Origin of the sequence: Arthrobacter sp. 9V, assembly GCF_902506065.1 — a bacterium.
Classification (GTDB): domain Bacteria; phylum Actinomycetota; class Actinomycetes; order Actinomycetales; family Micrococcaceae; genus Arthrobacter.
This window is the reverse complement of record NZ_LR732912.1, coordinates 3,420,290-3,477,960: the sequence shown is the minus strand read 5'-3', so window position 1 is coordinate 3,477,960 and position 57,671 is coordinate 3,420,290. Positions and strand designations below refer to the sequence as shown.

The 57,671-nt window shown below is 60.4% G+C and carries 49 protein-coding genes (2 of these 49 running past the window's edge); 22 read left to right on the top strand and 27 right to left on the bottom strand.

The features are described from left to right. Both BACI9J_RS15890 and BACI9J_RS15885 read right to left on the bottom strand, forming a co-directional pair. Positions 1-332 carry the 5' portion of a hypothetical protein gene (locus BACI9J_RS15890; RefSeq protein WP_159735227.1) on the bottom strand. 265 nt of this gene lie to the left of the window's left edge, so the window shows 332 of its 597 coding nt (coding positions 1-332); it begins with the start codon at positions 330-332; its stop codon lies beyond the left edge, outside the window. Between the two features lie 23 nt (positions 333-355). Continuing rightward, positions 356-862 (bottom strand): MarR family winged helix-turn-helix transcriptional regulator, encoded by a 507-nt coding sequence (locus BACI9J_RS15885; RefSeq protein WP_236558719.1) that lies wholly within the window; start codon positions 860-862, stop codon positions 356-358. A gap of 84 nt (positions 863-946) precedes the next feature. Here BACI9J_RS15885 and BACI9J_RS15880 point away from each other — a divergent pair, with 84 nt between their 5' ends. Next, complete coding sequence (locus tag BACI9J_RS15880; RefSeq protein WP_159735226.1) at positions 947-1,894, top strand: EamA family transporter; 948 nt, start codon at positions 947-949, stop codon at positions 1,892-1,894. Positions 1,895-1,944: 50 nt separating this feature from the next. Here BACI9J_RS15880 and BACI9J_RS15875 read toward each other — a convergent pair whose 3' ends face one another. The 4 genes from BACI9J_RS15875 to BACI9J_RS15860 form a co-directional block, all read right to left on the bottom strand. Continuing rightward, a complete protein-coding gene (locus BACI9J_RS15875; protein WP_159735225.1) occupies positions 1,945-2,625 on the bottom strand; it encodes a DUF6308 family protein in 681 nt (226 codons plus the stop codon). A gap of 68 nt (positions 2,626-2,693) precedes the next feature. After that, positions 2,694-3,584 carry an LEM-3-like GIY-YIG domain-containing protein gene (locus BACI9J_RS15870; protein ID WP_159735224.1) on the bottom strand — a complete coding sequence of 297 codons (891 nt, stop codon included), beginning with the start codon at positions 3,582-3,584 and terminating at the stop codon, positions 2,694-2,696. After that, entirely contained in the window at positions 3,574-5,190 is a 1,617-nt protein-coding gene (locus BACI9J_RS15865) for an SIR2 family NAD-dependent protein deacylase (RefSeq protein WP_159735223.1), read from the bottom strand. The genes BACI9J_RS15870 and BACI9J_RS15865 overlap by 11 nt, the downstream gene beginning before the upstream one ends. Positions 5,191-5,239: 49 nt before the next feature. Then, positions 5,240-5,815 (bottom strand): DUF7255 family protein, encoded by a 576-nt coding sequence (locus BACI9J_RS15860; RefSeq protein ID WP_159735222.1) that lies wholly within the window; start codon positions 5,813-5,815, stop codon positions 5,240-5,242. Between the two features lie 194 nt (positions 5,816-6,009). Here BACI9J_RS15860 and BACI9J_RS15855 point away from each other — a divergent pair, with 194 nt between their 5' ends. The 6 genes from BACI9J_RS15855 to BACI9J_RS24385 all read left to right on the top strand — a co-directional run bounded on the left by BACI9J_RS15855 (position 6,010) and on the right by BACI9J_RS24385 (position 18,099). Continuing rightward, a complete protein-coding gene (locus BACI9J_RS15855; RefSeq protein WP_159735221.1) occupies positions 6,010-8,463 on the top strand; it encodes a hypothetical protein in 2,454 nt (817 codons plus the stop codon). After that, entirely contained in the window at positions 8,460-9,875 is a 1,416-nt protein-coding gene (locus tag BACI9J_RS15850; protein ID WP_159735220.1) for a hypothetical protein, read from the top strand. The genes BACI9J_RS15855 and BACI9J_RS15850 overlap by 4 nt, the downstream gene beginning before the upstream one ends. Positions 9,876-9,882: 7 nt before the next feature. Continuing rightward, complete coding sequence (locus BACI9J_RS15845) at positions 9,883-15,411, top strand: ATP-binding protein (protein WP_159735219.1); 5,529 nt, start codon at positions 9,883-9,885, stop codon at positions 15,409-15,411. A gap of 64 nt (positions 15,412-15,475) precedes the next feature. Next, the gene (locus BACI9J_RS15840; RefSeq protein WP_159736503.1) at positions 15,476-16,960 is read left to right on the top strand and encodes a DNA cytosine methyltransferase; all 1,485 of its coding nucleotides are present in this window, start codon (positions 15,476-15,478) and stop codon (positions 16,958-16,960) included. A gap of 63 nt (positions 16,961-17,023) precedes the next feature. Beyond that, positions 17,024-17,428, top strand: a complete 405-nt coding sequence (locus BACI9J_RS15835; protein WP_236558718.1) for a very short patch repair endonuclease — start codon at positions 17,024-17,026, stop codon at positions 17,426-17,428. 365 nt (positions 17,429-17,793) lie between these two features. After that, positions 17,794-18,099, top strand: coding sequence for a hypothetical protein (locus BACI9J_RS24385; protein WP_236558717.1), 306 nt, complete (start codon positions 17,794-17,796; stop codon positions 18,097-18,099). A 17-nt stretch (positions 18,100-18,116) separates the two neighbouring features. On the opposite strand, the gene BACI9J_RS15825 is transcribed toward BACI9J_RS24385, so the two are convergent. Genes BACI9J_RS15825 through BACI9J_RS15815 form a run of 3 tightly spaced genes read right to left on the bottom strand, consistent with a single transcriptional unit; the run spans position 18,117 to position 20,690 of the window. Next, a complete protein-coding gene (locus BACI9J_RS15825; RefSeq protein ID WP_159735217.1) occupies positions 18,117-18,989 on the bottom strand; it encodes an SDR family NAD(P)-dependent oxidoreductase in 873 nt (290 codons plus the stop codon). 57 nt (positions 18,990-19,046) lie between these two features. After that, a complete protein-coding gene (locus tag BACI9J_RS15820) occupies positions 19,047-19,406 on the bottom strand; it encodes a TfoX/Sxy family protein (RefSeq protein WP_159735216.1) in 360 nt (119 codons plus the stop codon). A gap of 39 nt (positions 19,407-19,445) precedes the next feature. Continuing rightward, positions 19,446-20,690 (bottom strand): flavin-containing monooxygenase, encoded by a 1,245-nt coding sequence (locus BACI9J_RS15815; RefSeq protein WP_159735215.1) that lies wholly within the window; start codon positions 20,688-20,690, stop codon positions 19,446-19,448. A 311-nt stretch (positions 20,691-21,001) separates the two neighbouring features. Here BACI9J_RS15815 and cspE point away from each other — a divergent pair, with 311 nt between their 5' ends. The 3 genes from cspE (at position 21,002) to BACI9J_RS15800 (ending at position 25,498) form a co-directional block, all read left to right on the top strand. Further along, positions 21,002-21,205, top strand: coding sequence for a transcription antiterminator/RNA stability regulator CspE (gene cspE, locus BACI9J_RS15810; RefSeq protein ID WP_011773907.1), 204 nt, complete (start codon positions 21,002-21,004; stop codon positions 21,203-21,205). Positions 21,206-21,593: 388 nt separating this feature from the next. After that, entirely contained in the window at positions 21,594-24,152 is a 2,559-nt protein-coding gene (locus BACI9J_RS24640) for a helix-turn-helix transcriptional regulator (protein WP_268891973.1), read from the top strand. Between the two features lie 83 nt (positions 24,153-24,235). After that, positions 24,236-25,498 carry an APC family permease gene (locus BACI9J_RS15800; RefSeq protein WP_159735214.1) on the top strand — a complete coding sequence of 421 codons (1,263 nt, stop codon included), beginning with the start codon at positions 24,236-24,238 and terminating at the stop codon, positions 25,496-25,498. A gap of 233 nt (positions 25,499-25,731) precedes the next feature. Here BACI9J_RS15800 and BACI9J_RS15795 read toward each other — a convergent pair whose 3' ends face one another. Beyond that, a complete protein-coding gene (locus BACI9J_RS15795; protein ID WP_159735213.1) occupies positions 25,732-26,145 on the bottom strand; it encodes a hypothetical protein in 414 nt (137 codons plus the stop codon). A 312-nt stretch (positions 26,146-26,457) separates the two neighbouring features. Here BACI9J_RS15795 and BACI9J_RS15790 point away from each other — a divergent pair, with 312 nt between their 5' ends. Then, complete coding sequence (locus BACI9J_RS15790; protein WP_159735212.1) at positions 26,458-27,039, top strand: DUF4230 domain-containing protein; 582 nt, start codon at positions 26,458-26,460, stop codon at positions 27,037-27,039. A 21-nt stretch (positions 27,040-27,060) separates the two neighbouring features. Here the strand turns inward: BACI9J_RS15790 and BACI9J_RS15785 are convergent, their stop codons facing one another. Together BACI9J_RS15785 and BACI9J_RS15780 are read right to left on the bottom strand one after the other, a co-directional pair. Beyond that, positions 27,061-28,446 carry a UDP-glucose dehydrogenase family protein gene (locus BACI9J_RS15785; protein ID WP_159735211.1) on the bottom strand — a complete coding sequence of 462 codons (1,386 nt, stop codon included), beginning with the start codon at positions 28,444-28,446 and terminating at the stop codon, positions 27,061-27,063. Continuing rightward, positions 28,443-29,612 carry a glycosyltransferase family 4 protein gene (locus BACI9J_RS15780; protein ID WP_159735210.1) on the bottom strand — a complete coding sequence of 390 codons (1,170 nt, stop codon included), beginning with the start codon at positions 29,610-29,612 and terminating at the stop codon, positions 28,443-28,445. Before BACI9J_RS15780 ends, BACI9J_RS15785 begins: the two co-directional genes overlap by 4 nt. A gap of 230 nt (positions 29,613-29,842) precedes the next feature. Between BACI9J_RS15780 and BACI9J_RS15775 the strand changes: the two genes are divergently transcribed. After that, positions 29,843-30,511 carry an excalibur calcium-binding domain-containing protein gene (locus BACI9J_RS15775; RefSeq protein ID WP_236558716.1) on the top strand — a complete coding sequence of 223 codons (669 nt, stop codon included), beginning with the start codon at positions 29,843-29,845 and terminating at the stop codon, positions 30,509-30,511. Between the two features lie 82 nt (positions 30,512-30,593). Here BACI9J_RS15775 and BACI9J_RS15770 read toward each other — a convergent pair whose 3' ends face one another. Next, entirely contained in the window at positions 30,594-31,037 is a 444-nt protein-coding gene (locus BACI9J_RS15770; protein WP_159735209.1) for a MerR family transcriptional regulator, read from the bottom strand. Positions 31,038-31,189: 152 nt separating this feature from the next. Here BACI9J_RS15770 and BACI9J_RS15765 point away from each other — a divergent pair, with 152 nt between their 5' ends. The 3 genes from BACI9J_RS15765 to BACI9J_RS15755 all read left to right on the top strand — a co-directional run bounded on the left by BACI9J_RS15765 (position 31,190) and on the right by BACI9J_RS15755 (position 32,663). Next, positions 31,190-31,612: an Hsp20/alpha crystallin family protein gene (locus tag BACI9J_RS15765; protein WP_026005349.1), complete on the top strand. Its 423-nt coding sequence runs from the start codon at positions 31,190-31,192 to the stop codon at positions 31,610-31,612. 227 nt (positions 31,613-31,839) lie between these two features. Continuing rightward, complete coding sequence (locus BACI9J_RS15760) at positions 31,840-32,289, top strand: J domain-containing protein (protein WP_159735208.1); 450 nt, start codon at positions 31,840-31,842, stop codon at positions 32,287-32,289. Next, entirely contained in the window at positions 32,286-32,663 is a 378-nt protein-coding gene (locus BACI9J_RS15755) for a hypothetical protein (RefSeq protein WP_159735207.1), read from the top strand. The genes BACI9J_RS15760 and BACI9J_RS15755 overlap by 4 nt, the downstream gene beginning before the upstream one ends. Positions 32,664-32,676: 13 nt before the next feature. Here the strand turns inward: BACI9J_RS15755 and BACI9J_RS15750 are convergent, their stop codons facing one another. Then, the gene (locus tag BACI9J_RS15750) at positions 32,677-32,913 is read right to left on the bottom strand and encodes a hypothetical protein (protein WP_159735206.1); all 237 of its coding nucleotides are present in this window, start codon (positions 32,911-32,913) and stop codon (positions 32,677-32,679) included. Continuing rightward, positions 32,906-34,393, bottom strand: a complete 1,488-nt coding sequence (locus BACI9J_RS15745) for a flotillin family protein (RefSeq protein WP_159735205.1) — start codon at positions 34,391-34,393, stop codon at positions 32,906-32,908. Before BACI9J_RS15745 ends, BACI9J_RS15750 begins: the two co-directional genes overlap by 8 nt. 512 nt (positions 34,394-34,905) lie before the next feature. Between BACI9J_RS15745 and BACI9J_RS15740 the strand changes: the two genes are divergently transcribed. Continuing rightward, complete coding sequence (locus BACI9J_RS15740; RefSeq protein ID WP_159735204.1) at positions 34,906-36,237, top strand: cell division protein PerM; 1,332 nt, start codon at positions 34,906-34,908, stop codon at positions 36,235-36,237. Positions 36,238-36,261: 24 nt separating this feature from the next. On the opposite strand, the gene BACI9J_RS15735 is transcribed toward BACI9J_RS15740, so the two are convergent. After that, positions 36,262-36,711 carry a hypothetical protein gene (locus BACI9J_RS15735; RefSeq protein WP_159735203.1) on the bottom strand — a complete coding sequence of 150 codons (450 nt, stop codon included), beginning with the start codon at positions 36,709-36,711 and terminating at the stop codon, positions 36,262-36,264. A gap of 11 nt (positions 36,712-36,722) precedes the next feature. On the opposite strand from BACI9J_RS15735, the gene purN reads away from it, so the two are divergent. Together purN and BACI9J_RS15725 are read left to right on the top strand one after the other, a co-directional pair. After that, positions 36,723-37,292 (top strand): phosphoribosylglycinamide formyltransferase, encoded by a 570-nt coding sequence (gene purN, locus BACI9J_RS15730; protein WP_159735202.1) that lies wholly within the window; start codon positions 36,723-36,725, stop codon positions 37,290-37,292. A 448-nt stretch (positions 37,293-37,740) separates the two neighbouring features. Then, positions 37,741-38,376 (top strand): endonuclease domain-containing protein, encoded by a 636-nt coding sequence (locus BACI9J_RS15725; protein ID WP_236558715.1) that lies wholly within the window; start codon positions 37,741-37,743, stop codon positions 38,374-38,376. Positions 38,377-38,453: 77 nt separating this feature from the next. Here BACI9J_RS15725 and BACI9J_RS15720 read toward each other — a convergent pair whose 3' ends face one another. The 3 genes from BACI9J_RS15720 to BACI9J_RS15710 are packed head-to-tail and all read right to left on the bottom strand — an operon-like array spanning position 38,454 to position 41,727. Then, entirely contained in the window at positions 38,454-39,806 is a 1,353-nt protein-coding gene (locus BACI9J_RS15720) for an MFS transporter (protein ID WP_159735200.1), read from the bottom strand. Between the two features lie 51 nt (positions 39,807-39,857). Next, on the bottom strand, positions 39,858-40,808 hold the full coding sequence (gene murQ / locus BACI9J_RS15715; RefSeq protein ID WP_159735199.1) for an N-acetylmuramic acid 6-phosphate etherase: 951 nt from the start codon (positions 40,806-40,808) through the stop codon (positions 39,858-39,860). Further along, positions 40,783-41,727, bottom strand: coding sequence for an N-acetylglucosamine kinase (locus BACI9J_RS15710; protein ID WP_159735198.1), 945 nt, complete (start codon positions 41,725-41,727; stop codon positions 40,783-40,785). The genes murQ and BACI9J_RS15710 overlap by 26 nt, the downstream gene beginning before the upstream one ends. A 162-nt stretch (positions 41,728-41,889) precedes the next feature. On the opposite strand from BACI9J_RS15710, the gene BACI9J_RS15705 reads away from it, so the two are divergent. Beyond that, positions 41,890-42,819 carry a hypothetical protein gene (locus tag BACI9J_RS15705; protein WP_201296593.1) on the top strand — a complete coding sequence of 310 codons (930 nt, stop codon included), beginning with the start codon at positions 41,890-41,892 and terminating at the stop codon, positions 42,817-42,819. A 344-nt stretch (positions 42,820-43,163) separates the two neighbouring features. Further along, positions 43,164-44,834 (top strand): bifunctional phosphoribosylaminoimidazolecarboxamide formyltransferase/IMP cyclohydrolase, encoded by a 1,671-nt coding sequence (gene purH / locus BACI9J_RS15700; RefSeq protein WP_159735196.1) that lies wholly within the window; start codon positions 43,164-43,166, stop codon positions 44,832-44,834. Positions 44,835-44,931: 97 nt separating this feature from the next. On the opposite strand, the gene BACI9J_RS15695 is transcribed toward purH, so the two are convergent. Next, the gene (locus BACI9J_RS15695; protein ID WP_159735195.1) at positions 44,932-46,032 is read right to left on the bottom strand and encodes a hypothetical protein; all 1,101 of its coding nucleotides are present in this window, start codon (positions 46,030-46,032) and stop codon (positions 44,932-44,934) included. Between the two features lie 249 nt (positions 46,033-46,281). On the opposite strand from BACI9J_RS15695, the gene BACI9J_RS15690 reads away from it, so the two are divergent. Next, positions 46,282-48,504, top strand: coding sequence for an NADP-dependent isocitrate dehydrogenase (locus BACI9J_RS15690; protein ID WP_159735194.1), 2,223 nt, complete (start codon positions 46,282-46,284; stop codon positions 48,502-48,504). A 63-nt stretch (positions 48,505-48,567) separates the two neighbouring features. Here BACI9J_RS15690 and BACI9J_RS15685 read toward each other — a convergent pair whose 3' ends face one another. Beyond that, on the bottom strand, positions 48,568-49,677 hold the full coding sequence (locus BACI9J_RS15685) for an FAD-dependent oxidoreductase (protein ID WP_159735193.1): 1,110 nt from the start codon (positions 49,675-49,677) through the stop codon (positions 48,568-48,570). 300 nt (positions 49,678-49,977) lie between these two features. Between BACI9J_RS15685 and BACI9J_RS15680 the strand changes: the two genes are divergently transcribed. Continuing rightward, positions 49,978-50,412 carry a DoxX family protein gene (locus BACI9J_RS15680; protein WP_159735192.1) on the top strand — a complete coding sequence of 145 codons (435 nt, stop codon included), beginning with the start codon at positions 49,978-49,980 and terminating at the stop codon, positions 50,410-50,412. A gap of 52 nt (positions 50,413-50,464) precedes the next feature. Here the strand turns inward: BACI9J_RS15680 and BACI9J_RS15675 are convergent, their stop codons facing one another. From BACI9J_RS15675 to mmsA, 6 genes are all read right to left on the bottom strand, one after another. Next, complete coding sequence (locus tag BACI9J_RS15675) at positions 50,465-51,535, bottom strand: Gfo/Idh/MocA family protein (protein ID WP_159735191.1); 1,071 nt, start codon at positions 51,533-51,535, stop codon at positions 50,465-50,467. A gap of 274 nt (positions 51,536-51,809) precedes the next feature. After that, positions 51,810-52,502 carry an ABC transporter ATP-binding protein gene (locus tag BACI9J_RS15670; protein ID WP_159735190.1) on the bottom strand — a complete coding sequence of 231 codons (693 nt, stop codon included), beginning with the start codon at positions 52,500-52,502 and terminating at the stop codon, positions 51,810-51,812. Between the two features lie 2 nt (positions 52,503-52,504). Continuing rightward, positions 52,505-53,974, bottom strand: a complete 1,470-nt coding sequence (locus BACI9J_RS15665) for an ABC transporter permease (RefSeq protein ID WP_159735189.1) — start codon at positions 53,972-53,974, stop codon at positions 52,505-52,507. Positions 53,975-54,266: 292 nt separating this feature from the next. Next, positions 54,267-55,364 (bottom strand): substrate-binding domain-containing protein, encoded by a 1,098-nt coding sequence (locus BACI9J_RS15660; protein ID WP_159735188.1) that lies wholly within the window; start codon positions 55,362-55,364, stop codon positions 54,267-54,269. A 52-nt stretch (positions 55,365-55,416) separates the two neighbouring features. Beyond that, the gene (gene mmsB, locus BACI9J_RS15655; protein WP_159735187.1) at positions 55,417-56,688 is read right to left on the bottom strand and encodes a multiple monosaccharide ABC transporter permease; all 1,272 of its coding nucleotides are present in this window, start codon (positions 56,686-56,688) and stop codon (positions 55,417-55,419) included. A 44-nt stretch (positions 56,689-56,732) separates the two neighbouring features. Continuing rightward, positions 56,733-57,671 carry the 3' portion of a multiple monosaccharide ABC transporter ATP-binding protein gene (gene mmsA, locus BACI9J_RS15650; protein WP_159735186.1) on the bottom strand. The gene runs 618 nt beyond the window's last position, so 939 of the gene's 1,557 nt are visible here — the last part of the coding sequence; its start codon lies beyond the right edge, outside the window; the stop codon is at positions 56,733-56,735.

Here is a 57,671-nt window from a genome sequence, read left to right as displayed (position 1 = left end):
TCGTCCAGGTGTCGACCCCAGATGGGTAGGGAAAGAGGGAAGGAAAGCTGGACGGCTTCAGGAAAAGCAAATGGGATGCGCTCAATGGAGAGGCCGTAGGGATCATCTACGCCGTCGGTCTGGATGATCAGTCTTCGGGGGTCGAAAGTCCGGGTGCGTCCGTCCGGCAATTCTTTCGCAGTCCACATGAATGCCCTCGGATGCACCGAGATGGCATAGCTCATCTGATGATTGCGGCCTTGGCAGAAGGCTGTGCCGTTATAGGCGCTGGCCTGTCCACCGCCCAGCGCCTTTCCGATTGCGATCGCCAGCTGCTCAGAGGAAGTGTCCACGCCTCATCCTTGCACGTGCCCGCTTAGGAGGGTTCGCCGTCGTCGTTTGTCAGCAGGAACTTGCGCAAGAGGTTGGCGAGTTGTGTCCGCTCGGTCTTGGAGAGTCCTTCGAGCATCTTGTGCTGGTTCTCCACATGGTGCTCCACCACCTCATCCACCAGGGCGAGTCCCTCGGCCGTGAGGCTGATCAGCAGTTGCCGGCGGTTGTCTGGGTTGGTCTCACGATGAACCAGCCCGCGGTTGACGAGTCGGTCCACGCGGTTGGTCATGGCTGCGGAACCGATCATGGTCAGGCTGGCTAGCCGGCCCGGCGTCAGCGGGGCCTCAGCTGCCGAGCGGCGGAGCGTTGCCAGGACGTCGAACTCCCAGGGCTCCAGCCCGAACTGGTTCATGAATTTCTGCACGTCCAATGACGCTAGGCGGCTAGCCCTATTCAGCCGGCCCAGAACGCCCATGGAACTGACGTCCAGGTCGGGGCGCTGGTGATTCCACTGCTCAAGAATCATGTCTACTGCGTCGCGGTCCATCATCCTCCAATGCTTGACCTCAAACAGTACAGCACCTACATTGTCTTACATCAAATAGTTTGACATCGAAATGTATGGAAGTGAACAATGTCCGCTTTGAAGACGGCTGCTAAGCCGATCGGTTCCGGCCTAACGAAGGCGTCTCCTCGAGACCTCTTCATCACTGCACTCGCGCCCATGGTGTGGGGATCCACCTATCTGGTGACCACCGAGTTTCTCCCCGCCGACCGGCCGCTCCTGGCCGCAACCGTGCGGGCCCTGCCGGCGGGCATCGTACTGATGCTTGTCACGCGAACGTGGCCGCGGGGAAGTTGGTGGTTCAAAGCCGCGGCGCTGGGCGCGCTCAACATCGGGCTGTTCTTCTTCCTCTTGTTCTTCACCGCATACCAACTGCCGGGTGGACTGGCAGCGTTGGTTGGGTCGATTCAGCCACTGTTCGTGCTCTTCCTTGGGGTGTTGCTGCTGGGGGAGAGGATCCGCCTTATGCACGTGGTTGCCTGCGCGGTGGGGGCGGCGGGTGTTGGCTTGCTCGTCCTGCGATCCGACGCGTCGCTGACTTTTGTTGGTGTGCTCGCCGGGATGGCCGGTGCGCTGAGCATGGCGGCGGGGATTGTGCTCACCAAACGCTGGGGAAGGCCCGACGGCGTGGGGCTGCTTGGGTTTACCGGCCTGCAGTTAGCGATGGGTGGCGTAATGCTGCTGCCTGTGACGTTGGTTGTTGAGGGGCTGCCGGGGACGGTTACTTTGCCTAACCTGGCGGGCTTCGCTTACTTGAGCGTTATTGGCGCACTGGGCGCTTACGCGGTGTGGTTCCGAGGGATTCAACGGCTGCCGACGATGGTGGTGTCGTTCCTGGGATTCCTGAGCCCGCTCGTTGCAACGCTGCTGGGGTTCGTGTTCCTGGGGGAGTCGTTGTCGGGGTGGCAGATTGCGGGTGCGGTGCTGGTGCTGGGGGCGGTGGGTTTGGTGCAGGGGGCAGCCAGCCATGGGCCCGGGAGGCTGGTCGGCAGGCCGCCCAAGGTCACCAGCGGGTGACCGTAGACTTGCAGGGCGTCATACCCATGCGTGCGCAGGGATCCGAGGTCTCATCCAGAGGCTTTCCCGAGACTTGTGATCCGATTTTTGCCGTACATCCAAAGTACGACGTCCATGGTGCGGAGATCCGATATCTCGTGATCGATTGCCGCTTTCTCGCGAATCAACCTAAGCCGCTCGGGTAGTCCGGAACCATTGGTAAGAACGGAGTGCCAGGTGTCCCATTGGCCGTCGCAAGTTCTATGGCCCATGAGCGGTCCAACGACCGAGTCGAATATAGGGATGAGCCGTGGGCGTTTTCTCGCCATGATCTTGCTGGCTGTCGTGGGTCCGATGCCCCAACGGTAAGTGTCGCTGCCGCGCAGGAGACGCCAAAGTTGATTCGCCGGACTTTGTGGTCCCAGCACCTTGGCGTACTCGTGGGCGGGAACAGCGGCGAGATCCAAGTCCGTCGGGATCTGTTTCAGGAGTTGCGAAACCTCATTGGCACGAGCTTCCAATAGCCCGATTGCGGCCCTTGCCGTTACTTGTACGGACAAGAAGGAAACCGCGAGGAGGTCATCCGCTGTGATTTCGTGCGCCACATCCTTCTTGTCACCTCCACCTGCCCAATCGTCGAATCGGCTCCCGGTCTGCGGGAGGTCGTTACGGTAAAGCTTCGTGTAATACTCGCTGACGAGAGCAGCAGCTTCGTCTACGCGCTGAGACAAGAGAATTTCCGGCAAAACCATGGTCGAATCCTTAGTTTGCGTTGTTTGTAAGCTTTGCGGACAGCAGAAAGGCTCGATGGTCGCGCTGTTCAGCTTTCCTGCTGCTTGGGCCAGTAGGTAAAGGCGCTGATGTCGCCACGCTTTTTTGGGGGCGTCCGGTAGCCGTACCTTCCCACGATCTGGTCGTGCAACGGTCCGCTCAAAACAGGGTCAACGCTGAACCCACGGCGACCCGTTTCGGCGTCCAACTCCCAACTGCCCGGTCGGATTTGAAATAGGCCTCGAGTTACTCCTCGGTGGACGGCCACCACGTGTTTGACCCCCAGCCTCTCTACGGCTTTCGGATCTATACGCCACCATGCTCTCACCGCGTCACCAAGTTCGGTTGCGATTAGCGACTTATCGGAGGCGCTCAGCCATTCAGTTCGGAAACCGTAACCAGCGCGAGTTCCACCGTCAGGTAAAGGTTCCTCCAGATCTACCCACGGCTTTAGCGTAATAAGAAGAAGCGGAGGAGTCTGAGAAGCGAGCAGAGGAGCGCCGAATTCCGCCACTATATTAGCCAGTTTTTCTATTCCATGGCCCTTCGAAGATTCGCGCCGCTCGTTGGTCAACTGGTTGATATTTGCCAGCGGATGCAAGCCTGGTGCCGGCTGGACCAAGAATGTCGATAAGAGGTCTATGGCCGCTGCCTCCACCTGTGTGTACTCCGCGCCCATGCCATGTCGCAGTATCCAGATGTCTGGCTCGAATCCTGCCGCACGAATTTCCTGGATGGTTCGGATCTTGCGAGAATGCTCAACTGCCGATTCGTCCTCGGACGAGGACAATGCTTCGGCTTCGAGCCCATGATCGGCCACACGAGTCCGAGAACCTTTGCCCACGTAGAAGGGTACTGACGTTCTTGGGTCCAGGAGCATGTACACGTAGTTGCCCAAGTGCTCGGCTACCTGTTCCAAGATCTTCGGGTCAATTTTCATGATCTGCGCTGTCTGTGTAAACCGCATCGGGGACGTATCCCAAATTTTTGAGCGTCTTGCTGATGACACCCCACACTTCCGCGGTGGCCGGTGTTGATTGCTGTCTTGCAAGTGCCAACAGATGCTGACGCAGTTCAAACTCGTCCGCGCTGAGTCCTCGTGTATAGGCGGGAGCAAGCAGGTACGAGTGGTCGTCGGCCGCGTATGCAGCTGTCATGTCCAGGAAGATTTCCATGTCGCGGCCGGCCTCTTGGATGGCTGCGTCCCGTTCGTCCTTGCTTATCGTCCCCTTGGGGAACGGTCCGGCCATGGGGAGGATGTCGAGCTTGCCGGACCAAACCAGTCGTTGGTGAGGCTCGTCAAACAGGCTGAGAACTGTGCCCATCTGCTGCCTTTCCGGGTCGTGGCTCGGCAGGGCCCTTCGCACGTCGTGAACGATCTCGTGAAAATGGTCATCAGCAAGGCCAAAACTGACGAACAGCAAGTGATGCGTCAGTAAGTGTGCTTTTACCAGAGCGGACAAGGCTGCGCGATTGCTGTTGAAGCCGAGGTAGTCGTCTCGGGTTAGTACGATTGTGTCCGGCTTGCTGACTGAGCCATGAAGTTTCAACAACCACTCGCCGCCGACGCTTGGACCATTCTCCGGTAATACAGTTCGCGGTTGTTGAGCGTCCGCGCAGGCCATCTCGAAGAGACGATCGTAGTTGAGTGTGATAGTGCCAGTTGACGGCAAGGTTGCCAAGAGAGCCGGTGCTAGTCCATAACGAGGTAAATCGACGACGGCGGCCACCGCCTTTTCGAATTCCGCCCGGGAACCACGCTGATCGACGTACATCTGCTCGAGGACGCTGGCGTGGTCCAGGGGACCGAGCCTGTCAAAGTCTACGTTCGAGGCGTCCGCCAGGTCGATGCCATCGCGTAGGCGCTCCAGCAGTTGACCCCAAGTAGGTGCACCCGCGCTAACACTAATGCCGGCCCCCAAGAAGGGCACGATGTGGCCAGCCTTCGCTTTGCCGCCGAGGGTGACGGCCTTGGCCTGAAGCTGCGCATCCAATGGTCTCCATCCGCTCCCGGCGGCATGCGCTTCACGGCGAAGTTTTTGGGCGAGAGAGAAAGCGGCCCGATCTTGGAGAACCAGAACGATGTCCACTGAATAGCGCTCGCTCAGGTCTGAGGCGCAATCGAGGATGTCTCGCAGTGTAGCGCCAAGATGTCGTCCGGCACCACCACCAGCAGTACCAAAAAACGGCATTGCCAGCAGAGGGTACGGCCTGTGCGAAGTTGGCCCTCGAAGAATGTCTTTCGCGGCTTTGACAAATGCTTCTATTCGTTCGGCTACGACCTGTGGTCCCCAAACCATGTTGTTGGGAACCGCAGTGAGTACCGGGAGAGGCGATGTTTGATCCCAGTCCTTCATAGCTTGGGCGAAGAGGCGCCCCGCGCGGAAGTCGACTCCACATGACGCCGCCGCAAGTTGTTGCAGGTCTTCGTGGGCACCGAGCCAATGACGGCTAATGGTTAGAAAGGAGTCCGTGGGAAGGAGCCAGGCGTCGCATTCCAGGTTCAGAATGTCCGCCATCGTGACGAAAACATGAGGCATGGTCATGGGGCGGCGTCATCCGAAGCTTTGGGTCTGAACTGGGCAAGTTTGAGTTTTATGCAAGGGCATTGAGGAGCCGCTCGAGGTTACGCTCGAAGGCGGCTTTGCCATTGCCATCCGGTGCGGGGATGCGAATCAGGGGTGGGTGCCCCATGGCGGTCGTAGCCAGATCGCGCAATGCATCGTAATAGGCGCGTTGTCTTTGCCTTCCACCAACGCCAAAGGCTGCGGCGGACTTTGCACGTCTGTACTTATCTGCTGATTGCGAGTGGCGTCTACACAGTGACGAATATTCCTTCACGTCAAATCCCAGCGGCACGTCAGGGTAAAAGCTGAAGGTATGCAGCCGAAAGCTGGTGAAATGCTGCGCCTCGTCGACTTCGATGAGCGTTCCAGTGCTTTCATGCATGAAGTCGCCAGGGAGTGGAGTCGTTCGTTTGACGGACTGTTCTGCAGGATTGCCACCAAGTGATGCAAAGATTCTCTCCAACGGAACTGCAACATTAGAAGCGGTATCGGGAAGGCCAAAGTGGCCTTGTTGATTCAGCCACGGCTTCTTGTAACGGACGAGTCGAATACCGTGTGCAAGTGCAGCCTCAACAAACGCATTTTCGCAATCCCCAACTGGCATGGGCTCATCATAGCCCCCCGGGTCTCGACCAGAGTCACCACTAGGGGCCGACAAAAGGCTGCAAGGTTCGTGTCTATCACCACGCTGTACATCATGTTCGCTGGGATCAGGAAGGCGTCCCCCCGATGCTTCACGTATTGCTGGCCGTTCGAGTCTTACCCAATCAAAGCCCTTAGGCCAGGTATCTTGGCAGTGTGGGGGAACAGAGACCGTGGAATGAAGACGAGACAAACGCGCTGTTGGAGGCATACTTTGAAATGCTGGATAGTGAGAGGCGCGGTCTAGCCTACTCAAAGATCGCTCATAATCGGCACCTGCAATCGTTGACGGGTCGCAGTAAAGGCTCAATTGAGTTTAAATTCTGCAACATCAGCCATGTTTTGGCCGAGATCGACCACCCGTTCGTCGTTGGATATAAGCCACGGAGCCATGTGCAAGAAGCGCTGCGAGTAGCAGTTATGAGACAGCTCAACACAAGAGACTCGTTGATCGGTTCGTGGGATACTCAGCCGAAGTCCCTGATGCAATCTCCAACCGATGCTCCCAAACCGGCCGCCGCCTCCAACGAAAGAGGACCGTTGTTTGAACCGACCGCACCTGTCATGCAGGACGACGCTATATGGCACCGTCTCGCAGGTCTGTGGGACCGCGCGACGGGGGGAACCGATGTCGCGGCGCGACCCGATCATCCCGTTGATTCAATTTGGCCGTCTGCTCTCCGTCCTGCCGGAGTCGAGGAGGCATGCAACTGGCTGAAAGCCGGCATCGCAGCCGGGGAACCGGCCCGATTCCTGTTCCTAGTAGGCGGGCCTGGAGCGGGAAAATCCCATGCCACAGCCCACGTCGTCGAGGGCCTACATGCGGAGAACGAGCATGACGAGGGTCTGGCCCATCGAGTTTATGAATATAAAGGGACTAGGAGTGATGTCGTTGTCATCAACGATGCCACCATCAGTCTGGAGACGTCCAACGCTGCCCCGCTGATATCCGATATCAATGGAGCCGTAGACGATGTAGGACCACTGCCAACATCACGCCCACTTAATTTGATGGCTTGCGTCAACAGAGGTGTGCTCGTGGAGGAGATGGCTGATTCCAGATCTCGGGAGTCTCAGGACTGGACCGCCGGCGACGTGTTGGTTCGCTGGCTCTATGGCTCTGTTGCCAAGGGGCCGGACGAGTCCGTCTGGCGCCTCTCGCGTCAGGCGGGCCGCGATTTCGTCAAATCGGCCCAACTCAGTCATTTAGGGAACCCTGTCGCCAACATCCTCGCGGTGTTCGTTGATGAGTGCTCTTTGTTTGAAGAGCGTCCAGCAATAACTATAGGTGCGGATTCGCGAGTATCTGCCGAAGACTATCGAATTGTTCCTCTGGCTCGTCGCCGAGAGATAAGGGACGTGCTGTCGCCAGCGGCAGACTTGCTTACCAACGTCCTGACGGTACTCCAAATCCCGGACGTCGATGCTCGTGATGAGTACTCAACCATGCTTGTAAATCCAGTCATAGCAAACCTACATTCACTGCGCTCCCCCCAGATCAGGACAGGTTTGTTGACTCTGGCGCGGAGTGCCGAGTTAATGTCGGCAACCCGCATGACCTATCGCGAACTCTGGGGGTTTCTTACGAGGGCTTTGGTAGGCGATGCCCCGATACGCATGGCGAGAGGCAATCTTCGCGAATTCATCGTTGCAAACCAGCCTGTGGGACAAAGCGCCGAAGATGATTTCCAACGAATGCAACGACTGTCGGGGCTCCGTTTTAACCAAAGCATATTTGGAGCAGGCGAGTGGGCATCCGCGTCTGAAGGTTCAACGCGTGATCCAGTCTTGAAGCTATTAGTGCCTGCTGACCCAGTAACTGACGCGGTCCCCGGTTCTGATCCTGACAGTCCCGATGAAGGCTGGGCAACGCCAGTCTCTGATGCATTCAGTGTGCATGCATCAGATGGAACTCCCCTGCAAAGCCTCTTGGAGTCATTGCCCAATAATTCACCGATGCGCGACATTGTTACCGACTTTGACAAGCGCTTGGACGAGGCCTTCTCTAAACTAATGCAACAAGCCCATTTGAAGGACGATAAACGACTGGACGCAACTGGCTGGTATGGTGCCTACTTGACACGTCTCTATGCCGTATCTCACGGAATCAGTGCTTTTAGGCGCGAGATCGAGATGCTAATTACTACTTGGGTTCAATCTCCGCATTTGCCTGACGGCCTGAAATCCCCGTTGAGGACTTTGCTTCGGCCTAAACGAAATCCTAATGCGTCTGGATCATCTATTCTTCCGCTGTTTGACAGCCGAACCGAGCCAATCACCGGTAGAGTTAGCATTCCTAAACTGGCCGTCCGCGTGAAGGAGCCTGAACTGACAACTGACCGTGCAGGACAAGGCGAACAAGTTCTACTTACGATTCGAACAGATGGAACCAGGATGAGCAGCGTTTCGCTGGATTTTCCATTGATCAGGGAGGCTTTAGCATGCGTCGATGATTTCATTGGTGTGACGGATTTGATCGATGTGACCGCTCCGAGGCTTGAACGTGTCCGCGCATCGCGGCTACTGTCGGCCCATCTCCTGGGGGCCGAATTCTGTCTGGCAGATGGCGATCAAGAGGTCCAGTTGACCCAGCAGGAGCAACCTCGATGACCAGAGTCGCCGCCGCACATCAGCTCCTTCTCCCATTTAACAGGCCTGAGTACTTTTCAGTGCCAGAGGCACTGATATCGGCTCTAGCCTGGCGGGCCTATGAATCGGTACGCAACGAGGAGTCGGAAAAGCCGATTGGCTTAATGTATAAAGCGCAACCGAAAGAAACTTTGTATCTCTCGCTTCGCCCGACCAAGCCGGAAGACGATGCTGCTGAAACTCTCGGCAGGCAGCTGAGGCATCGGGGCATAAGTACGACCGCGTCCGATAGATTGCTTGGAGATGCGGTCTCATCTAGCGTGGCTGGAATTCGAATTGAGAAAACAGGAAATCAGCCTTCCAGCCCCATGACGCCGGCCCTAGCGCTAATGCAGAACCCGCGTGGTGTGCTCGTGAAGCAAGGACCACCGGACTTTGGTGCCATAATTGAAAGCCTATTTACGGTTGGTCATCCGCCCGGAGGCCCGTCCGCGTCAGCGACTGAACTCTGGTTACGGGCTTCGGACGCGCGACTTGCGCTGGACCCTTTGCTTAGCGCCATAGATTCCTCCATGATGTCGACGGTCTTTCAAGACGGATTCCGAAGACGCAGTTCATTTCCGATTGCGGAGGACAGCGTTGACTGGTGCGGGCTGTATCCAGAAACGCCCTATGAATGGTTTGCTAAGTCTTGGCGGGCCCTTACCTCTGATGAATGGGTCGGGGCGCTGCCTGCTCGTGTGTGGGTCGACTGGGCAACCACGGTATTGCGACTGGCAATGGGGCTCGGATTTCTTTGGGAATACGCCTGGTATGAGGCTCTGGGCGCTGCGATCGTTCAGAACGCTATTCCCGATACGCTTGAGGAACTTCGAGGGACGGTTAGGTCCCCTTTGCCATGGCAGTCGAGCCGCTCCTCGGTCTCCGTCAGAGACGTTGGCGCCACCATAAAAGGACGTATTTCAAGAGGGGAAAGTATCCGAAAGGTCCTCAAGGAACGCATCAAAGACTTGGATGGAAATCCAGATGCGATCGCATTTCTACGGTCAGCTGCCCAAAGTGACTTCAGATCATCCCTTGCTGCAGAGATTGCTGGAAAAAAGGATGCCGGCAAACTTGTTTGGGAAACCGTAAAATACGGTCTTCAGGTGAGGGAGTCAAGCGGCCCGTTCACGGATTACTACGGCATTCTTAAAACGCGCGGTCGGCGATATCTTGTCATAGATCCCGGTACCGAGTGGATAGCGGTGGTTGCCAGTCTCGCATGTGGTTCTCCGGGAACACAATGCAATGTCGGAGACGTCTTGCGTGACCTTACCATTCTTGGAATGCGCCCCGAGCTTGGGGACTTAGTGTCCTTGCTCGAACGTGCAGGAATGGCGCGTGGCAGCGCCGACGCCGATCACGCGGTAATAGTTGAGAGTGCTTTCTAGGAGAATCATGGCATCTAGTTCTTTGGGCAAAGTTTTGGGTCGCGTACTTGCGAGAACCAGTGGGCTCGGCCACGTCCATTTGCCAGAGGGAATTGCCAGCCATACGGCAGAAGAGATCGTTCGATCAGCTAACCAAGCCAAGAGACTAAATCCGCCTTTTGCCCTCTTGGTCACTAATGGTCCGGAATCACTTCAGGATGTTGACTGCCCACGCGTGAGTCCTGCCCGAACTATTCAATACCGTCAGGGTGATCATTTGGCCGTAGTCCACGGACGACAGCCAGACCTATCATCTTTCGTCCAGGTGTTCCGAGAAATATTTGGACAGAGCTTTCCTGAGCAGGCAGAAGGCGCCGTTTCCCTGCACGAAATTTCAAATGAGATAGTGCAGGAAGTTTGTGAGCAATTCAGTGTGGTCGGCTTGAGCTCGCAACAAAAAGCGAGATGTTCTGATACCGTTCTCGGTATTCTAGCAACGCTTTCAACCATTCACTCGCGCGCCGGTGATACCGGACGAAGCTGGAATTCTGCTTGGTTTGCGCACGTTGATTATGGGCTCTCCAACATTCCTAAGATACTAGGCGGATTGCGCGCGGCTGCGACCCACTTAGAATTAACGGAAGCTTTGGACAAGTATGCCTATGCATGCTTTGCGCTGCCGACCCCGAAGCCTGGAGTTGCGAGGTCCTTCATATTGTCGGATGCGGGTGCGCTAGGCCTAATGGATGCCCTCATGGAATCCTGGAGTGACGAAGACGCATTCCGCATGAGCGTCGCACAACTTCCCACACGGCAGGAAGTGAAGGAGACTGGAGGCGAACATGCGCTTTCCGAATTCGACCTCGATGGCTTTGACGACGCAGTGAGCCGCGAGGGAAACGCTTGGTTGGGCCTAGTCGATACAGTTGGGGCATCGCCTGAAAACATAGAACGATTCTCGGCTTTAACAGAAGAGCAGTTCAGAAGCCCTGCCCGCGATGATGAAACCTTGACGTTTGACATTAGCCTGGAAGGGGGACGGTCTCTGGCGCTGGATCCCGATCTTCCGGAGAGCCCTTTCCTCATCCCGCTCGTGTCAGATGGTTCAGCTGGAGGGCGTCAACTTCAGTCTGAGTTACTCACGGTTCGGATTCCTACCCTTGACCGTCTGCACCCAGACGAGGCTAGGGAATCTGGACTTACGATCCTTTGTCAGCCTGCCAACGTAGCTGACTGGGTCGGAACCGTAGAAGTTGCCGGAGACGGTGAACTTATTGCGATTGGACGGTTTATTAGACCCCGAGGGAATGGTCGTAGCGCGGCGCCTTTCCGTTTGGTCACGCTAAAGGTCGTTTTGCCAAGTGGTGACCCTCTAGCGACTCGAGTCAGGAATGATCTAACGGCCAAGGCTTACGTGTTTTCGGGGATGCAAACGTTCTTAGCCGCAGCTCCTTTCAAAAAGAGAGGGGGGCTCGGAAAGATAACGTACCTCGGGCAAATGGAATGGACACCGGTGCCCGCTATTGATGTCAGCGAGCTGGAGTTTGCGGAGGAATTGCCAGAAGTGTCTGGCGGCTATCAGGCTCTACTGTGGTGTCCCAACGCTATGGCGTTGCCACTTCTGGATGGAGTGGCTCTAAGAGCTCACCCGATTCTGCAAGATCTGTTTGCCCTGCGCTTCGCCCCAACTGGGGAGAATGAGTTCGTAGCGAACAGTTTTACTTTCCGTGTTCGGCCAGTAGCTGCAGGTGGTGGCCATCAGTCCGCCCTATTGGCTGCGGCCGTCAAGCAGCAAGTGGTGCCAGACCGCCCTAAACCGGCGACGGAAGGGTCGGTTCGGGGACAAGCCGAGGCCTTCTACGCAAGCCGTCTCGTTGTGGGAGACACCTCGATTGTCCAGGCTTTGGGCCACATAATGATGCCCAGCAATGAATCAATGAGAATAGAGGACTCCCGACCCCAGGATCATGGTGCTTTCATGATGCCCGATGCTGCCCGAAGGGCACTCGACAGCGTCAGCTATTTCAAAGTCGACGAACACTTCGTTCGCGGGACAGAAGCGGAGAGATTCCGCGCGGCATTTCGATCTTTGCGGGTTGAGGAACTTCTTATCCGTCAAGATGTCCGTGGTGAAGGGGTGGAATTCGAATGGCCCTCACGGACTTCGTGGCGCAGTCTCTGGGGCGATCCAGCCTTGAGCGAGTACTTGGACGCATACGGCGACCTGCTTGTTGCCGCTCGTGCCACTGGTAGGGACGAGAATGTCTTTTGGGCTGCTTACCCGATGTCGGTCAGTGCATGGGACGTCAAGGGCGACAACGGATGCCAAGCTGTGTTGCTGAGCCCACTGCATCCGATACGGTTGGCCTGGCTGGCCGGCGCGGAACATTCGCTGTTTGAAGCGGAAAATTCTGTGGAACATGCTGGCTCTGTTGAAGGATGGAACCTACCTCTAGTGGGACCCGGCGAATCAGTTGCCGGCCGGATGTTGGCCGTTCCCGCTGACTCAGGTGAAGATCAGATCTTTCTCGGTTGGTCCATGATGCTTCCTGCGGCTAAATCGCGGCCGAAGAGGCTGGCCCCGCCCGACAGAATCGGAAACGCAGTCACACCTGGGGCAGCCGTTAGCGGCCTTAACGCCACAGCGGTGGATGCTGCCCTAAGATCCTTTCGGCGTATGCATCCACACATTTCGACCCTAACCGTGGATTTGCATGCGCTAGATCGCCAGAATCGGTTGACTGAAATAGATGATTCGGTTCTCGCCTTAGCAGAGGAATGGGGGAGTGCCAAGACCGGACGACTCATTGGTGGCGTAAGGGTACTTGATTCCGTTCGACGTGAAGGGCCTGTTCCTAGAGACGCGGTTACGAAGCTCGTGCGGGATAACCGCGACATGCTTTTGACGTGGTCAAGATACGCACCCCAAAGCGAGGCGAAGGTATGGTGCAACATCCGTCTGCTGCAGGACTCCGGAACAATAGTCCGGGTTGACAGCGGTGGAGGGAGTCACGGGGTCTTGGGAGAAGTGCCACTTCGGCGCTTTGAAAGTAGCCTTAATAGGCTGAGCGATAGGCGAAGCAGCCTTAGCCAACCCGCGATTCCAAGCACGGTGGGATGGGGCTCGTTTAGCAGGGCACTTGAAGCCTGCGAGACCGGAGACTCAGCGCCACTGATCGAAGCTGCGATGATGCGTCGGGACGTGGCCGATACTACCGCCGATTGGACAGTCATGGGCGAGTCTTTCCTAAGCCCGGCGATCATGGCTGAGCTTATGGACGCCCACAGCGAGGGCGCACGCATGCTGTGGGAATGGCGACCGCCAGTCTTCGAGCGGTCGCCTGATGTCCCGTTTATGGAACGACGTCCCTTTGTCTCCATTGCCAAAGTGCCTGATTCCTTTGGCCAGCAGTTGGAGAGGCTTTTGGCTAAAGCCACAGGCAGGGAAGATATCGCCCAACTCAAGCGTCGGGTTATGTCGAGTTTAGGCAGTAGGGGAGTAGGTCTGTCATCCCTACTATCGATGGGCGGAACGCATGTTGCGGGCGCCGTGGGCTTCTATTTGACGTTTGGGCTCTTCGACAAGGCGGTGTCGGATGGTTCTAATAGGTTTGTCGTTCCGATTGACGCTGCTGATTACTTCCTGCGGACTCTCTCGGGACAGGCCAACCATGGACAGCACCAGCGTCGCGCGGACTTGCTGTTCATTGAGATGAGGGATGATGAGCTCATTCTCTGTCCCGTCGAGATAAAGTGCTATGGGCTCAAGGGCGACTCGATCGGATCAAGACTGCCTGCCCAGGGGGCGTCTGCACTTGATGAGCCGCTGGAGCAGCTGGCGGCTAGTGCGCGGCTGCTGCAGAACATTGAGTTCAGGGCAGCAGAGGTTGCCGGGGCTGACAGGGTTATCTGGATGAACAGTTTGGCCACCCTAGTCGAGACCGCTGCGAGGCTTAGTAGCACAGTTGATTCACCAGTGGACTTCGCTCGTCGCCTGTCTTCGTTGGTTGACGGGCGAATGGCAGTCCGTCTGGGTAAGCCTCTGCTTACGTACTTGCAACACGGTTCCACAACCTCCGGGGGACAACACTTCTATGCGGGAGAAGTGGGCACGGCCGATGCTCCCGTCCGTGGGCTCATAGCAGATACAGCCAAGGTATTTGAGGCTCTGGAGGGTCCTGAGGCGTCCGTCGTTCATGCATGGAGAGAGCTCGTGGATTGGGCGGTGGAGGAACCAAATGAAGAAGGAATTTTAGCTAGTAGAACAGCTCCCGAAGTGCTGCGTCAGGACTTTGACGAAAGCGCTGACGGTTCATCCGGGGTTCAAAACCAGCACGACTATACTCCTGAATCTTTGCCGCTGACGGGCGTTCGGAGCCAGCTTCCCTCAGTTCCTCCGGTAAACGCGGTGGCCAGTAAAGTCTCTGGTATCTCAGGAGACGGTATTCGAATCAATGTTGGCAATCTCCTGGGGTCAATCGGACAAGCTCCGGTTGATTTCTGGCCAAGTAACACAAAGCTAAATCAAATGAATGTCGGCATCGTTGGAGACCTTGGCACCGGCAAAACTGAGCTTGTAAAGGCTTTGATCTCACAGATTCGTGAACAGGCGGCAGAAAAGCAGCCATTCATTCCTACTTCGATGTTGATTTTTGATTATAAAGGAGATTTTCAGAAAGAGGAGTTTGTGAGTCGAATTGGTGCAGTTGTTCTGGAACCACACGAGATTCCCCTGAATGTATTCATGCCCGTTACGGGCGAACACTCACGGCTTCCGTATCAGCAAGCGGCAGCCTTCGTCGATGTCCTCAGAAAGATATACCGAGGTGTCGGTCCGGTTCAATCTAGTCTCCTTAACGAAGCAGTTCGAAATCTCTACGATAGGAATGACAACAGGCCGCCCACACTCGCCGAAGTTAGGGCCGAGTATTTAGAAAAGTCGGGTAATCCTGACTCCGTCTCTTCCATTCTTGACAGCTTTGTCCTAAGTCAGATATTTAGCTCTGACAGGTCTAAGTTGATGCCATTTGGAGAGCTTTTGAACGGCAGAGTCGTTGTGGTTGCTCTTGATCGCCTCGGGCCAGATCAGAGCGCCAAGAACGCCTTAGTTGCCCTGTTCTTGAATCTCTACTACGACAACATGCTGAGGTCCGATCGGCCGCCATTTCAGGGTACGGAGCCGCAGCTCCGTTTTCTAAAGTCATTTTTGCTGGTCGACGAGGCTGTCAACATCATGCGTTATGACTTCCAGGTTCTGATGGACTTGATGCTGCAGGGGCGGCAATTTGGGTACGGAGTAATGTTGGCCTCTCAGTACCTGTCTCATTTCAAAGAGGGCCGCGAGAATTTTGGACAACCCTTGAGAACTTGGTTTATCCACAAAGTGCCATCAGTTAACGCGCGGGAGCTCGCGAGTCTGGGGCTTCCAGATCTAGCACAGGATGTGCCTAGGCGTATCCCCGAACTGCGCCAGCACGAGGTGCTGTATAAGTCGCTAGGCTACGACGAGGGCCGATTCGTGCGAGTAAAGCCCTACTACGAGCGATACGGACTTTGACCTGCAACCAGTCTTGGGCCCGCAACCAAGGATCGCGGTCGGGCTCTGGCACAATGTATCAGTGATGAAGTTCGTTGACCTGTTCTCGGGTTGTGGTGGTCTCTCGTTAGGCATGGAGCGCGCGGGGGGTGAGCTCGTCGCGGCCGTTGAGAAGTCTGACATGGCTGCCCGCACTTTCTTCCATAACTATGTCGACGATGTATCTGATCTGCGTGTATGGCAGCAGTACTTGCAGCGAAGCCTTCGGCGTCAATTTGAAGGCAAGGTAATTGTGAGTGAGCTTGCCAACGTCCTGGAGGATGATGATCTAGTCCGGAGATTCCGGGAAGACGATCTGGATGCCGTCGTCGGCGGACCACCGTGTCAGGGATTTTCTCTTGCCGGTCGACGGCGTAAGGACGATTTGCGAAATCGATTGGCATGGGAATATCTAGACTTCGTTGAGCGGACTTCTCCAAAGACTGTCGTAATTGAGAACGTTGTAGGTATGAGCCAGAGCTTTGTTAAGGGGGAAGAGTCATCCTTCTCCCAATTGCAGACTGCTCTAACTCGAATCGGCTCTGGCTACGAAGTTCAGGCAGTTCGCGTGAATGCCGTGCACTACGGCGCGCCTCAGTTCCGTCCTCGGCTGATGCTCATTGCTCTTCGCAAGGACCTCGCTCGAAAGCTCCAGATCGAAGCAAGTCCCGGCATCTGGAAGTCCGACTTCGCGGATCTCGTGAATTTCGTTCCTGAACTTGCACCTGAGCCCACGACGGCCTCGACTCAGGCCTTTACAGTCCGTGATGCCATCGCGGATCTCCCTGGGTGGCAGGGCACACACCGCGGTCGAAATGCAGAATACTTGGAAGCCCTACGACAGGCAGATGCGGCCGTGCGTCCCAAATCCAGCGGGTACTCAGCCGGACCTCCGAACCAGACTTCGCGTCGACATACAGACGTGGTCGTCACGAGATTCTCTTTCTACCGGATGATGGTGAGCCACGGAATTGATCAACGACTCCTTACGCAGATGAGCGGATTGGGCACGGAAGACCAGCGAACCCTGGCCAAACATGCTCTTGCTGGAGTTAAGCCGCCCCTCGAGCTGCAGAGCTCGATTAGACCGTACGGCACGCGGACCATCAGTTCGTTGGACGAACTGGTGGATCTCGCGGTGGAACTCGTCACCCGGAAGCACAGTCAGAAGGTCCTTCAGGCCAGCGCGCCTAGCCGGACCGTGGTCACTCTTCCCGACGATTACGTTCATCCGATGCAATCGAGGATTTTCACTGTCCGAGAGTTAGCCCGATTCCAGGGCTTCCCCGATACATTTGAGTTTCTCGGGAGGGAGACGACTGGTGCACATCGGCGGAAGCTGGAGGTTCCGCAGTACACGCAGGTGGGCAATGCGGTCTCGCCGTGGCAGTCCCACGCCGTAGCCAAACTACTTGGAGAAATTCTGGAGCGGCATCGGTTGTCTGTAGATATGGAACGCTTTGGATCTGACCATCAGGCGCGCGGCTCCCTTCCGTCGGAGTCCCGGGTGAAGGCGTCAACCAAACTCTGAAACAAATCGTTCAAAGACGCGACTCACCCGGCTTGGTTTTATTATTGATCAATGGTGGACTTCATGAGCCCCGAGCAGCGAAGTGCTCACATGGCGAAAATTCGAAGCAAGAACACCAAGCCGGAGCTCGTGCTGCGGAGCCTTCTGCACGGCGAAGGGTTTCGCTACCGGCTTCATGGGCGTCAATTACCTGGCAAGCCTGACCTGGTGTTTCAATCGCGAAAGAAGGTCATCTTCGTAAATGGCTGTTTTTGGCATGGTCATGATTGCCATGTCGGAAAGCGTCTGCCTAAATCCAATACGGAGTTCTGGCAAGCTAAGCGGCTTCGAAATCAGGAGAGAGATCGCGAGCAGAGGCTCGAACTCGTCGCTTCAAACTGGAGCTATCTCGATGTCTGGGAGTGCGAAATTTTGGCTGACGCAAATCTCTTGAAGCGGGTGACTGGTTTCTTGCGGAGCGAGGCTTGAGCCTCGTCGGCCGCTGACAAACGTATTGGACTGACAAAGTATCGCTGGGTCAATTGGCTCGGCTGAACAGGCGACGGGTGTTTCGAGCTTGTCTCGATTATTCAAGAAGGACTTTCCTAGCGCCTCTGTCCTCCGTCAAGTACGTGTCGCTGGTGTTGGCTGGCTCTGCAATTCCGCGCCGGTCGTAACTGGGAAACGATGCCGATTCGGCCGTTGCTGAGGAGGTAATAAATCCGAATTGCAACCTGCTCAAGGCCACTTGCTCCCCACACCCCTTGCCTGCACGATGTTGCTTGGGCTCGCGCCCATAAGCCATTTGGTACTTCCGGCAAATACGTTCGATTACGTGGACTCTACTGGCTTTTGTGTTGGATCTGCTGACGATTTCCTCGCTGATCAGCTTCGGCGCCCTGGTCGCGTTCTCCGTGGTCAACCTCGCCGTGATCAAGCACTACTACTTCGGCCAAAAGGCCCGGGGAGCTCGCGGCGTGATCCACAACCTCGTGCTGCCGGGCATCGGTTTTGTGCTGACGATCTGGCTGTGGACCAGCCTGAGTGGCTTGTCGTTCACCTTCGGGTTGATCTGGGTTGGTGTGGGATTGGCCTACCTGGCATTCCTCACTCGAGGGTTCCGGAAGCCTGCGCCTCAGCTGGACCTGAAGGAAGCGTAGGCCCCCGGGGCGGAAGCTCACAGGATCTTCGCCAGCCGGGTGCATGCCTCCCACAACCTTTTCCGCGCGGCCGGGTCCGATCCCATGCCCGGCGTCGGCAGTTCCTTGCGCTTGGACCAGAGCTTGCCGGACACCGCCGCAGTCTCCGGTGAGGTTGCCAGCCAGACGGGCGTATCGGCCGCTTCCTCTGCGGGCTTCCCCAAGGTGTTTGTCAGCCAGCGGAATGGTCCGCCAACGTCCTGCAGCAGCCCCGTGTTCTTAACCAGGCCCGGGTGCACGGCGTTCACAACGACGTTCGAGCCCCGAAGGCGTTCCGCGAACTCCTGCGTCAACAGAACCCGGCCGAGCATGGTGGGTGGGGTTGCGCGCATGTAGCTGTATTTGCGCTTGGCGGTCTGGAGGTCTTCGAAGTCGATCTTGGTGACCGACGGTCCACCCGAATACTTCGACGCAATATTGACCACCCTCGACGTCCAGGCATCGTCCGCGCTTGCGCCGCGTTTCAGCGAATCCTGGAGCAGGCTCGTGAGTAGGAAATAACCCATGACGTTGGTGGCGAAGGTGACTTCAAGGCCCTCCGGGGTCACCTGGCGCTCCTTGCGGAATACGCCGGCAGCGTTGACCAGCACGTGGAGCTTTTGGTGACGGGAATGGAACTCCTCCACTGCCGACCGGATTGAGGCCTGGCTCGAGAGATCACAGGCAAGCGGCTCCAGCGCCGCGTTGGGGACCACAGCCTGGATGCCGCGGATTGCGTCTTCTGCCCGCGCTTCCGAACGGCCAACCACGACGACGGTCCCTCCTTCGCGGGCCAGTTCAGTGGCGATGGCCTTGCCAAGGCCGCCCGTAGCGCCGGTCACGAAGGCTATTCGTCCATTCATTGATGCCATAGCAGGATCACAGCACTTCCCAGCACGTTTGGCGAGGGCTTTGGGGCGAAGGGTTCCCTATTTCTTGGGCTCCTTCGGCGCTTTGGGCGGCATCTCGGCCACGTTCTCGAAGGCCTTGGCCACCCATTCCGCAGTTTGCCCGGCGTCGTCCTGCCACGCCTCGGGAAGGCCGACATAAGCGCCCATAGGCCGTTCTTCAGGGCCAAAGGGCTGAGTCTGATGATTTGCCTCCAATTCCTGCTGGTCAACTTCGGAGAGCTTGACGCCGATGGTGGGACCAAACAAGCCCGCGAACATGTTGCCATTGACGAAAGCGCCGAGGTTCCCGAACATCGGCTTGACCACCACGTCCGGGCTGTCGGGGACTGACGAGCGGAATCGTTCCTTGTCAGCCTCTGATGGCTTGGGCATTTGCATTTATTCGTCCTCCTGGGAGCATGCTCTGAGTGTGGGAGTTCAAAGATCGGAGATTCGCTCCGCGATATGCCTGGCATCCAGCCCCACGCCGCCGACTATCGCTGAGTAGTGGTGCGTCAGCCACGGGAGTCCCACGACATACAAGCCCGGAATTTCTGTGGCGCCGCGTGTGTGCTTGGGGTAGCCCCATTCATCCACCAGCGGCAGGTCCACGAAACTGAAGTCGAGTTTGTACCCGGTGGCCCAGAGAACTGAAGTGATGTTCGCATCTGTCAGGTTCAACTGCCCTGCCTCTGATGGCAGCCAATCATCCCCCGGAGGCCGAGGCTGCTCGGGCGCGTCGATACCAGCAGCCGTTATGTAGGCATCAATCGCCTTTCCGGACCGCTGCGCGAAGGTCGATTCCACCGCCGTGAAGCGTTCGGTGAGGTCATCGCTGAAGGTGATGTCGCCGTCGTCGATTGTTTCCAAGTGACCGTGCAGGTGCATGCCGCGGCGGCCGAGTTCGCGGAGGTGGATGGCATGGCCACCCTCGGTACCGGAGAGCAGGGGATTGGGGGCGAACCGTGCGGCGGGGGAGGGCAGCGCCTTGGTGGTGAGGGCGTTGACGCCGTAGTCGGGGCCGTGTTTGCCCGTTTCGAGCATCCAATAGATCAGGTCCTGTCCGCGGTATCGGCGCGGCGCTTCGGGGACGATCGAGACTGCGAGGTGGACTTCGCGGCCTGCAGCGTGGAGCTCCTCGGCGATCTGTCCTCCGGACTGGCCTGTGCCGACGACGAGGACGGACCCGTCGGGTAGCTGCTCCGGGTTGCGGTAATCGTGGGTGTGGAGATGCGTCACGCCGGCGGGGAGCTTGGCGGCCAAGGCTGGGACCTTGGGCACTTGGTAGGCGCCTGTTGCGAGGACCACGTTGCGGGCCCGCATGCTCCCCGTTGACGTTTCGAGGTGGAACCCGCCGCCGGGTGCCGCCGTAAGCCGGGAGACGTCGACACCTGTGCGGACCGGGGCGGAGATCAGCTCGGCGTACCGCCTGAACAGGTTCACAACAGCGGCGCGGGAGATGAACGCGTCCCGGTCGTCGCCGTCGTACGGCATCCCGGGGAGGTCAAGCGCAAGGTTGGGGGTGTTCATATAGAAGCTGTCCCAGCGGTCCTGGAATGCGCCGCCCAGTGAATCGCGTCGTTCCAGGATCTGATGCTCGACGCCGAGTTGCGTGAGCCAGTAGCTCGTTGCGAGGCCTGCCTGGCCTGCGCCGATGATGACCGTGTCAGGGCTGGGTCCCATGGGTGAACTCTACGCTTGGCACTGCCCCCAGAATAGGCAGTAGCGGCGTGGGATCCGGGACGCATTCTGTGGCGCTTAGCCCCCCCTCAAATCGGTCGTCCAGAAACATCCGTTGGATAAATATTTCTCAGCACTAGCTATCTGCTCAGATGTATGTAGACTTGACGGTGTTGTTGTGTTTGGCATTTGGTAGTTCAGGCAGTCCCCACGATCCTTCCGGATCGTGACCTTCTGAAGTAACGGTGGAGAACACCCCACACCCGGAGACCCGAAAGTCGGGAGAATCTCCACCTTCAGTAAGGACTGAAAAAATGGCTACAGGTACCGTGAAATGGTTCAACTCCGAAAAGGGCTTCGGCTTCATCTCTCCTGAAGATGGCAGCCAGGACGTTTTCGCTCACTACTCTGCGATCAACTCCTCGGGCTACCGTTCCCTCGAAGAGAACCAGAAGGTTTCCTTCGACGTCGAGCAGGGCCCCAAGGGTCCCCAGGCAGTAAACATCCAGGCTATCTAGTCTTCGGATAACTAAGAAGCAGGGCCGGTCATTGACCGGCCCTGCTTTTTGTCTGCCCTCATAGGGAAGATATGTTCTAGTCCAGTTAGTGACTATCGAACATATATCCACATAGCGAATTACACCCATGTAATTCGCTTCCAGCTCTCCGTAGCGTGGGAAGCAATCCACCCGCCGAGCTGAGGAAGCACCCCATGGATCAGTCACTTGCAGAACTCGTGAGACACCTAGACGAGTCCCTCGAGCACCTAATTTGGCCCAAATCACCACCTAGACTGCCCCAAAACGGCCTGTGCAAGGCCGTTTTGCCACCTAGTCCCGTTTTCAAGATCTAGCCTGCGAAGTGAGCCGCATGTCGGGCATCCACAAAAACAGAAGGCTAGGTCGCGTGTTCGATTCAGAGGTTCAACGAATCTTGGACTTCGTTGCACGCGGCATCGGAGTGAGGGTTGTCGGCGCACCGGGCAGCGGCAAGACCACGGTATTGCGCAGCGTCACCAGTAACTTGGAAAAGTCCGGCGTCTCCGTACACTTCATGGGTGGTCTCCGCACGCACCGGACTATCCCGTACGCGGCCATCAAAGGACTCGGACTGGACGTGAGGCCTGGCCGCAGCGGTGTGCTGGACATCGCTGACGTGCTTTCGAGCCAGTTGGCAAAACCAGGCAAGCACTTGCTGGTGGTTGACGATCTCCATCTGGTGGACAGCGAATCCCTGGCTGTCCTGGAAGCTGTGAGGCGAAGGTCGGATTGTCCAGTGGTGGCCACTGCCCCCGAAACCTGGGCGTTTTCCAGAGGTCAATTGGCTGTCCTCAACAGTGGGAGGGAAGCACATCTGCAGCTGGACCCACTGCACTATGAACAGGTCCACGTCCTCATCGCACAGATTCTTGGTGCCCCGGCTGACGCAGACACAACCGCACGCATCCTCACCAAATCCGCCGGCAATCCGCGGCTCATAGTACGGATCGCAGAGACCGCATCACTGAGCAACCTTTTGGTCTTGAAGGACAAACAATGGACCATGTCCGCCGACACTCTGTGGAACGAACACCTACGCGGCACGCTTGAGGCACTCCTGGCTGAATTGAGCGCGGACGAGCTCACGGCCCTGCACATTATGGCGATCCTCGGTACTGCACGGGTGGATGTCCTCCACAAAGTTGTTCACCCGGATGCTCTGGAAGGACTGGAACGCAGAGGGTTCCTGTCCGTCCTGGCCGATCACCACAATGGCTCGATCGCTGCCATCAGCCCACCCGTGATCGCCGACTACTTCCGCGGAAGCAAGAACGTGCGAGACCGTAAACTTCTGCGCAGCAAGATTGCAGGCCTCCTTGAGGCTGCCCCACAGGAGGTCCCTGAAAAACACACGACGTCGGACAGCCTCTCGCGGGTGCTCTCGTCTCTCCGACTTGAGCGCGGCGACGACGACGCCATTACCTCCCGGCAAGTCCAGGAGCACAACGCGGACCGGGAACGCATCCGCTTTGAACGCTGGCAGGACAACAAGTCAGCAGCCAACGCCGCGGCATTCCTTCGTATCTATTGGGGTGCCCACTTGGACGTGGAGCGTGCCAGGCGTGTCTGCGCTGAAACAACAAACTTCGACGCCGACCCCAAGGACCTGCTGTTTGTCGCCATAACGGAGGCCATGCTTGCCATCCATGCTGGGACCGGCCCAAGGGCCGCCGTCGACATCCTCCAAAAATTCGAAGGGGACAACCCGCACTTGCGGACGGAAGTCCAAGAAGCCATCCTGTTCCTCACTGCGTCCCACGGCAGGGTTCCACTGGAGATTCGCACCGTGTCAGGAGCTTTCGAGAGCCCGAAGACCGGAATGGCGAGCTTGGTCCACGGGCTCTTGGAGCTGTACCGGTTCAAGCCGGCAGCAGCCCTGGAAGCAGTGGAAGGCCCCGGTGACGACGATGCTTTTTCACATCTGCGCCCGTTCATCCGAAGTTTCGCTTTATTCGCTGCCGGGCGTGTGGAGGAGTCCTTGGTACTTTCCTTGGACTGGCGAACCGAAGCACGAAAAGACCTGGACCAGTTCGGCGTGGTCACAAGCAGCTATGTAGCCACACTTGGTTTGCTCTACCGGGGACACTTCGAAGAGGCCGAATACCTCATGAGCAGCGTCTTTGCGATGGGCCGCCCAGGCTTTGTGGTGGACTCGCTCTACGATGCCATGCTCAGGCTCGCAGGGCTCCGACACGCGACAACTGCTCTGGTGCCTGCGCTCTCAGTCGGGATACAGGCGAGAACGGAAGTAGCAGATATCGGGCCGCTGCCCGGCATAGGGAAGGGAGCATACGAGCTCATAGCCCACAACAGCACTCAACCCGCCACATTCGACCGTAAGGCCACCAAACTCATCAGACGGCAGCTGAAGAGCGGCTACATCCTCGAGGCCATGATGACAGCGGTGCTCTGTACTTGCCTTTGCCCTGGCCGGCCGGTTCTGGATCTATTGCAGAAGATCATGCGTGACAGTGGTCTTACGGTTCATGATCAGCTCATTACCATTGCATCTGCGGTGGTTGAAGGTGACCACAAGCTCCTTGGCCTCCTCCTGAAACACTATGAACCGGACACAGACACGTACCAGATTGGAATGCTGCTGCGAGGAGCTCTCAAACGACACGTGATCGACGGCGATGCCACCGCAGCTGATGCTATGGCGCAGGCTTCCTCAATCTTCGCCGTCCGCTTTCCGTCCGCCAACGAGCAACTCTCGTTCAATTCGTTCAAAAGTTCACCGCTCACCGAAAGGGAAATCGAAGTAGCCATAATGGCAGGGCATCGCACCAACGTGGAGATCGCGGAACAACTGGGCATTAGTGCCAGGACAGTGGAAAACCACATTTCCAACGCCTTGCGGAAATCGGGTGCAACATCCCGAAGTAGCCTCTTCATGCTGGTGGGGAATTCACTTCCGCCACACTGACCCGGGATAGGCTGGATTCACCTCAGATCGCCGGTGTTTAGCGCCCATAGCTAGGCCCCGGTTCTCCAGCGTGAAGGGTTACAGTGAGCAACTCTCCGGCTTTGGCCCGCCGACTAGGCACGTTCGATGCATCGCTGATCGGGTTAGGGTCCATGATCGGCGCGGGCGTTTTCGCGGCATTCACCCCAGCTGCGGCAGCCGCAGGGTCAGGTCTGCTGATCGGGCTGGTGGTGGCGGCTTTCGTCGCCTTCTGCAACGCCACCTCATCAGCTCAACTCGCTGCAGCTTATCCGACCTCCGGCGGCACCTATATATATGGTCGCGAACGGCTCGGCCCGTGGCCCGGGTTCCTGGCAGGTTGGGGATTCGTGATCGGCAAAACGGCCAGTGCTGCGGCCATGGCGATGACCTTCGCCGCCTATGCCGCACCACAAGGTTGGGAGCGCCCGGTGGCGATTGCCGCCGTCGTGATTCTAACGGCGGTTAACTATCACGGTGTGACCCGCACAGCCGGGCTGACGCGGGTGCTGGTAATAGCTGTGCTTGCTGCCCTGACCATTGCGCTGGCTGCGGTCTGGGGCGGCTCCGGCCCGGACTTCGGCAGCTTCATTGGTGACGGGTTGTTGGCCAGCGGCTGGTACGGCATTCTGCAATCGGCAGGGCTGTTGTTCTTCGCTTTCGCAGGGTACGCAAGGATCGCGACCATGGGCGAAGAAGTCCGGGAGCCCAAGCGCACTATTCCACGCGCCATCAGCATTGCCTTGGGTATCACCATCATCATCTACGCCGCCATAGCCGTTACCTTGCTGGCGGCCCTCGGCCCCGATGGGGTGGCTGCTACACCCACACCACTGGCCGATGCTGTGAGTGCGGGCACGTGGAGTTGGGCTGCGCCGGTAGTTCGCATTGGTGCTGCTGTGGCTTCCCTGGGTGCGCTGTTGGCACTCATCGCAGGACTGGGAAGGACGAGCCTGGCCATGGCTCGGGAACACGACCTTCCCCACTGGCTCTCGGCAGTACATCCCCGCTACAAGGTCCCGCATCGTGCCGAGAGCACCCTGGCGGCGCTGATCTGCGTGATCATTGCAGTAGCTGATCTTCGCGGGGCCATTGGCTTCTCGTCATTCGGGGTTCTCCTCTACTACTTGGTGGCAAACGTCGCCGCCTTTACACAGCCGCCGGAGGACCGCCGCTATCCGAAGTTCCTCCAGGTGGCGGGCGCAGTCGCTTGCGTTGTCCTTGTTGCTACCCTGCCGCCGCTTTCTGCTGGGTTGGGTGTGCTGATGTTCGCAATTGGCATCGTGTACCGCTTGGCGCGCTCGCGACTTCGTGGGCCAGCCCGCTGACGTTTCCGGCTAGGCGCGGCCCCACCCGGGGGTGGTAGGTGGAACCGCGCCGTAGTGCCTCCTACGCCAAGACGGGTGGGACTCCCGCCGGACACCGGGATACCCGTCCCGAAGGCACATGATGAGACTATGGGTGGTTTTGGCGCTCTAGGTGTTCAAATGAGGCGAATAGGTGCCGTTTTAGAGCTAATTAGGGGTGGTTTGGAGCAAAATTAGGTGCTCAGCCGGGGCGACTAGGTGCTGGACCGCCGTCGAGCGTTTCTGCGTTCCACAGACTCCATGAACGTAACGATGCTCGCAAGAGTCAGCGCCACGGAGCACACAACCGCCAGCGCGGTGGACGCCTCTTGGAACGACACCACCACCAGCGGGCTCAACATCATGGCGTTGCCGCAGCCCGATGCAGCAAAGACTGCTGCTTTGAGAAGAAGGCACTTGAGGGAGCCGGGAATCAACATGGCTACCGGAGCCACAACGCCCAGGCCCATGGTGAGAACAACGGCCGTGGTCCTCAGATCTGAGGGATCAAGAATACTCAAGCCGTCCGGGGGCGGTGCAGCTCCCAGCAAGGTGGCCGACACTGCAGAACAAACAGCTACGACGCAGGTGATGACGCGAAGCAGTACTGGGTAGAAGTGTGTGACCACTGGCAAGTCCTCGTCTTTGTCTGTTCAGCATCCCAAAGAGGTAGTAGGCCGAACTGCGGACATGTGACGCGAAATGTCGATGGGTTGCCGAGCAACATCAGAGGTTTCAGAGAGTATCCAAGCAGACTCCGGGGCGCGTCATGAGCCGTCAGCTCCCGCTTGCGATAGGGTTCGAAAGGACTTTTGAACGGCGCTCTGTTGCGGCCATTGCTCACCCCGGAACGCCGAAGGCATCTCGGCATCGAACAAACTGGAGATTGAATCGTCATGGGCTTTTTCAGGAAAAGGGTTCTCCTCTGGCCTCTCATTCTGATGACCTCTCTGGTAGTAGCCGGAATAGTGGCCGCTTTCGCTTCCGGCGGCCTGAACGCTCTCGTTCTCGGTTCATTCCTGACCAGTAGCTCGAACGAGCGCGATTCGCAGGTGATGAAGTCCATCACCCGTGTGCAAGATGTTGCCTTGGTCAGCCTGCATATCGAGGGCGTCGCGAGGCACGAAAGCAACGGCGAGATACTTGGCGTTGCCGTACCCGCTAGCGAGAAAACGACACTGATTCAGTACAAGTTCGATGCCAAATTGGGCATCGATGGGTCACGGGTGAAGATCGAACGCACCGGCACTGAGGCGTACCGGGTAACTATCCCTAAGTTCATCGGCATCGGTTTTGATGATCCCGTCTTCGAAGACCCCTTGGAGAGCAACGAGGTGCTTAGCTGGCTAACGCCTTCAGCTGTTCAAACCCAAATGATTAACAACATTCTCAGCGATGAAAATAAGCAGAAGTACATAACCCAAAACGAAGAAGCGCTAAAGGAGCAGGCCCAAGTGTTCTACTCCGGGATTTTCGCGGGAGTCGATCCCGAAATCGACGTCGCCTTCGAGTTCGCAAAGTAGTACCACCTACAGCGGTGAAACCTACGCCTTAGCGTGCTTCTTTCGGTCCGCAGGCTTCGCAGGGTCAACCTCCGCACCAACCACCGATGCACCCGTCCCCAACCCACGGACCGTCCACCCCGCGCTCCGCCAGGCCTCAGCGTCCAGTACGTTTCGGGCGTCCAGCACCATCCGGCGTCGTACCAGTGCTGCCGCAGCAACAGGCGAAAGTGAGACGTATTCATCCCATTCGGTGAGCAGCAGCACCAGTTCGGCGCCTTCGAGGGCGCGCTTGGTGGAGGCCTCGAAGCGGATTTGCGGGTAGCGGATCCAGGCGTTGTTGATGGCTTTGGGGTCGGTGACGGTCACGTGAGCGCCGGCGGCGGAGAGTTGCTGGGCGACGTCCAGGGCGGGGGAGTCGCGGATGTCGTCGGTGTCGGGTTTGAACGCGGCGCCGAGGATGGTCACCGTGCGGCCGGACAGGAACCCACGGCACATCTCGCGGGCGATTTCCACGGCGCGGGAGCGCTGGTCCAGGTTCACTGAATCAACCAGGGCCATCCACTCATCCACCGACGGCACAGAAAGCTCGCGAGCCTGCGCCCGGAAAGACCTAATGTCCTTGGGCAGACAGCCGCCGCCAAAACCGAGCCCGGCATGTAGGTAGCGGTTGCCGATGCGCGGGTCCAAGCCCATCGCCTCGCTCAGCTCGCTCACGTCAGCGCCCGACGCGTCGCACAGTTCGGCCATCGCGTTGATGAAGCTGACCTTCGTAGCAAGGTACGCGTTCGACGCCGACTTGATGAGTTCCGCGGTCGCGAAATTGCAGACCAGCCGCGGGATGCCCGCACTGATCAGCGGCTCATACACCGCATCCAGGGCGGCGGTAATCGGCGCGCCTGCCGCAGCACCCTTGCCGCCGGGAACGCCATAGACCAGACGATCCGGAACCAGCGAATCCTTCACCGCCGTGCCCTGACGAAGGAACTCCGGATTCCAGCCGAGCAGCACGTCCAAGCGTCGGGCCAGGATCGCGCGGAGCGTCTCCACCGTGCCTACCGGCACTGTGGATTTACCCACGACGGCGGCACCCTTCGCCAGGTGCGGCAGCAGGCTCTTCGTGGCGCCCATCAAGTAGGAGAGATCGGCCGTGTCAGAGGTTTTGGACTGCGGGGTACCGACACAGAGGAAATGGACCTGGGCATCGGCGGCAGCAGCGAAGTCAGTGGTGAATGCCAGCCTGCCGGTGGTGCGACCGTCCTTGAGGAGCTCATCCAAGCCCGGCTCGTGGAACGGCGCGATCGCCTTGTTGAGCTGCTCAACTTTGGAGGCGTCGACGTCGATGCCCACCACGGTGTGGCCCATCGAAGCGAGCGTGGCGGCATGGACGGCGCCGAGGTAGCCGCAGCCGATCACGGAGATCTTCATGAGGTGGGTCCTTTGCTTGATGTGAATTCGCTGGGCCCGGATGTTCCGCTGGGCACGCCGGCGATGACTTCGTTGTAGTGACGCACCAGATCCGCGCTGAGGACTGGCCACGTTCGCCCCTGAACGGAAGCTGTGGCTGCCGTGGCAAAGGCGCGGCGCTTGGCGTCGTCGCCGATCAAGTCCTGCACGTAGCCGCGTAGTTGGCCAAGGTTGCCGGGTTCATACAACCAGCCCGTGCGTGAGTTCTCCACGAGGTCCAAGGGGCCTCCACGGCCAGTCGCCACCACGGGAACGCCCGATGCCATGGCTTCCTGAATGGTTTGGCAGAAGGTCTCGAACTCGCCGGGATGGACGAAGAGGTCGAAGCCGGCGACCGCCTCGGCTAGGGCATCCCCGCCAAGGAAACCGGCGAAGTGCGCGTTCGGCAAGGCCGCTTGGAGTGCTTCTTTCTGGGGGCCATCGCCGACGATGACCAGCTTCGTGTTCGGCAGATCAGCCAGTACGGCGAGATCTTCAACCTGCTTCTCCACGGCGAGCCGGCCGACGTAGCCGATGATGCGCTGACCGTCGAGCGCTACTGAGCTGCGCCACGCCGTCGAACGCTTAGTGGGATTGAAGCGTGCGGTGTCCACACCGCGCCGCCACATGTCCACGCGCAGGATGCCGCGTCCGCGCAACTGGTTCAGCGCAAACGTGGACGGCACCAGGGTTCGGGTGGCCAGGAGGTGGATGTTGTCCACGCGGTTCCAGGCCCAGTTCTCCAGGAACGGCACGCCGTAGCGGGCGGCGTAGCTGGGAACTTCGGTTTGATAGATCGCCACAGTGGGAATGCCCAGCTGATGGGCGGCCTGCACGGCGCGCCAGCCGAGGACGAACGGGGAAGCGAGGTGAACGACGTCGGGGGAGAAATCGGCAAGGATTCGCTTGACCCGATTCACACCACCCAACGCAACCCGCACATTCGTGTAACCGGCCAGCGGCACAGAAGGCAGCCGGTGCACATACGCACCCTTCTCGACGCTCGAAACATCAGTGTCAGACGTCGACGGCGCGATCACCATCACCTCATCCCCGCGCTCCTGCAGATGCTCCAGCACCCGCAGTATGGAGTGGGTTACCCCATTCATCAATGGCAGGAATGATTCGGCGACGATTGCGATCCTCACGCCTACAACGGTGGTCGCGGCGGTTGGCTTGGCGGGTTCGAACGGGTGGCGTGTGGGGGAAGAGTGGGTTAACAGGTGGGTTGGCTTGTTCTGTCGACTTCGTAATACTCGGGCGAAAGAATAGTTGCATCGCTCACGTTGGTATCTTGAATTCTTAGCGAGTCCTCGGGAAGCAACTGGCAAGTCCGCCCTTCCCGAATGCCCCGGACTCGCTTCAAAAAGGGGACATTTTGAAGAAAACACTCGCACTAGTTGTGCTCACCGGTCTTATGCTGACCGGTTGCGCCACCAAGCAGGCCTCAAGCCAAACGCCCGCAACCGCAGTCGCATCAGCTGTCGCTGAGCAGACCGTCGAAGTGCCCGACGTCGTCGGGCTGACCCTCGACAAGGCCACGGACCAGCTCAAGGACCTCGGGTTCAAGGTGGAAGCCAAAGATGTAAACGATGACAAATCGATCATCGTCAAAAAGAACTGGCAGGTGGTCAGCGAAGATCCCGCCGGCAAAACCAAGGTGGCCGAGGGATCGACCATAAAGCTCGGGGTCAAACATCTCACTGATGAGACGGCCACCCCGACGCCCACGCCGACGCCGACGCAGGCGCCGGTTCCCTTTGTTGCACCCGTCGCTCCGGAAGTCCAGGCACCCTCGGTCGTGGTGGCGCCTGTCGTTCCGCCAGCTCCGCCCGTGGTTGAGGCGCAACCGGTTCCGGTAGCGCCCGTGGCCCCGCCGGTGGTGGAAGCACCTCCCGTTATGGCGCCGCCGGCCCCGCCCGCAGCTGTCTACTACCCCAACTGCGCAGCAGTTCGAGCCGCAGGTGCGGCCCCGATTCATATCAGCCAACCAGGGTATGGGAAGCATCTCGATAGGGATGGCGACGGCTGGGGCTGCGACAAGTAAAGCTCAGTAGCAGGTCTTAGCAATGGCCACTCCATTTCGGGGTGGCCATTGTTGTGCTCCGTTGGCCGAACAGTGCAGCGAGTTACTCGTCGACGACTGTAGTCTCCCGCGCCCGCTTCAAATCCTTCCGCAACCCGCGGTTGTCCGCCCGCAGCTCACGATTGTCATCAGCCAACCCCCGGTTGTCCTCCGTCAGCCCCCGGTTCTCGGCCTCCAACTCCAGCACCAGTTTCACCCCGGCCAGGTTCAGTCCCTCGTCCAACAACACCCCGATCCTTCGCAGCGTCGCAAGGTCGCTTTCGCTGTAGCGGCGCGTGCCGCCGTCGGTCCTGTCCGGGGTGAGCAGCCCTTTACGCTCGTATTGCCTGATGTTCTGCTGCCCCGTCCCAACGAGCTCCGCTGCCACCGAGATCGCGTAAACCCCGCGCGAGCCAACCAAGCCCAACGCGGAGGTGCCGTCCGCGCCGGAAGAAGCCGGGCCGCCGTCGTACTCTTCAGCGGCAGTCTCACCATCCGAAGCTGCCATCAAGAACCTCCAAAAATCTTGCGGAAAACTACTTGCATCCACTCTCTCACCGGTGCTATAAAAAATCTATACCAGCCGACACAGATCAGGCAGATCGTGCAGGCTGGTACGAACAACAGAATCAGCATCAAAACCAAAGGAGTGAGAACCCAATGCTGATGCGCACTGACCCGTTCCGCGAATTCGACAGGCTCGCCCAACAGGTTTTTGGCACAACAGCACGCCCGGCCGGAATGCCGATGGATGCATGGCAGGAGGACGGACAATTCGTTGTTGCCTTCGATCTGCCAGGGGTGGATCCGCAGACCGTTGACCTGGACGTCGAACGCAACGTCCTCACGGTCAAGGCCGAACGCAAGTCGCCCGCGGGCGAGAACACCGAAATGATCGCTGCCGAGCGCCCTCAGGGTGTCTTCAGCCGCCAGCTCATCCTCGGCGACACCCTTGATACCGACGGCGTCCAGGCCAGCTACGACGCCGGGGTACTCACACTCCGCATCCCCGTGGCCGAGAAGGCCAAGCCGCGGCGCATCGAGATCCAGTCCAGCGGGCAGAGGCAGGAAATCAACGCCTAATTCCCTTCGCCCTGCCGGAAGGCTCACCCGGGGGTTGCCGACCGGCGGGGCGCCGGACGGGAACAACGGAGGCGGCCGCATCGGAATAGTTGGGCGCAGGCTTCGCGCCACGTCACAGCGTTTTTTAGCGCACATGAAAGCGACCCCCGCCCGTCGTCTCCCGATTGATGGCCCTCGGTCCACGCCGGGGGCCATCTCCCAATCCGCAGCAGGAACCGGAACCAGAAGTGAGTACCCAACCCGACCACTACGCCACTCTCCACGTGTCGCCCGAAGCGACGGCCCGTGAGATCACCCGCGCCTACCGCACCCTGCTTCGGACCCATCACCCGGACACACGCCAGAGGGTCGACGACGGCGACACCACCTCCGCGTCCGACCTCCAGGAACTGCACGCCATCATGCAGGCGTACGTCGTTTTGTCGGACCCAAGGAAGCGGGCGGCCTACGATCGTGCGCGGCGAACCCCCGGCGGTACAGGCGGGAGTGGTACGGGCGGTGGTGGAATGGGCAGAACGCCGGCCGGGACCGGCGGAACGCCGGTGAAAGTGCGCTTCCACCGGACCGGGACCGCTGGGTCCACAGCTCTCCAGCCCGAGCAGTCGCCGCTTTCGTTTGGACCAGCCCGATGGGAACCTTCACCCCGCAATCTGAGAACACCAAGGAGTAATCCATGAGCGCTTGGCGTCCATATGACGGCCACATCATTCCCGCGTTCTACGAGCGGTTTGAGCAACGCTGGGGGAGAGGTACGGCCCCATTCCTGGACCCCGAAGTCCACGAACAACCCATGCCCCGCGCCCAATGGATCAACCCGGACACAGGTGCCGCCGTGGCCGTGGTCCCCATCTGGACGGACGATCCCGAGCACCGCTCCTTCGGCGTTTTCTACCTACCGCCAGCCGGGGATATCTGGATGCTCCGCCCAGGACCAACGACGTTCCTTGAACCCAGCGGCGGAGCCAGCCGCGAGCAGGTGACCCTCCGCAACGACGCCTTCAAGAAGGCCGTCAAGCACGCCAAGGAGTTCATCTACGGGCCGCAGCTTTGAGTGGAATGACGGACTAATCCCGAAGAACGTCTGGCAATTCCTCCACATAAACCGTTTGCGGCGGCTCGAAGTGAATCACCAGCACCTTCTCGCCCACCGGGTAAACGCTCGTCTTGTCGAACGGGTAGGCGAAAAATGCGCTGGTTCCTCCGTGAAAGGGGAGCATGACCTCCCCGATGGTGCCTGGGGCGATGGTTCCAGTTACCCGGCCGATCTTGCCGGTAAGGCTTCGGTTGAACTCCTTATGCATCGGGCGCCTTGGCCGGAGGTGTTGTCACGGGCGGGGACTTCACAGGGTGCGCGGGCGCCGAGCGCGGAGAAGGAGTGGGCGCATCCTTTCCTCTTAACGCCGAGGCCAGGGATGGCAGGAAACTTCCAACCTGGGACAAGATTCCACCCACCATGCTGTTAAGTCCTTCGCCGCCGTTAAGGACAGTCAACTGACCGATGCGGGAGAACGGCTCAGCCGCCGCCGAAACGATGGCGGGCATGTTCTCCGCGATCTGCTGGTTGATGACGGCGTCCTGGTTCGTTTCCAAGGCCTCGCCGCGCGCCTTGATGCCGTCAGCCTCGGCCAAAGCCTTCGCCTTCACTGCCGAAGCCGCCGCGTTTCCGCGGGCCGTCGTCGCTGCTGCCTCGGCTTCACCGGTTACCCGGGTGGCGCCGGCCATCGCTGCTGCGGCACCCGCCGCCGCCTGGGCTTCCAGTTCCACGCGCCGTGCATTGGCCTGCGCCTCCAACTCGGTGCGCTTCGCCAAAGCCTCCGCCCCGCTGATATCCGCCGCCTTCTTCGCTTCAGCATCCGTCCGCTGGGCATAGGCCCGGGCGTCGGCGGGCTTGCGGATGGTGGTCTGTAGTTTCTGCTCTTCTCGGTCGGCCTCGAGCTTGGCTACTTGGGTTTCCTGGACAACCACCTGTTGCCGGGCTGTGGCATCGGCCAGCGGCCCTGCCTGGGCTGCGTTGGCTCGGGCCTGTTCTGCATTGGCCTGGGCGGCTGACTGTTTGATCGCCGAACGGCTCTGGGCATCGGCAATCAGCGCCGCCGCCTCAGCTTCCTTCTCCGCAGCTTCCCGGTTGCTGGTAGCTTCCGCGATCCGGGCCTCCATCTTGACCTGTGCGATGTGCGGCTTGGCCAGGTTCTGGATGTACCCGGTGGGGTCCTGCAAGTCCTTGATCTGCAATGAATCCACCACCAGCCCGAGCTTCTCCATCTCCACACCACTCGCGCTGCGGACCAGGGATGCGAGCTTGTCGCGCTCGCGGATGATCTCTTCCACGGTCATGCTGCCGATGATCGAACGCAGGTGCCCTTCAAACACGTTGTACACCTGGCTCTCCATCTTGGGCTGTTGACCGAGGAACCTGCGGGCCGCGTTGGCGATAAACGGGGGAGCGTCGCCGATCTTGTAGATCACCACACCATCCACAATCACCTGGATGCCCTGCGAAGTGACACAGGAAACCTTGAGCTCCGTTTCATTCAGCGTCAGCGCGAGAGTCCTCACTGTCTGAAGTCCGGGGACCACCAGCGCACCCTTACCGGTAACGATCTTGAAGTCCATGCCGTCCGTGTTTTCCAGGGTGCCGCGCGTCAGCCCCGAGATGATCAGCGCCTCGTTGGGTTCGGCTACCTTCCACATCGCTTTGGTGGCCAACCAAATGAAACCGATAACAACAACGACGCCCAGAATCCCGGCGATGAGTGGAAAGAAAGCTGCGAGGTCGTCCATTGACCTTGTCCCTTCAGACGGTGTGGACCTGCCACTGTGGATGACCCCCATAGGCCAAGTGGTTGCCCGTGTACACAGTCTTGTTCCGCAGGAGCAGGGAAGTCCAGCACGATTGTGCGTCATTTATGAGCCGGAATGCGTACCGCAACAGCTGATGGGCGGGACGCATGAACAGCAAGAAGCGTGGACCTCAGATAGCGTGAACACCAAAAGAAGGCTGGTGCAGCCCTGGGGAACGAATCCCATGGCGGCTGCACCAGCTGCTAAGTACGACTTTCTGTTATGAGTTGTGACACCTATTCATTGGCCGCTCCTAGTTCCCGGCTTCGATTGTTTCCGGGCCTTGCAAAGTCTGTGCAGGTGGGGCGGAGCTGAGGTGGTCGTTGAGGGCTCCGTCCCCGGGGAGAACACCTCCAATCTTACGACCGCTCAAAGGAAAAAGCGCTGGAATTCGGGGTATTTCAGGGGAGCCTACCGGGGGAGCGGGGTGCACCGTGGCACGATAGATCACGATGAAACTGCGCGCTGATCAGACCGGAAACCGTGGCCTCCCCATGCCCCTTTGGCTGCAGGGTGGTTTGGAAGCGGCTCAGGCAGCGTTCATTTCCGCCATTGTGGTGATCCTTCCGCTGGTGGGAGTGTGGGCCACCGACGGGTTCCAGGACCGGAACGTGGACTCCTTGGCCCGGTTGGCCGGCCAGGCTTGGCTGCTGATCCACGGGGTTCCGTTGGAGCTGGCGCACGTCAACCTTGGCACTGCGGCCCAACCAGGATCCGGCCTGCTCTCCCTTATTCCTCTTGGCCTGACACTCATTCCGTTCCTGCTCGCATGGCGGGCAGGACGTCGGCTTGCCCGGGCGTCGTACACAGACCAGTTGTGGCAGGCGTTCCTCGGTGCTTTCGTGGTGTACGCGGCGTTCGGGACGGCCACGGGATTCGTCTGCCGAACCCCGGAAGTTGTCATCAACCTTTGGTTCGCCATGACCATCCCGCTGATCTCCTTTGGCCTCGGAATGATCGTGGGCGCCCGGCGCGAGGCAGGCTCGTGGAGCCGGCTGATCGGAGTCGACGCCGTGGCTTGGCTCGCGAAGACCAGCCAGCATTCCCGCTGGGCCGGCTCATATGTGGGTTCGGCATTGAAGGCCGGCTTCGTAGCCGCCATGACCTCTGTTTGCTTGGCCGCCCTGCTCCTGGCCGTGACTATCGTGTGGCATTGGACGGACATCATTGCCGTTTACGAAGGGATCAAAGCCGGCGCCTTGGGCGGTGCCGTGCTCACCATCGCACAGCTCGGTTTCCTGCCCAACCTCGTCATCTTCGCTTTGTCCTGGTCCACCGGCGCCGGCTTCTCGCTCGGAGTCGGCTCAACAGCGGGTCCGTTGGGCACCGCCGTCGGACCGCTTCCTGCCGTCCCGGTTCTCGGTGCCCTTCCCGCGGGACAGCTCGACGCCGGTGCCATGGCCCTGGCGCTGCCGGTGGTTGCCGGGATCCTGGCAGGTTGGTGGTTCCTGCGCGAAGGCGAGAACCACTTTGACGAGTGGCTCTCCATCAAGATCAAAGCCCGCTGGTTCACCGCTGCCGTTTCCACCCTGTTCCTGGGCGCGTTCATCGGCGCCGTTGCGGGACTTCTTGGCGGTGCGTTGGCCTGGATCGCACGCGGTTCAGCCGGCGTTGGACGGCTTACGGAAATCGGACCCCACCCGCTGTGGATGGCTGTCTGGCTGGCCGCAGAGGTGGGCATCGGCGTCGTGATTGGCTACGCAGTGGGGCCGTGGCTGGAACGCAGCCAGAAGCAGCGCGAAGCGAACCTGGACGAAGCAGCGTACGACGACGAACACGCCTGAGCGGGCACGTTCAGTACCGCTGGCCTACCGCAGCGACCCCGGCATCGAGTTCTCCAGCTGCGTCAGGCACTGCGTTTTAGCCGATTCGGTGAGCGCATTTCGTGAGCAGTCCTGATACGTGCTGACCTGGTTGAAGAAAAGCACCGAAGTCAGAATCAGTAAGCACATCACAGCCGTCACAACCAAGCCCGAGATCGTCCCGAACAGCATCAGTTTCGGGTGCTTGTGCTTCAGCGTCCGAACCAGCACAACGATGCCCAACACCAACGCTGCAAGCGTCAGGATGGCACTCAACCACACGTAGTTCACATTCAGGGAGAACACGAAAAACGCACCCAAAGCCGCCAAAAGGAATGCGCGGAAGAGGTTCTGGCTCACACCGAGGGTGGACTTTTCGGCCTCGGAGCGGGGTTGTTGGTTCGGCTTGGAACCGACGTCGGGATTCATGTTTTCCAGCCTACGCGAGCCGCCCATAAGCTAGTGCAATGCGCATTGTTGTCCTCGTCTCCGGTACCGGTTCAAATCTTCAGGCAGTCATCGACGCCGTGAAGTCGGGTGAACTGGATGTCGAGATCGCCGCTGTGGGCGCCGACCGGCCCGATACCTACGGTGTGGAGCGCTCAGACGAGGCCGGCTTTGAGACCTTTGTGGTCAACTTCAACTCGTTCGAAACCCGCGCCGAGTGGGATGCCGCACTGCGGGACAAGGTCCTGTCCTACAAGCCGGACGTGGTGGTTTCCTCCGGTTTCATGAGGATCGTCAGCGCCGACTTCATCGATGCCTTCGGCGGCAAGTACGTCAACACGCACCCCGCGCTGCTGCCGTCGTTCCCGGGCGCGCATGGAGTGCGCGACGCCATCGCCTACGGTGTGAAAGTCACCGGCTGCACCGTCCACTGGGCCGACGCCGGCGTGGACACGGGCCCAATCATCGCCCAGGAAGCTGTGACGATTCTTCCCGAGGACTCCGAGGAAACCCTGCACGAGCGCATCAAGGTAGTGGAGCGGCGCCTGCTGGTCCAGACCCTGGCCGACCTCGCCGCCGCCCCCGCATAGCTCCCCACCCACGTAGATACCCAACTAGAGGACAGCAAACGTCGCAATGAGGGCTCAATAGGACATGTGCTGTCCCGCAGTTTGCGCGCGCTACTGACGGCCTGTGGATAACGGAGCGCGACTGCGGCAAATTTGCCACCATGGCTCCATGAAGACTCCTCGGCAGCTGCCGACACCATTGTCCTCGACATCGTTTACCAGGCAGGAAGCGCTCGACGCCGGTGTAGCAGTTGGGCGCCTTCGCTACAGAGATCTGGACTCACCGAGCCGTCAGATCTTTGTCCCTGGTGCTATTGACGATCTGTCTCTTGCGGATCGCGTCCGCCCTCTGACTCGCGTCACGCCGTTTTCAGCGGCATCCCATGGCACAGCCTTCCTGCTGTGGGGATTTCCGGGATTTCTGCCCGGGAGCCATAATCCTGGGATTCACATTTCCAGGCCGGACAGCATGGGCAGGTCAAGAAGACGGGGAGTTATTGGGCATAAAGGCCAATTTTTCGACGACGAGATTGTGGTTCACGAAGGCCTGTTTATCACCAGTCGGGCTCGGACGTGGCTGGACTGCTCCCGGAAGATGGACATCGACGAGATCACCGTCGTGGCTGATCATTTGCTGCGTATACCCCGGCCGGAATTCGAGGGACGCAGCGCGCCCTACTGCACTATGGATGACCTGGAGGAGATGCTCGACCGCCACTGGGGGACACCTGGTATCCGCAAGGCCCGCCTCGCTTTGGAACAGGCATGCGTGGGTGCCGACTCCGCCCCCGAAACGAGGCTTAGGCTGGCGCTCAAGTGGGCTGGGCTGCCTACAGCGGAAGTCAACGTACTTACGGAACTAAGTCCCGGCGTCGTGCGTCAACCGGACTTGGGCTATCGCGAGTGGAGGGTCGCTGTGGAGTACGAAGGCGAGGGCCACTCGGATCCGGAGCAGATCGTCCGGGACATTGCCCGCGAGGAGGACTTCAGCCGCGCCGGATGGATCCTTGTGCGGATCTCCAAGCGCCACATGTCTACGGGCGCGACGACAGCCGTAGCCAAGGTGCGGCGGGCGCTTGAACAACGCGGCTGGTCACCCAAGTAGGGGACAGCAAACGTCGCAATGAGGGCTCATTGGAGCAAGTGCTGTCCCCTAGTTGGGTAGGAGGCGGGAAGCGGGGGTTAGGTGAGCTCGCGCTGCTTCGTTTCCGGGGCAAAGAACGCCATCCACAGCACGGACAGCAACACCAGGCCACCAGCCATCGCGAATGACTGCGCCAACCCAAACTCGGGCCAGAAGAAGGAGGCGAACACCAGCGGTCCGAATCCTGCACCGACGCGGGAGAACGTCGACGCCCAGCCAAAGCCGGAGCCGCGAAGCTCGGTGGGATACAGCTCGGACACGTACGCATAAAGCACGGGGATGGCCACCTGGACCACAAACCCGAACACCAGCAGCCAGAACACAGCAGCGGAGGGCACATCCACCACAAAGGCCACGATCACCAACGTCAGCGCGGACAACGGACCGGTGATGGCCAGGATCCACTTGCGGCCTACGCGCTCCACCAGGAGCGCTGCGACCACCACGCCCAGAAGCCCGACGGCGGCCATGCTCGCCGTGGTGACAAACGCCTTGTACTCCTCGAACCCGGCGCCGATAAGAATGCGGGGCATCCACGTCAGGGACAAGTAATAGACCAACAAGATGCTGAAGAACAAGGCCCAGGCTGCGGTGGTGATCTTCCAGTTGAACTGCCAAATGCGCTGCAGCTGGGCCCAAGCGCTGCCGGGGGAGAGGCGCGGCGCGGCCTGCGGTTCGGGCAGGCTGTAAGCGCGGGGCGAAGCGCCGGTAGCCTCCACCAAACCATCAATCACCGCTGCTGCTTCAGCGCGACGACCCGCACGGATCAGGAACAGCGGCGATTCCGGAACGCTGCGTCGAATCCAGAAGACCAGCAACGCGGGCAGCACCATGATGAGCATGGTGAGCCGCCAGTCGCCAAAAGCCGCGACCAGTCCGGCGGAGATAAAGCCACAGAGCGCAGCGCCAACCGGCCACCACCCGTCCATGGCCGTGAGCACTTTGCCGCGTTGCTTGCGGGGCGTGAACTCACCCACCAACGCGTAGTCCACGGGGATGCAGCCGCCCAAGCCGAAGCCGGCCATGAAGCGGAAGATGCAGAACCACACAATGTCCGGGGCAAAAGCACCCAGGACCGTGAAGATACTGAAAATGAGGAGGGTGGCCGTGAACGCTTTCTTGCGGCCGATGGTGTCTGCGATGGTTCCCCACGCAAACGCACCCACAGCCATGCCGATCAGGTTGGCCGTGCCGATCCACGCAGCGTCAGCAGGCTGCAGGGACCAGTGCTTGGACAGCAACGGGATCAGGATGCCGTTGAGCGTGACGTCCCAGGCGTCGAACATGAACCCGAGCCCGCCGATCAGGAAAATCCGTCCTTGGACCTTCCACCGCCACGGCAGTTCCTGCACTACTTGTTCGCCGCTGGGCACGGCTGTGTATGTATTCATTTGCCCTCCTGCATGCAACTTTATGCGCTGGGGCCAACGCTGCCGTCCGCGTTACTTCCGGTTCTCGATGGCCCTCCGCAGGAAACCGCCGGCTTCTTCCAAAGCACCCTTGGCCTGACCAGCCTCGATGCCTGTCAGGAGCACCAAAATGGCTGCCTTCACAGAACCGCCAACGGAGTCCAAAGCGGTGGCAGCTTCCTGGGCGGACACACCGGTGGCATGCTGAACCGTCCGTTGCGAGCGGGCCAGCAGCTTCTCATTCGTGGCACGAAGGTCCACCATCAGGTTCCCGTACGTCTTGCCGAGCTTGACCATCACCAGCGTGCTGATCATGTTGAGGACAAGTTTCTGGGCCGTACCCGAATTCAGCCTGGTTGAGCCCGCGATGAACTCCGGACCCACAACAACCTCAATGGCGGCATCCGCCAGATGGCTCACGGCGGAGCCCTTGTTGCACGCCAGCGACGCCGTAAACGCCCCACGCTTGCGAGCTTCTTCCAGCGCGCCGATCACGTATGGCGTCCGGCCCGAAGCTGTAATACCCACGACGGCGTCGGCTTCGGTCACGTTGACATCGTGCAGGTCCCGCGCGCCCGCAGTAGCGTTGTCCTCGGCATACTCCACCGGATGCTGGATCGCCTTGGTGCCGCCCGCAATAAGTCCCACGACGAGCCCCGGCGGGGTGCCGAACGTCGGCGGGCACTCGCTTGCATCCAGCACACCCAGCCGGCCGGCCGTTCCGGCTCCCACATACAAAAGGCGGCCACCGCGCTGGAGTCGCTCCGCAACGGCGTCGACCGTTTGAACAATTGCCGGGCTGGCAGCCTCGACGGCCGCATGTACTCCTGCACTGTGGGCAAGCATCGCTGCGACGAGTTCTTCAGTGCCAAGGATGTCCAGGTTTTCCAGGCCCTCGGCCGTGGCCTCGGTCTGCAATCCGGCGAGTTCCGTGCGCAGGCCCGCTAGATTGTCTGCGTTAGTCGGGCCAGTTTGTTCCGTCACGGTGGATGTACCTTTCCTGGATGAGCCCGCGGCGCGTCGCAGCGAGAGCGGCACCGTCCAAGCCATCGCCCAGCGGCGCCACCACCTCAATCCCAGCCGAAGCGAGGGACTTCCGCAAGAGCGCGGCAAAGAAGTCCGATCCCACCACTCCGCCCAGAAGCGCCACGCGGGGCGAACCGGCGTCATCGCCACTCGCCAGCTTGACGGTACGGGTCAGAATGCGGCACGCCTCGGCGATGATGTGATGCGCGACGGCGTCACCCGCCTCCGCTGCCTGCAGAACCAGCGGCGCGAAACGGGCCATTGCGCGGTATGGGTTCTCGTTGGCCGTGAGCCAGCCCGGAAGCATTTCCGGCGACTCCACCAAAGCGCCGGCCGCAGTTGACAACGACGTGGCAGGGCCGCCGTCGTGCGCTTCAAGAACTGCCTGCAGACCCTGCTGGCCGATCCACCGACCGCTGCCGCGATCGCCAAGGTAGGGACCCCAACCGTCGGCCCGGTGCAGGACGCCGGCTTCATCGAAGCGGAAGGCCACCGCGCCCGTGCCCACAATAAGCGTTGTTCCGGGGGCGCCTTGGAGCGCGCCGAGCTGGGCGGCCGTGGCGTCAGAAAGGACCGCTGCGGGGACACTGAATCTTTGGGACAACATGGTGGCGAGTTCCTGCGACTTTTCCGCGGACGCCTCAACGCCGGCAACGGCTGCGCCAACGCTGGTGATCGCGCCAACGGGTAGCCCCGGCGGAAGCAGGCTGACCGTCTCAAGGAGGAGTTCGAACGCGAGGGTGGGCCCGTCGTCCATGTGCACCCCGGGGAAGCCGTGCTGATCGGCGGCGCCCAGCAATTCCGTACCGCTGCGCAACTCCACGCGGCAACGGCTCTTCCCAACATCGGCAACAAGAACAACCTCGGTGGCTTCCATGGATCAACCCTATGTTGTGGGGCCCGCTCTGCGTGGTTGGTGGGTGTTTTGGGGCGCAAAGCGGGCCTCGCAAATCCTGTGGAGGAGTAGTCGGGAGTCTCTCTAAGGGCGATTTCTGTGGATAACCGAATGCGAGCCATCGTTTCCCGCAAGCATGGTCCAATGCAGAAAATCACCCCCTTGCCAATGGACGTGGACCCTCGAGGCTTTCTGGTGGCCGATGCCTACGCTGCCGGTGTGCCGCGTTGGCGTCTACAAACGAAGGACCTTCTGACGCCGAGTCGGGGTATTCGTCTAGCCAACGTGAATGAACTCGACTTGGAACTTCTCGCTCGGCTACACACGGCCATCACCCCGCGCTGCGCCGTCAGCCATGTCACCGCTGCGCTGCTCTGGAACATTCCCCTCCCCATCTACCTGGAAGAAGAGGGCAACACCGGACTGATCCATGTAACACGCCGGCAAGAGATCGGCAGAGTTAAGCGCCGAGGTGTGGTCGGGCACCGGGCACCGCTCTTGGCGCGGGACGTTCGTGAGGTGAACGGAGTCCGGCTGACCTCGCCCGAATGGACTTGGGTAGACCTGGCCAGACGCGTGGGACGGGAATCGCTCGTGGCAGCCGGAGATTTTCTGTTGGCGCGAGAGAATCCGTTGTCGTCGATCGAAGCGATTCAGGAAATAGTTGACCGGCGCCCCAAGGTCAAGGGAATCAGGATGGCCCGGGAAATTCTGCCGTTGCTTAGGTCAGGGGTGGATTCGCCCCAAGAGTCGAAACTGCGGGTAAAAATCGTCGACGCCGGGCTGCCGGAGCCAGCGATTACCGTGCCGATCTATGACGAGCACGGGAGATACATGTCGACGCCCGACCTCCAATACACGGAATACAAAATTGCGATGGAGTACGAGGGCGATCATCACCGCTCTGACCCTGTCCAGTGGGGAAAGGACATCGAGCGTGACGATCGGCTTCGTGCCCAGGGATGGATTGTGTTGAAGTTCTCGGATGTTCAGATGAAGGGCGGATGGGCCAACGCTGAACGTAAGGTGCGCGATGCGTTGGCATCGCGCGGGTGGCGGGGACCGTCGTCGTAATTCCTCGCCTGCTCCAGGTTTGTGGGGCCTGGTGTGCGCGCCACGCGCCGCGAATGGCACGCAAAGCGGGCCCCGCAACGCAGGGGGTGGATTTGTGGGGCCTGGTGTGCGTGCCTCACGCGGCGAATGGCATGCAAAGTGGGCCCCGCAACGCACGGGGGTGGGTTTGTGGGGCCTGGTGTGCGGGCCTCGTGCCACTAGAGGCACGCAGAGTGGGCCCCGCAACGCAAGGGGGGATGACAAAGACGCAAAACCGGCCCAACCACGAAACACGATAAACTGCCCGTATCCCACCACCCGCGATACCACCCGCGATATCTACGCGAACTAAGACGGAGACTTTTGTGAGCTTGACGCAGCTTGACCGTGTTCCCATCCGCCGTGCACTGATCTCGGTTTACGACAAGACGGGACTGGAGGAGCTCGCGAAGGGCCTGCACGCAGCCGGCGTCGCCATTGTTTCCACCGGCTCCACCGCCAAGAAGATCGCCGCCGCCGGCATCCCGGTCAAGGAAGTCGAGGAAGTCACCGGCTCCCCGGAAATGCTGGACGGCCGCGTCAAGACCCTGCACCCGCGCGTGCATGGCGGCATCCTGGCTGACCGTCGCGTCCCCTCCCACATGGAAACCCTCGCGGGCATGGAGATCGAGACTTTCGACCTCGTTGTGGTGAACCTGTACCCGTTCGTGGAGACCGTGAAGTCCGGCGCACCGCAGGATGACGTGGTGGAGCAGATCGACATCGGAGGCCCCGCCATGGTGCGTTCGGCTGCGAAGAACCACGCCGCCGTCGCAATCGTCACGGACCCGAACTTCTACGGCGCCGTTGTCGACGCCGCGGCCCACGGCGGATTCGACCTCAACACCCGCCGCCGCCTGGCTGCGAAGGCTTTCGCGCACACGGCCAGCTATGACAATGCCGTTGCTTCCTGGACTGCCAGCCAGTTCCTGGACGAAGACGGCGACGGCATCATTGACTGGCCCGCCTACGCCGGCCTGTCCCTGGAACGCTCCGAGGTCCTCCGTTACGGCGAAAACCCGCACCAGCAGGCTGCGCTCTACGTGGACAAGGCCGCTCCGGCGGGCATCGCCCAGGCCGATCAGCTGCACGGCAAGGCCATGAGCTACAACAACTTCGTCGACGCCGATGCCGCCCTCCGCGCTGCCTTCGACTTCGCTGAGCCGGCCGTTGCCATCATCAAGCACGCGAACCCGTGCGGTGTGGCTGTTGGTTCCGCCGACGCTGCCGATCCGATTGCCGACGCTCACGCCAAGGCACACGCTTGCGATCCCGTCTCCGCTTTCGGCGGCGTGATTGCGGCGAACCGCACCGTCACCGCAGGCATGGCCCGCACGGTTGCTGACATCTTCACCGAGGTTGTCATCGCCCCGGACTTCGAGCCTGAAGCGGTGGAGATCCTCTCCAAGAAGAAGAACATCCGCCTCCTCGCCCTGCCCGAGGGCTACGGCCGGTACCCGTCCGAGATGCGCCAGGTTTCCGGTGGCGTCCTGGTCCAGATGAGCGACAAGGTAGACGCCGACGGCGACAACCCCGCCAACTGGACCCTTGCCGCCGGCGAAGCTGCAGACGAGGCAACCCTCGCTGATCTCGCCTTCGCGTGGACTGCTTGCCGTGCAGCCAAGTCCAACGCCATCCTGATCGCCAACCACGGTGCAGCTGTGGGCATCGGCATGGGCCAGGTCAACCGCCTGGATTCCTGCCGCCTGGCCGTGGAGCGCGCCAACACTCTGGGCGTGAAGGTAGAGTCCGACGTCGAAGGTGCGGGCGGTGCGTCCAACACCAGCGGCGGCGACGCACCTGAGCGTGCACGCGGCGCCGTTGCATCCTCGGACGCGTTCTTCCCGTTCGCTGACGGGCTGCAGATCCTGATCGACGCCGGTGTCCGCGCCGTAGTCCAGCCGGGCGGTTCCGTCCGCGACGAGGAAGTCATCGCCGCAGCCAACGCTGCAGGCATCACGATGTACTTCACCGGCGCGCGCCACTTCTTCCACTAGAAGCACCACAACGCAACGGCGGCCGCCCCCGGAAGGGGACGGCCGCCGTCGTGCTTAACACGTATTTAACAGGGACGTGCCTACAAAAGAGTGTCTGCTACGAAGCCGATGCGGTGTTGTAGGTGGACTGGATCACGGTGCCCCAGTACGGGCCGTACATGGTGGTGGAGTTGCTGCCGTATCCGTAGCTGTTTACGGAGTTCTGGTAGCCGGTGGAGCTGGTGCCGATGAACCACGGACCGCCCGAGGACCCGCCGGTCATGTTGCAGGGGATTCCCTGGCTGTTGAACTGCGGGTTGTAGGGATCGTTGGTGGCTTTGCCGGAGCAGCTCTTCAGCGATTCACCGTTGAAGGGCGAGGCTGCAGGGTAGCCGAAGGACTTGTAGCTCAGGCCGCGGGCGGCGTTGAACTGGACGCCGGAGGAACCTACAACATCGGCGAGGCGCTGGCCGTTGAGGGTGTTCATGACGGCGAAGGCGGTGTCGTACTGCATGTTGCCGTTGGAAGCCCATTGGGTGGGGGAGTACAGCGCCTTTGCCGTCCACTTCCCGTAGGGTGCTGCGCCGTTGAGGTAGGCGGGCACGAAGACGAAGTTGGTTGCGTAGGCGCCGGGGCCTTCGTTGACGCAGTGGCCGGCGGTGGAGACGGTGCTCTTGTTGGCGGCCGTCACTGAGTTGCCGGAGCAGACGTAGTTGGAGCCGCCCAGGGTGAAGAAGATTTTGCCGATGTGCTTGACCGGTGTTTCGCTCTGGTTCACTTTGCGGTCAATGGCCTTGGAGTCCGTTGCCGGGGCCTGTCCGGCGATGCTGCTGACGACGCCCGGGGCTTCGGTGACCGGGGCTTTGCCGAGGAGCTTCCCGCGTTCAAGCGCCTTGGCGCCAAGGATGTCACCGGATTTGGCGTTCTTCATGCGTTCGGGTGTCCAGTAGTCTGCAGCGCCGGCATCGGACACTGCATGGCTGCTGACCGCAGCGCCGCTGGAGTCTGTGGTGTTGACCGGTGCCGCGTTGGCGCTGGTGGTTCCAACCAGCGCCAGGATTGCGGCAGCGGACAGACTCAGCAGGCTTGTGGCCAGGGTCTTGGTTTTTGTCACGTTGTTCCTACCTATCGAGGGAGTGAGGCGGTCAGTGATGGCGACCGCCGACTGACGAGATCGAAGGTATCGAACGTATGACAAGTTTGTAAAGAGATGTTTCATACTTTGTGATAATTTGCTGTCACTTCTTCGTCAAGTGGCGAGGTGCCGGTCAGGTGACGGGTTCTGCCGCGGCGGGCAGTCAGCGCCCGACGCCGGGCGGCAGCAGCGGCGGTCAGGCCGCCGTCGGGCGTTAATCGCCGGAGAGTGGTAACGAACACGTGATCCCGGACACGAAGAGCCGTCAAAACGGTCTACTCGGGTAAGTTAGGAGATGTTGAAATCTGCAGACTTTCAGGGAGAACCCCGCCAATGGCCAAGATTATCTATACCCACACAGACGAAGCGCCGATGCTGGCAACGTACTCATTCCTGCCGATTGTTGAAGCGTATGCCTCCACCGCAGGTGTAGAGGTGGAGACCCGCGATATTTCGCTGGCCGGCCGCATCATCGCCGTCTTCGGTGATTTCCTGACTGAAGAACAGCGCACGGGCAACGCCCTTGCTGAACTTGGTGAACTGGCAAAGCAGCCGGAAGCCAACATCATCAAGCTGCCCAACATCAGCGCCTCCGTGCCGCAGCTCAAGGCTGCCATCGCCGAGCTCCAGGCCCAGGGCTACGCCCTCCCGGACTACCCGGACAACCCCTCCTCGGACACCGAGACGGACATCCGCTCGCGCTACGACAAAATCAAGGGCTCCGCTGTGAACCCGGTGCTGCGTGAAGGCAACTCTGACCGCCGCGCACCCCTGTCGGTGAAGAACTACGCCCGCCAGAACCCGCACTCCATGGGCGCCTGGTCCGCTGATTCCAAGACCAACGTTGCCACCATGGGCGAGAATGACTTCCGCTCCAATGAGAAGTCCGTTGTCCTCAAAGCTGACGATTCCCTGACCATCCAGCTGGTCCGCGAAGACGGCAGCACCAAGGTCCTCAAGAAGGACTTCCCGGTCCTGGCCGGCGAAGTTGTGGACGCCACCGTGCTCCGCGCCGACGCCCTGGACGAGTTCCTCAAGGCACAGGTTGCCCGCGCCAAGGAAGAGGGCGTCCTCTTCTCCGCACACCTGAAGGCCACCATGATGAAGGTCTCCGACCCCATCATCTTCGGGCACGTGGTGAAGGCTTACTTCTCCGAGCTGTTCGAGACGTACGGCAAGCAGCTCGCCGCCGCAGGCATCAGCCCCAACAACGGTCTGGCAGCCATCCTCAGTGGCTTGGAAGAGCTGCCCGAGGACGTCCGCGAAGGCGTCAAGGCAGCCATCACCAAGGGCCTCCAAGACGGTCCCGCACTGGCAATGGTCGATTCCGACAAGGGCATCACCAGCCTGCACGTCCCGTCAGACATCATTGTTGACGCCTCCATGCCTGCCATGATCCGCTCCTCCGGCCACATGTGGGGCCCGGACGGCAAGGAAGCTGACACCCTGGCCGTGATCCCGGACAGCTCCTACGCCGGTATCTATCAGGTTGTCCTGGACGACTGCCGCGCCAACGGTGCGTTCGATCCCACCACCATGGGCACCGTTCCCAACGTGGGCCTCATGGCACAGGCAGCCGAAGAATACGGCAGCCACGACAAAACCTTCGAGATCCAGGCAGCCGGTACGGTCCAGCTCGTGGACAGCAAGGGCAACGTCCTTACCGAGCACCAGGTCTTCCCGGGCGACATCTGGCGCGCATGCCAGACCAAGGACATCCCGGTCCGCGACTGGGTGAAGCTGGCCGTCACCCGTGCCCGCGCTTCCCAGACCCCCGCTGTGTTCTGGCTGGACGAGACCCGCGCGCACGACGCAAACCTGATCGCCAAGGTCAACGAGTACCTCAAGGACCACGACACCGAGGGCTTGGACATCAAGATCCTTTCCCCGGTTGAGGCCACGGCCTTCACCTTGGAGCGCATCCGCAAGGGCGAGGACACCATTTCCGTTACCGGTAACGTCCTCCGCGACTACCTCACGGACCTGTTCCCGATCCTCGAGCTCGGCACCAGCGCCAAGATGCTTTCCGTCGTTCCGCTGATCAATGGTGGCGGCCTGTTCGAGACCGGCGCCGGTGGCTCCGCTCCCAAGCACGTCCAGCAGTTGGTCAAGGAAAACCACCTCCGCTGGGACAGCCTGGGCGAGTTCCTTGCACTGGCCGTCAGCTTCGAGCACCTTGCCACCACCACAGGCAACGCCCGCGCACAGGTCCTGGCGGACACGCTGGACCGCGCCACGGGCACGTTCCTGCTGGAAAACAAGTCCCCGCGCCGCAGCGTTGGCGAGCTGGACAACCGTGGAAGCCACTTCTACCTGGCCACCTACTGGGCCCAGGAACTGGCCAAGCAGACCGAAGACGCCGAGTTGGCAAAGGACTTCGCAGCAATCGCTGAAGCCCTGACCTCCAACGAAGAAGCAATCGTGGGCGAGCTTGCCGCAGTCCAGGGTCCCGCGGTGGACCTCGGCGGTTACTACCGTCCGGACGCCGCCAAGGCCGCTGAGATCATGCGTCCGTCAGCTACGTTCAACAAGGTTCTCGCGGACCTGAAGAAGTAGGTCCGGCATAACGAAACCGGCCCGCAGGCAATGCCTGCGGGCCGGTTCCTTTTAAGCGTGTATTCAGCGGTCCGCGCGGAACCGCTCAGGTGCCATGCCGCCGTCGACGATGTCCTTCAGCACCCGGCCGATAGCGGGCGTGAACTTGAAACCGTGACCGGAGAAACCGGCGCCCACCACCAGCGGGCCGAAGTGGTCCAGCACAAAATCCTCGTTGGGCGTGGTGGTGTACGTGCAGCTGATGGGAACCGCGGTGGAAGGGTCGACGCCGGGAAGCCACTCTTCTGCGTAGCGCACCAACGCTTCCATCTGGTGGGGGATGGGCTCGAACGTGCGCTCGTCCGGATCCATGACCGGGCCCACGCCGTGCCAGCCCGCCTTCACGCCTTCGCCGGGGGTGAGCATGCCGTACACGGGGCTGTACCAGTACTCGTATGCTTCATTGTTCGGATCGGGGTCCGGGCTGTGGTTGAAGCTCGGCCACACCAGCGTGTTGTCCGTGGGTGTGAAGTGGGCGGGCTGCTCCTGGGTGACCACCAACGCCGGCAGGTCAGTGAGCTTGCCAATGAGTTTCGGGGTCCAAGCGCCGGCCGTGACCACTACCCGGCTGGCGGTGTACTCCACCTCCTCTGTCACCACCACGGCGGACTCGCTGCCGTTGACGCGGATGTCCTTGACCGGCGTCGAGTAGTGGAACACCGCACCGTGGGCCTCGGCTGACTTGCGCAGGGCCACAAGGGCGTCAGCCGAACGGATCCGGCCTGAGCCCGGCACAAAGAGGACGTCGGTGGCGAAGTTCATTCCCAGCCAGCGGTTGGCGGCCTCATCGGGGGAAATGAAGTGGCTCTCGATCCCGCGGGCCTGGTGGGCTTCCCGCACTTGCTTCAGCTGGGGGACGTTTCCGTGGTTGACCAGGCCCACCATGTCCAGAAGCGGTGCGCCGTTTTCGGCCGCAAGCTCATCCCACAGAATCTTGGACTCGGCCAGGAGGTCCAGGTAGTCGGCCTCGGCGTAGGCGGTGTTGAAGTTGCGGGTGGCGCCGTGCGAAGCCCCGATGTGATGTCCGGCCTCGAACTGCTCCAACAGAACCACCGAGCGCCCTGCCCGGGCGAGTTGCCAGGCGGCAGCCGATCCCATGGCTCCTCCGCCAACAACTACAACGTCAACCTGCATGCCTGCTCCATCCACCGTTGGCCCACTTCAGAACCGCAGCCACAATTTGTGGCCACCTCCCATTCTGCCCCCACTCACCCAACTGGGGGACAGCAAACGTCGTAATGAGGGCTCAATGGAGCATGTGCTGTCCCCCAGTTGGGTCAGCCATGCAGCGTTACGCGGCCAGGCGCCTGCGGATCCACGCGGAGAACTGGTCCACCACAATGATCAGCACCAGCACGATCAGAATGTGCGTGAGCATGGAGTCGAACTGGAACGACTTGATGGACTGGTTGGCGGCATGGAAGATTGGAACCCGTGAAATTCCTGCACCCGTCTCCCACGTCCTCTGCCCGCGGCGTCACGATCCTTCGTGTGGTGTTCGGCGCGCTCCTGATGGTGCACGGCTTCCAGAAGTTCATGGCCGGGCATGCTGCGTTTGCCGCTTCTGTGGCCGCCATGGGTGTGCAGCGGCCGGAGATTGTTGCCTGGCTGGTGATCGCGGGCGAGCTGGGTCTCGGTCTGCTCCTGGTTCTTGGTGCACTGACCCGGGTGGCAGGATTTCTGGCGGCGATCATGTTCGCGGGGATCTGGTTCGTGACGGAAGCGGGCAAGCCCCTGCTCACCGATAAGTCCGGTGTCACCGCCGAACTCCTGATCATTTACGTTGCCATCTCCATCGCCTTTGTGTTCCTCGGGCCTGGAGCACTGTCCTTGGACCGCAAACTGGCGCGGCAACCGGCCCGCCGTTAACACAGTCGCGTTAACTCACGACGGCGGCACGAGCCCCGCGGGCCCGACCAACTTACCGGGCGTCGTTGGGGTACCGGATGCCCAGCTGTGACCTCACGCCGTCAAAGAGGCGCATGACGTTGACCGAGTCTTCCAGCGGCATGACAGGGCTTTCGGTGACGCCCCGCTGGATGCAACGAGTGACCTCACGGAGTTCATAGGTGTAGCCGATGCCCACCACGTCAAACCGCTCGCGGCGCGGCTCGTCCCAACCAATCCGGATCAGCAGTTCGCGGGGGTTGTTCACCGAGCCAACGGTCTGCAGGAACCCCAGCCCGCCGGCCACCGTGGCAATCCGGGGTCCATGTGCCATCAGCGAGGACGTCAGTTGTGCCTGGGCGCCGGTGTCGTAGCCAAGGGTCAGGGCGTTTTGACTGTCCACGCCGTCGTCATTGAGCGTGCCTATTGCGGTGACGGACTGCGGGAAGCCCAAAGTCCCCAGCGCCCAGAGCAGTGGGTAGACCGTGATGTCCAGGAGTGCTCCGCCGCCGTCGTTGAGAGCCCAGATTCGTGCCGCCGGATCATAGGGTGCAGGGAATCCGAGGTCGGCGCTGACCCACTGGATCTGTCCAAGCTCTCCGGAAGCGGCGATCTCGAAGGCGCGCTGCATACTCGGCAGGAACCGGCTCCATACGGCTTCCATGAAAAACACCTTCTGGTCCCGCGCCAGCTTCACCAACTCGGTGGCTTCGCGGGCATTGATAGTGAGGGCTTTCTCGCAAAGCACGTGCTTGCCGGCACGCAAGGCCGCCGATGCAATCTGGAAGTGCTGGGCATGCGGTGTCGCTACATACACCACGTCCACAGCGGGATCTTCGAACAGTCGCTGGTAGCCGGGTACGCCGCCGTCGTCCCCGTAGCCCTTAGTGAAGCCAAGAGTATGGGCAAACGCATCTGCGGCAGCCTGCGTGCGGGAGCTCACTGCATAAAGCTCGGCGTCCTCAAGCAGCGCCAGGTCTTGGGACACACTGTTGGCGATGTTGCCCGTTGACACCACACCCCACTTCAGGCGCCGGCCGGTCGATACCCGGGGATCCTGATTGGTTTGGGTGGAAAGCCACGGCACGGCGATAGGGAGTGTCATGGGCTTTATCCTCTCATTCCGGGCAAGTCATTCCGGTAGACGTGCCAACGGCTGCGAGTGTGCTTGGTGCGCACCCCTTTACGCCGCCCGCTCCCGTAAGCTCTGGTGCGCCGGGCGGGTACGGGTGCGCCCGCGGGGAAGGTGGGGTGCGCCGGGCGGGAACAGGTGCACGAGGTAGCGCAGGGGGGAGCGTGTGCTTTGTGCGCACCCTTTTACGCCGCCCGCCCCCGTAACCTCTGGTGCGCCGGGCGGGTACGGGTGCGCCGGGCGGGGGTCATCCACGCGATCCGGTTCTGACCTCCTCCGTCAGCCGGCCCTGCTGAAGCCGGAAGCAGCGCTCGGTTTTCTGCGCCAGGCTGCGGTCGTGCGTGACTACCAGGATGGTGGTGTTGTGATCGCGGCTCAGCGAGCTCAGGAGTTCGATGATGTGCTCGCCGGTTTGCTCATCGAGGTTTCCGGTGGGCTCATCGGCGAGGATCAGCTTGGGCTCGTTGGCCAGTGCCCGGGCAATCGCGACACGCTGCTGCTCCCCACCCGACAATCGGTTGGTGCGGCGCGAGTGCTTCTCCGGGTCCAACTGAACCTGCTCCAACAGTTCCTTGGCGCGCTTCAAACGTGAAGCTTTGCGGACACCGGCGAACTCCATGGGCAGCATCACGTTGTCCACTGCGCTGAGGTTGGGGATCAGGTTGAACTGCTGAAACACGAATCCTATGTCCCGGCGGCGGTACTCGGTCAGCTTGCCGTCCGGCAGCCCGGCGAGGCTGACGCCATCCACGACGACGTCACCTGAGGTGGGCTTGTCCAGTGCACCCAGGAGGGACAACAGCGTGCTTTTTCCACTGCCGCTCTTGCCCACGATGGATGCCAGCGAACCCTTTTCGAGTTCGAAGCTCACACCATTGACGGGTTTAATGGTCCGGTCTCCGGACTTGAACTGACGGACCAGGTCCTTGACTACGATCACGGCTATTCTCCTCGGAGTACTTCGATGGGACGGATACGGGCGGTCAGCAATGCGGGGACCAGCGCGCCGATGATGGCTACGGCAAACACGGCCGCGATGCCGGCTGCGAGCACGCCGGGGGAAACGCTCGCAGTCACTGAGGTGAGCAGTTGGGAGGCGCCACCGAAGGGTCCACCCTGGCCACCGCCAGGAAAACCGCCACCGATCCCGCCGCCGGCAACTCCACCGTTTGGCATGGCCCCGGCCAGTCCGCCGCCGCGCTGGGTGGTGGTTGCCGCCGTCGTGGTGGTGTTCGAACTGATGAGTGCCGACGCAATACCGCCGCTGGCCAATGAAGCGATGACTGCACCCACAACACTGCCCAGGGCTACGAGCACCAAGGACTCGAGGACGAACTGCAATCCGATGGTGCGGTTGCGGGCGCCGATAGCCTTCAGGACGCCGATTTCGCGGCGGCGCTCACGGACCAGCATGACCATGATGAGCAGGATAATGATTCCGGCTGTGGCGAGGGCTGCGATGAAAGCGATGAGTGAGATGTTTTTGACGCTGTCCAGTGAGCTGACGGCAGTTTCGAGGTTTCGCTGGCCCTGGGTGACGTCGGCCTTATCCGTGCCGAGTGCATCCTGGACGGCAGCTTTGGTGCTGTCCACGTTCTCCATGCTGTTGACCGTGACGATCATGGTGGAAAGTTCATTCGGCGTTTCAGCCAGAGTCTGGGCTTCCGGGAGGGTGACGTAGACGGCGTTGTTGCCAAAGGTGGTTCCGGCGTCAAAGATCCCCGCCACGGTGAAGGTTTTGTCCTGGATGGTGAAAGTGGAGCCCACGCTCAGGGCGTTCTTCTCAGCCAAGGACGTGCCTACCAGAGCCTTCGCTTCTGAGGCTGTGTAGTCGCCAAGTCCGGTGCCGCTGGTGATGTCCAAAGCCTTCCCGGTGCTGTCCACCTCTGCGCCGATACCTGTTGCTGTGATCGGGAGGGTACGGGTGGGCTGGGTGCCGGTTGAGCCGGTTGTTCCGGCGGTGCCGTTGCGGTTGCCGAGCGTACCGGCATCGACGGCGGCCGTCAGGTTGGTGCTGACCGTCGCCTGCTGTCCGCCGGGACCGAAGCCACCACCCGGGCCGGCCTGCTGGGTGGTGCCGGTGGTTGAATCTGCGGTTGCCGTGGTGGCAGTCTGCAGACGCAAGGCCTTGGTGCCCACTACCGCCGTCACGTTGGCCACCGACGCCGCAGTCTCAGCCTCCGCCGTCGTCAGCGGTTCGCCGCCGCCTTCGAAGCCTTGGCCGCCTGCCGGATTCACTGTCAGGGTGGTGCCAACCGAAGCGTTGAGCTCCTGGACCTTGGCGCCCACCGCCTGGTTGGCCACCAGCATGGCCAGTGCCAGGCCAATGGCTACGGCCAGGACGGCAACAACCGCCGCCGTTCTGATTTTGTTGCGGAAGGCATTGCCTACGCTTCGGGCAAGGACGCTCACGTTTCTCCTCTTGACCTGTAAGTTTTGTTGGGCCCACTGGACGCGGGCTGCAGATCCAAGACTCGTGAGTGCTGCTGTGCGGGAAGCCTGCCGAAGCTATGCGTGGGCTGTGAAAGCCCGGACTTCGCCAGATCGGAGTGAAATTCTGCTGGATCATTCGCTTTCGCTGTTATCCGGAGGCCCGGAATTCCGGGGTTCTTGCCCGGGCAGGTTCCCGATGATCCAGCAGAATTTTGGCAAAGCGAAAAGCCCCGGCCCACCAATGGCGGACCGGGGCTTGCTTGAAGAGGTGCTACTTGGTGATCGGGCCGAGTACCGGATCGTCAACGTAAGCGGTCTTGACGTTCTCTGCGGTCACAATCTGCGGAGGCAGGAGGAACGCGGGGACGGTCTTGACGCCGTTCTTGTAGGAGTCCTTGTCGTTGATCTCCAGCTGCTTACCGGCCTGGAGGTCCTTCACCATGGTGATGGCGTGCTCAACGAGCTTGCGGGTGTCCTTGTTGATGGTGGAGTACTGCTCGCCTGCAATGATCGACTTCACGGACTCAACTTCAGAGTCCTGGCCGGTCACCACGGGGAGCGGCTTGCCGGCGGCCTTGACGGAGGTCAGGACTGCACGGGCCAAGGTGTCGTTCGGGGAAAGAACGCCGTCCAAGGAAGCGGTGCCGTAGCTGCCGGTGAGCAGCGTGTCAGCGCGACGCTGGGCGTTTTCAGCCTTCCAGCCCTGGGTAACAGCCTGCTCGAACGAGGTCTGGCCGGAGAGGACCTTGAGGGTGCCATCATCGATCTTCGGCTTGAGTACGCTCATGGCGCCGTCAAAGAAGACCTTCGCGTTGGCATCATCCGGGGAACCGGCGAAGAGCTCGATGTTGTACGGGCCGGACGCCTTCTTGGCCTTCATGCCGTCCAGCAGGGCCTGGCCCTGGAGGACACCAACCTTGAAGTTGTCATAGGCCACGTAGTAGTCCACGTTCTCGGTGTTGAGAAGCAGACGGTCGTAAGCAATGACTGTGGCACCGGAGTCCTTGGCCTGCTGGAGCTGCGTACCCAGCTGGGCGCCGTCGATCGCTCCCACAATGATGACCTTGGCACCCTTGGTGACCATGGCACTGATCTGGTTCTGCTGCTCGGACACGCCGCCGTTGGCGAACTGGACGTCGGCCTTGAATCCGGCACCCGTGAGGCCGTCGTTGAACAGCTTCTCCGCGAGGACCCAGTTTTCACTGGTCTTCTGCGGAAGTGCGACGCCGATCAGCGAGTCCTTGGGGAACGCTTCCCCGCCTGCCGTGCTGGTGCTTGAGCCGCTGTCAGTGCGGCCGCAGGCTGTCAGCGCCAGTGCCGCGATGGCAGCGACTGCTGCTGCCTTTCCTGCTTTACCAAACATTCGCATATCTTGGTTCACTTTCTGTGTGGTGGGGTGGAGCGAGTCGTATGGAAGCGGATTACGCTTCCTTGGAGATGACCTCTTTGGTGGACGTGACTTCGTCCGGCTTGATCTCGTTGTTGTTTCGCTGGAAACCCTTGATCAGCATGCCCGTGATGGACCTCTTGCCCTGGGACTTGTTGTAGACATCGAAGGCGACTGCGGCCAGGAGCACCAGGCCCTTGATGATCTGGGTGAGGTCGGCACCAACACCCAGGAGCTGGAGGCCGTTGTTCAGGACAGCCATCACCAGGCCACCGACAATCGAGCCGATCACGGTTCCAACGCCACCGGTAACTGCAGCGCCACCGATGAAGACGGCTGCGATCGCATCCAGTTCCCAACCGACGCCGTCGAACGGGCCCGACGCCGTGGAGCGGGCAACGAAGATCATGCCGGCCAAGCCGGCCAGGATGGACATGTTCATCATGACCATGAAGTTGACCTTCTTGGACTGCACGCCGGAGAGCTCGGCTGCGTGGCGGTTGCCACCCACCGCGTAAACGTGGCGGCCGAGGACGGTCTTGTCAGCGATGAAACCGTAGATGAGCACCAGCACGGCGAGGATCAGGCCGGGGATGGGGAAAGAAGTGCCGGGGCGGCCGGTAGCGAACAGGTAGGTCGCGTAAAGGATGGCACCGCAGATCAGGACCAGCTTAGTGACCTCCACCCAAAGCTCGGGTACGTCGGCGCCAAGGGCTTTGGCTGCGGCACGGGCACGCACGGACATGATCACAACGAAGGCTGCGGCCACAATGCCGATGAGCAGTGTGAGGTTGTTGAAGCCCGTGTTCGGGCCGATCTCGGGCAGGTATCCCGAACCAATGAACTGGAAATCCTTGGAAACGGGGATGGTGTTGGACTTGCCCACAAACTGGTTGAATCCGCGGAACAAGAGCATGCCGGCCAGGGTCACGATGAAGGCCGGTATGCCTACGTAGGCTGTCCAAAGGCCTTGCCAGGCGCCGATCACCGCGCCCAGAAGCAGGCCGAAGAGGACGCCTGCCCACCAGGGCAGGCCCCAATCCCGCATGGCAAGGGCAACGGATACGCCCACGAATGCTGCTACGGAACCTACGGAGAGGTCGATGTGGCCGGCGATGATGACCAGGACCATGCCGATTGCCAGGATCAGGATGTAGGAGTTGCCGTTGAACAGGTTGATCACGTTGCCTGGGGTCAACGTCCGGCCACCGGTGAAGATCTGGAAGAAGACGATAAGTGCCACCAGGGCGAAGATCATGCCGAACTGGCGGGTATTGCCACCAAATAGCTTCTTGAGCGCGTTCATTGTTTTGGTCCTTGTGTCAGGAAGGGGTAAGGCTGGGCCAACGGTCAGACTGTGGTGCGGGCGGAAGTCATGAGCTTCATGAGGCTTTCCTGGGTTGCTTCGTTCTTGTCCAGGACACCGGTGATGGCGCCTTCAAAAATGGTGTAGATGCGGTCGGACAGGCCCAGGAGCTCCGGAAGCTCCGAGGAAATGACAATCACTCCCTTGCCTTGGTTGGCGAGCCGTTGGATGATGCCGTAGATCTCGTACTTGGCACCCACGTCTATACCGCGTGTGGGTTCATCCAGGATCAGGAGGTCCGGATCGGTGAACATCCACTTGGCCAGCACCACCTTTTGCTGGTTGCCGCCGGAGAGCTTCGCAACGCCTTCCTCAACCGAGGGAGTCTTGGTCCGCAGTGACTTCCGGTATTCCTCAGCAACGGAGAATTCCTTGCGGGTGTCCACCACGCTGTAATTGCTGATCTTGTCCAAACCAGCAGCAACCGTGGTGGTCTTGATGTCATCGAGCAGGTTCAGGCCCAGCGACTTGCGGTCCTCTGTGACGTAGCCAAGCCCCGCATCAATGGCGGCACGGACAGTACGGAGGTTGACCGGCTTGCCATCCTTGTACACCTGCCCCTTGATAAAGCGTCCGTACGAATGGCCGAACAGGGAGCGTGCCAGTTCCGTGCGTCCGGCGCCCATGAGACCGGCGAAGCCCACAATTTCGCCGCGTCGGACGTAGAAGTTGGAGCCTTTGCAGATCAGGCGGTCTTGGATCTGGGGGTGGCCCACCGTCCAGTCCTTGACTTCGAAGAAGACTTCACCGATCTTGGGCTCGTGATCGGGGAAGCGGGACTCGAGCGTCCTGCCCACCATGCCCTTGATGATGCGGTCCTCATCCACGCCGTCGCGCTTGACGTTCAGCGTTTCGATCGATTTGCCGTCGCGGATGATAGTGATCTCGTCCGCGATCTGTTCGATCTCGTTGAGCTTGTGCGA

Excerpts from the sequence above, each read along its gene's own strand:
- BACI9J_RS15675 (WP_159735191.1), bottom strand. The coding sequence starts at position 51,535 with ATGACACTCCCTATCGCCGTGCCGTGGCTTTCCACCCAAACCAATCAG.
- BACI9J_RS15785 (WP_159735211.1), bottom strand. The coding sequence starts at position 28,446 with ATGAAGATCTCCGTGATCGGCTGCGGCTACCTCGGCGCCGTCCATGCC.
- BACI9J_RS15745 (WP_159735205.1), bottom strand. The coding sequence starts at position 34,393 with ATGGACGACCTCGCAGCTTTCTTTCCACTCATCGCCGGGATTCTGGGC.
- cspE (WP_011773907.1), top strand. The coding sequence starts at position 21,002 with ATGGCTACAGGTACCGTGAAATGGTTCAACTCCGAAAAGGGCTTCGGC.
- BACI9J_RS15885 (WP_236558719.1), bottom strand. The coding sequence starts at position 862 with ATGATGGACCGCGACGCAGTAGACATGATTCTTGAGCAGTGGAATCAC.
- BACI9J_RS15825 (WP_159735217.1), bottom strand. The coding sequence starts at position 18,989 with ATGGCATCAATGAATGGACGAATAGCCTTCGTGACCGGCGCTACGGGC.
- BACI9J_RS15820 (WP_159735216.1), bottom strand. The coding sequence starts at position 19,406 with ATGCAAATGCCCAAGCCATCAGAGGCTGACAAGGAACGATTCCGCTCG.
- BACI9J_RS15875 (WP_159735225.1), bottom strand. The coding sequence starts at position 2,625 with ATGGTTTTGCCGGAAATTCTCTTGTCTCAGCGCGTAGACGAAGCTGCT.
- BACI9J_RS15735 (WP_159735203.1), bottom strand. The coding sequence starts at position 36,711 with ATGGGCGGCTCGCGTAGGCTGGAAAACATGAATCCCGACGTCGGTTCC.
- BACI9J_RS15710 (WP_159735198.1), bottom strand. The coding sequence starts at position 41,727 with ATGGAAGCCACCGAGGTTGTTCTTGTTGCCGATGTTGGGAAGAGCCGT.
- BACI9J_RS15660 (WP_159735188.1), bottom strand. The coding sequence starts at position 55,364 with ATGCGAATGTTTGGTAAAGCAGGAAAGGCAGCAGCAGTCGCTGCCATC.
- BACI9J_RS15740 (WP_159735204.1), top strand. The coding sequence starts at position 34,906 with ATGAAACTGCGCGCTGATCAGACCGGAAACCGTGGCCTCCCCATGCCC.
- BACI9J_RS15720 (WP_159735200.1), bottom strand. The coding sequence starts at position 39,806 with ATGAATACATACACAGCCGTGCCCAGCGGCGAACAAGTAGTGCAGGAA.
- BACI9J_RS15765 (WP_026005349.1), top strand. The coding sequence starts at position 31,190 with ATGCTGATGCGCACTGACCCGTTCCGCGAATTCGACAGGCTCGCCCAA.
- BACI9J_RS15750 (WP_159735206.1), bottom strand. The coding sequence starts at position 32,913 with ATGCATAAGGAGTTCAACCGAAGCCTTACCGGCAAGATCGGCCGGGTA.
- BACI9J_RS15870 (WP_159735224.1), bottom strand. The coding sequence starts at position 3,584 with ATGAAAATTGACCCGAAGATCTTGGAACAGGTAGCCGAGCACTTGGGC.
- BACI9J_RS15685 (WP_159735193.1), bottom strand. The coding sequence starts at position 49,677 with ATGCAGGTTGACGTTGTAGTTGTTGGCGGAGGAGCCATGGGATCGGCT.
- BACI9J_RS15835 (WP_236558718.1), top strand. The coding sequence starts at position 17,024 with ATGAGCCCCGAGCAGCGAAGTGCTCACATGGCGAAAATTCGAAGCAAG.
- BACI9J_RS15880 (WP_159735226.1), top strand. The coding sequence starts at position 947 with ATGTCCGCTTTGAAGACGGCTGCTAAGCCGATCGGTTCCGGCCTAACG.
- BACI9J_RS15690 (WP_159735194.1), top strand. The coding sequence starts at position 46,282 with ATGGCCAAGATTATCTATACCCACACAGACGAAGCGCCGATGCTGGCA.
- BACI9J_RS15845 (WP_159735219.1), top strand. The coding sequence starts at position 9,883 with ATGGCATCTAGTTCTTTGGGCAAAGTTTTGGGTCGCGTACTTGCGAGA.
- BACI9J_RS15850 (WP_159735220.1), top strand. The coding sequence starts at position 8,460 with ATGACCAGAGTCGCCGCCGCACATCAGCTCCTTCTCCCATTTAACAGG.
- mmsB (WP_159735187.1), bottom strand. The coding sequence starts at position 56,688 with ATGAACGCGCTCAAGAAGCTATTTGGTGGCAATACCCGCCAGTTCGGC.
- purN (WP_159735202.1), top strand. The coding sequence starts at position 36,723 with ATGCGCATTGTTGTCCTCGTCTCCGGTACCGGTTCAAATCTTCAGGCA.
- BACI9J_RS15755 (WP_159735207.1), top strand. The coding sequence starts at position 32,286 with ATGAGCGCTTGGCGTCCATATGACGGCCACATCATTCCCGCGTTCTAC.
- BACI9J_RS15790 (WP_159735212.1), top strand. The coding sequence starts at position 26,458 with ATGACCTCTCTGGTAGTAGCCGGAATAGTGGCCGCTTTCGCTTCCGGC.
- BACI9J_RS15695 (WP_159735195.1), bottom strand. The coding sequence starts at position 46,032 with ATGAAACATCTCTTTACAAACTTGTCATACGTTCGATACCTTCGATCT.
- BACI9J_RS15705 (WP_201296593.1), top strand. The coding sequence starts at position 41,890 with ATGCAGAAAATCACCCCCTTGCCAATGGACGTGGACCCTCGAGGCTTT.
- BACI9J_RS15770 (WP_159735209.1), bottom strand. The coding sequence starts at position 31,037 with ATGGCAGCTTCGGATGGTGAGACTGCCGCTGAAGAGTACGACGGCGGC.
- BACI9J_RS15860 (WP_159735222.1), bottom strand. The coding sequence starts at position 5,815 with ATGCCAGTTGGGGATTGCGAAAATGCGTTTGTTGAGGCTGCACTTGCA.
- BACI9J_RS15865 (WP_159735223.1), bottom strand. The coding sequence starts at position 5,190 with ATGACCATGCCTCATGTTTTCGTCACGATGGCGGACATTCTGAACCTG.
- BACI9J_RS15840 (WP_159736503.1), top strand. The coding sequence starts at position 15,476 with ATGAAGTTCGTTGACCTGTTCTCGGGTTGTGGTGGTCTCTCGTTAGGC.
- BACI9J_RS15815 (WP_159735215.1), bottom strand. The coding sequence starts at position 20,690 with ATGGGACCCAGCCCTGACACGGTCATCATCGGCGCAGGCCAGGCAGGC.
- BACI9J_RS15725 (WP_236558715.1), top strand. The coding sequence starts at position 37,741 with ATGGGCAGGTCAAGAAGACGGGGAGTTATTGGGCATAAAGGCCAATTT.